Source organism: Yersinia proxima (assembly GCF_902170785.1).
GTDB classification, from domain to species: domain Bacteria; phylum Pseudomonadota; class Gammaproteobacteria; order Enterobacterales; family Enterobacteriaceae; genus Yersinia; species Yersinia proxima.
Map to the genome: position 1 here is coordinate 1 of NZ_CABHYG010000024.1, position 57,671 is coordinate 57,671.

Sequence of the window (57,671 nt, forward strand, 5' to 3'; positions counted from 1 at the left end):
TGCTATGTGTGAAATATAAAAAGCGATAGAAATAGTTTTTGCATGGAATTTAGTGTGAATTCTTGTGCGTGAAAAACTTAAATAAAAGAGAAGGCTACCCTGGCGGGTGGCCTTTTTTGCTTTATGGTTCAGATGGATTCATTTGAAGCCAGCTACAAATAAAATCTGCAATCTGCTCGGGTTGATTAATATCTAATTGCTTCACAGTGGTGTCTAGCAGTTCGTCACTTGCCAAAGCAATAACATATTTATCAATCAAATCTGTGTAAGGCTTCCCTACCGCTCTTCTATAGAGGGCAATTTTATTGATTGGCTCATGTTTAAAACCCTCGACCAATATTAGGTCAATAGTTGAAGCATCTAACCTGCTGGCAAGATAATGCAGATCCAATGGTTTTTGCTCCGGAGTTTCTGTCATTAACGCCCAACGGCAATCACTGGCAACCAGAGTCTGATGTGCACCCGCCTTACGCAGCTCATAACTATCCTTACCAGGCGTATCAATTTCCATATTGTGATGTGTATGTTTGATCAGACCTACCCGGATTTGTCGCTGTTGTAATAAAGGAATTAGGTTTTTGAGTAATGTTGTTTTTCCTGTACCACTGTATGCAGCAATCCCTAACAGTGGTGGTGTTTTGCGGCTCATAATTCCCCTCTTCTACTCTGCTTCCATAAGTCACAGTCTGCGGGAGTATTTAGGTTGCTGAATTGATCTCTTTGCCCACGGAATATTATGGGTTGAGCATTAACACTATCCAGAAATATCATTAGCTTGCGATCACCTTTCGCCAAATACTCCGCGAGCAGTGATTTCAGGCTAATATGTATTAGCGCTAATGTCGGGTGTGCTCGCTCGCCATCGTGAACATAAGCCGCTAGTGCTTGCTGCTTTCCTTGCCAAAGTTGAGATACTAAATTGCTTGGGAGAGCTGGAACGTCACAGGGAGCAAACACAACCCATTCAGTAGATGAATAGCTCAACCCTGCATGCATACCCGCCAATGGCCCAACAAAGCCGGTAATGATATCGCCAACGACAGGGATTCCACTTGCTTGATACAACTCTTGATTACGATTAGCATTAATAAGGAGATCGTTAACCTGAGGTTTTAATCTATCTATGACATATTGAAACAACGGTTTATCGTGAAGAAGAGTCAGTCCTTTATCATTGCCCCCCATTCGGGAAGAACGGCCTCCCGCAAGAACAACGCCTGTAATATTGGGCTGCATTTCTATCACTCCGTTGTATTCAATTGATAGGCGAATTGTATCTTTAAATCGTAGCATTGGTCAGGATTTACTTTTATTGACAATAGGCTATCTTTCCCTGTGTGAATATCCCTGTTACTTTGTCAGCATATTTTTAAATAGGATAAATTTGCTATGAAATGTCATCGTGTTAATGAACTTATAGAGCTTTTACATCCAGCCTGGCAGCAAGAACCTGATTTAAATCTGGTACAGTTTTTACAAAAGCTGTCAGATGAAGCTGGTTTTGAAGGTGAATTCTCGGATCTTACTGACGATATTCTTATTTATCATCTGAAAATGCGCGATTCAGCATCGACAGAAGCGATTCCTGGTCTGAAAAAAGATTACGAAGAAGACTTTAAAACCGCAATATTGCGCGCACGTGGCATCATTAAAGATTAGTCACACTCCTTGTCTGCGTAGATAGGGGCTTTGATGATACTATTTCTTATTCTCAGCGAGCCGCTGTCATTTATATAGACTGAATGTTGTTATGAACAGCTCTGCTTTTAATTTCCAGACATTGTCTCCTGACCTGATTATGGATGCCCTCGAAGGTGTGGAGTTGCGGGTAGATTCAGGTTTAACTGCACTCAATAGTTATGAAAACCGCGTTTATCAGTTTATGGATGAAGATCGTAAGCGATACGTGGTGAAATTCTACCGCCCTGAGCGCTGGAACAGCGAGCAAATTCTGGAAGAACATCAGTTCTCGCTTGATTTGGCCGAGTCTGAAATCCCGGTGATAGCCCCATTGCAGCTTGATGGGCGCACCTTGCATACCCATGGTGGTTTTTTCTTTACTGTTTTTCCGAGTGTTGGTGGGCGTCAGTATGAAATCGATAACCTTGATCAATTAGAGTGGGTTGGGCGTTATCTAGGCCGAATTCACCAGGTGGGCAGTGACGCTCTGTTTGTCGCTCGCTCAACGATAGGGATTGAGGAGTATCTGACAGAACCACGCCAGTTGCTGGCCAGTAGCGAATTGGTGCCAGCAAAACAGCGGGATAAATTTCTGGCAGCAACTGACCTGCTGATTAGCACCATCAAGCAGTATTGGCACACTGATTGGCAGTCATTGCGGTTACATGGTGATTGCCACCCAGGTAATATTTTGTGGCGTGATGGGCCGATGTTTGTCGATTTGGATGATGCCAGAAATGGCCCGGCGGTTCAGGATCTTTGGATGTTGCTACATGGCGAGCGCCGCGAGCAATTGATCCAGTTAGATATCTTGTTAGAGGCTTATGGCGAGTTTGCTGATTTTGATCAGCGAGAACTTGCACTCATTGAACCGTTACGTGCGATGCGGATGGTTTATTACCTCGCATGGGTTGCCAGACGTTGGCAGGACCCGGCGTTTCCTAAAAGTTTTCCGTGGATGGCGGAGTCTGATTTCTGGTTACAGCAGACTGCATCATTTACAGAACAGGTTAAGCTGTTGCAGGAACCCCCTTTGCAGCTGATGCCAATGTACTAAAGCTAAGATAATGGAGATTGTTATAGTATGAAAAATGTATGGTTAGCACTCGTTGGCATGGTGATGGCATTCAGTGCATCGGCTGCACAATTTACTGATGGCACTCAGTACCAAACGTTAAACAAACCGGTAACCGGTGAGCCTCAGGTTTTAGAGTTTTTCTCTTTCTATTGCCCTCATTGCTACCAGTTTGAAGAGGTTTATCATGTTCCTCAGGCAGTAAAAAAAGCACTGCCAGAAGGGACTAAAATGACCCGTTACCATGTTGAGTTCCTTGGCCCATTGGGCAAGCAACTGACTCAAGCATGGGCTGTTGCTATGGCGCTGGGTGTTGAAGAAAAAATCACACCGCTGATGTTTGAAGGTGTACAGAAAACACAAACTGTACAAACTCCGGATGATATCCGTAACGTCTTCATCAAAGCGGGTGTGAGTGGCGAAGACTATGATGCTGCATTAAACAGTTTTGTCGTTAAATCACTGGTTGTTCAGCAGCAAAAAGCCGCTGAAGATCTAGAATTACGTGGTGTGCCAGCGATGTTTGTTAATGGCAAATATATGATTAAAAACGATGGCATGGATACCAGTTCAATGGATACCTATGTTAAACAGTATGCAGATGTCGTTAAGTTCCTGCTGACTCAGAAATAATAGTATAAAAAGAGGGGCTGAATTTTATTAGCCCCTCTTTCAGTTATCGAATATTTGCACACTTCAAATCTGTTTCTATCTCGCTATAAAAACATCGCATTATCTAATGTAATAGCCATTTGAACGAGTGCCGACTTTTATTAGTCTTGATGTTGTTTTTGATTGATTTATCTATTTCAGTGATAGGTTACCATCAATATTTAAGGCACAAAAAGATAAAATAAGTTTGCGCGAAGGAATAAAAAATCTGTGTCGATAAATTTACAATAAGTAAAATCCACGGACCTTATGATAGTGACTGAATAAGTAATATCCACAATTCAGATAACGAATTAATGACAATAAAATAAGAAATCAATAACTATAACTATATGATTATTAAGATATAAAATATTACTCTATAAAAAAACGGCAAAAAGATATAATCTGCTCATGCTTTTACTCACAAAGTTATCCACAAGCTGGATCTTTAAGATCACAATGTAAAAATGCTCTCTTTCGCACAGGAATGGACGCTAAGATTCGTCTCTTGCTGCTAGCTATGGCATTCTTAGCGTCAGACCTTGCTGAATAAAGATGAAGAAACTCTATGGCCCAGATTGCAGAAAACCCATTAATCCTCGTAGACGGTTCCTCTTACCTCTATCGCGCCTACCATGCTTTTCCACCGCTAACCAACAGCAAAGGTGAGCCAACGGGGGCGATGTATGGCGTGTTGAACATGTTGCGCAGTCTGTTGCTGCAATACCGACCAAGCCATGTCGCTGTAGTTTTTGATGCCAAAGGTAAAACATTTCGCGATGAGCTTTTCGCGGAATATAAGTCTCATCGACCACCTATGCCCGATGATTTGCGGGCTCAAATTGAGCCGCTTCACCAAATGGTTAAAGCTATGGGGCTGCCTTTATTGGTTGTTTCCGGTGTAGAGGCTGACGATGTTATTGGTACTTTGGCACAAGAGGCTGAAAAAGCGGGTCATGCCGTATTAATCAGCACCGGTGATAAAGATATGGCGCAATTAGTTACGCCAAATATTACTCTTATCAATACAATGAATAACGCTATTTTAGGGCCACAGGAAGTGTGCGAAAAATATGGCGTTCCTCCTGAGCTGATTATTGATTTTCTCGCCCTGATGGGTGACTCCTCCGATAATATTCCGGGGGTTCCAGGTGTTGGTGAGAAAACAGCACAGGCTTTATTGCAAGGTCTGGGTGGATTGGACTCGTTATTTAGTAATTTGGATAAGATATCCACGCTGACATTCCGTGGTGCAAAAACGATGTCTGCTAAATTAGAGCAGAATAAAGATGTTGCCTATCTCTCCTATAAATTAGCCACGATTAAAACGGATGTTGAGCTGGATATAACTTGTGATGAGTTGAACGTCTCAGCGCCGGATGATGATCAGTTACATCAATTATTCAGCCGTTATGAATTTAAGCGCTGGCTTGCAGATGTAGAAGCCGGTAAATGGCTGGATGGTAAAAAAGACAGGCCATCGGCACAAGTCAGTAATAAGGCTTTTGTCGCGACAGAACCTGCACCTGTGGCTGAAGTGACGGCTGTGCTCTCACAAGAAAATTATCAGACTATCTTGGATGAGAAATCTTTAAGCGATTGGATTGAGCGGCTTAAAAAGGCAGAGGTTTTCGCTTTTGATACTGAAACTGATGGGCTTGATACCCTCAGCAGTAATTTAATTGGCCTCTCTTTCGCAGTGGCACCGGGTGAAGCAGCTTATTTGCCATTAGCGCATGATTATTTGGATGCCCCTGCTCAGCTTGATAGGGATTGGGTTCTGGCCCAGCTTAAACCCTTGCTGGAAGATGATAAGGCCATGAAAGTCGGGCAGAATCTTAAGTTTGATCAAAGCATGTTGGTACGTTATGGCATTGATTTACGTGGTATTGCTTTTGATACCATGTTGGAATCTTATGTTTTAGACAGTGTTGCCGGCAGACATGATATGGATAGCCTGGCGGAACGTTATCTTAACCATAAGACCATTACTTTCGAAGAGATCGCCGGTAAAGGTAAAAACCAACTCACCTTCAACCAAATTGCATTAGAGCAAGCTGGGCCTTATGCGGCAGAAGATGCTGACGTTACCCTACAGTTGCACTTGGTGCTGTGGCCGAAGTTACAGCAAAGTGAAGGGCTCAAACGGGTATTCCAAGAAATTGAGATGCCGTTACTGCCAATTTTGTCCCGTATCGAGCGAACAGGTGTATTGATTGACCAGAATATATTGGCGGCGCATTCCAAAGAGCTGACTATTCGTCTTGATGAGTTGGAAAAACAAGCGCACGAATTGGCTGAAGAGCCTTTTAATCTTGCCTCGCCAAAGCAGTTACAGGTCATTTTGTATGAAAAACAAAAACTGCCGATCTTGAAGAAAACCCCTGGCGGCGCGGCTTCAACTAACGAAGAGGTGCTGGCCGAGTTGGCGCTGGATTACCCTCTGCCGAAGGTTATTCTTGAGTATCGGGGTTTAGCTAAGCTGAAAAGTACCTATACCGATAAACTGCCGTTGATGATTAATCCGGTTTCCGGGCGAGTTCATACCTCTTATCATCAGGCTGTAACTGCCACCGGGCGTTTATCTTCCCGTGATCCTAACTTGCAAAACATTCCGGTGCGAAATGAAGAGGGGCGTCGTATACGTCAGGCCTTTATTGCGCCAGAAGGTTACCGCATCATGGCGGCAGACTACTCCCAGATTGAGCTGCGTATCATGGCTCATTTGTCGCAGGATAAGGGGCTATTGGCGGCATTTGCCGCAGGAAAGGATATTCACCGCGCAACAGCGGCTGAAGTGTTCGGTTTACCTCTTGAAAAGGTCACTAATGAACAGCGCCGTAGTGCGAAAGCCATCAACTTTGGTCTGATTTATGGCATGAGTGCATTTGGTTTGGCGCGGCAACTGAATATTCCTCGTGGAGAAGCTCAGCGCTATATGGATCTCTATTTTGAGCGCTATCCGGGCGTGTTGGAATATATGGAGCGCACTCGCAAACAAGCCGCTGAACAAGGTTATGTCACGACCCTGGATGGCCGTCGTCTCTATTTGCCTGATATTCACTCACGTAATGCAACTCGTCGTAAAGCGGCTGAACGTGAAGCTATCAATGCGCCGATGCAAGGGACCGCCGCTGATATTATTAAGCGTGCAATGATTGCGGTGGATGCCTGGTTACAGCAAGAAGCTGAGCCTCTGGTGCGGGTCATCATGCAAGTACACGATGAATTAGTCTTTGAAGTGCATGAGAGTGTATTGGAAAGCGCCGAACAGAAGATCCGAGAACTGATGGAACAAAGCATGCAACTGGCTGTGCCATTAAAAGTTGATGTCGGTGTGGGTTATAACTGGGATCAAGCTCATTAGTTGTATGGGTAAGTGGTGATAAATAAAGCATTTTATGTAATTAAGCTACATTTAGGCACGATAATGCGGGGATGAAGTGCGCTGAATCGTGACAATTTGTGTAACTATACAACAAAAAATTCTTTTGCCCTGCGAAAAAATGATGTAGAGTTACAGATGTAGGGTACAGAGGTAAGATGTTCTATCTTTCAGACCTTTTACTTCACGTAATCGGATTTGGCTGTATATTAGCCGCCCCAGTCATTTATTGACTGGGGCGTTTTTTATTGGGTCTTTGTCAGAAAATAAGCCAGAAAATGGGCGAAATATTGACTGGTAGAAAAGCGTCGTTGGGGGGTTACCGCAAAGAATTGCCGAGGGATATGACTGTCACTACTGAAGTAACAGCCCTTACGGGCTGCAAATGGCAACAGGCTATTCGCCTTCTTCGTCATACTCGTCAATCATGACTTCCGGCGGGATCTCGCTGAACCAGGTATCCAGTTTTTCACGCAATTTATCGACACCAATCTTTTTCAATGATGAGAACGCTTCAACCTGAATATCACCCATAAATGGGATGATAGCTTCCCGCACCATGTTCAGTTGGGCTTTGCGAGCGCCAGATGCCAGCTTATCTGCTTTGGTTAGTAACAGTAGAACTGGAGTTCCGACGGCGACTGCCCAGGTAATCATCTGCTGATCTAAATCTTTTAGCGGATGACGAATATCCATTAACACAACTAATCCTTTCAGGCAGTTACGTTTCTGTAAATATTCTCCTAGTGCGCGTTGCCACTTGAGTTTCATCTCTTCCGGGACTTCGGCATAGCCATAACCCGGTAAGTCGACCAAACGCACACCCTCAACCACTTCAAATAAGTTAATCAGCTGAGTACGGCCGGGTGTTTTACTGGTTCTGGCCAAACTTTTCTGACCAGTTAATGTATTGAGAGCACTCGATTTGCCTGCATTTGAGCGGCCAGCAAATGCCACTTCAATACCTTCATCACGTGGCAGATGGCGAATATCCGGAGCACTGATGACGAAGTGAGTCATGTGATAGTTAAAATTTCTGATAGTCAAAATTTGTCGTCTCCGTGAGAGATAGCTTACATGCAGCGATTATAACTGCATCGGGCCGAAAAAAGGGGGTTTATCTTTTATCCCTTTCTACCTGAAGTTGTAGAGGCCGAAGTTGTAGAGGGTTCGCGGCGCACTCTGATCTGTTTTTTTCCGTGAAATTGCAATTTTTGTGAGTTGGCGGTCATTGTCGGAAAAACTAATCGCTTATCATTGAATGATTGTTAAGAAAAACTTTATTAATAATAGGCTACACTTATCAGCGGTTAATTTGTTTTTATGATTATTTTTTTGAATAAAAACAAATGACTATTTTTTGTAAGCCATGGTTTTTAACAGTGCGGGATGTACTGGCAAGGAGCGTAATCACTTAGGAAGAGTGGGTTATGCTTAAGGAATGTAATGGATATACTGTGAGCCAGGGATGATACAGGGAGCTTATATAAAAGGATGTTTATGGACACAGGCCGGAGTGCTGGGTGAGTCACCTTCAGGGTTGGGGGGATGGCAAGGATGGCGAATTGCAGTAGGGAGAAACCGGGACGTTATATCAGTGCAGGGAATGCACAGTAAGGATATCCTTCCGCAGAAGGTGCGAAAAAAGGCGACAGGTTAATCTGCCGCCTTTTTTCTTTCTCTTCTTTCTGCTAGATTCCGGCCCAATCCTATACTCAATAAATTTCAAGATGCAGGAAAGCGGCAAGTAAGAGCATCTGCAACTTGGAAGATGACGGGTATATACTCAATCCGATCCCATACTCATTTAAGAGCACAGGTTATGAAGCAACCAAATAAAGCACCACGCGCTGACCGTGCGGCCCCGAAAGGCACCGCAACGCCAAAGCGTCATAAAAAAACCCGTGTAGAGCTTGATATTGAAGCCCGCGAGCGCAAACGTCAGAAGAGACACAGTGGCAATCGCTCAGGGGCGAGAACCAATGTTGAGGGTAGTAATAAAACGGGGTCAACTCAGGCTCAAGAGAAAGATCCGCGTATTGGCAGCAAAGTGCCTGTACCTCTGGTGGTCGAGAGCAAGGCAAAAGCGAAGCCAACCACTAAGCCAGTGGCCAAAGTTGAAGCTAAGCCACGCCTGACGCCGGAAGAAGAGCTAACCAAGCTGGAAAACGATGAGCGTTTGGATGCATTGCTGGACAGACTCGATAACGACGAAGTATTGAGCAAAGAAGATCAGGCTTATGTTGATCTGACGTTAGATCGTATCGATGCCCTGATGGAACAATTAGGCATTGAACTGGGTGACGACGAAGATGATGAAGAGCGCGAAGAAAAGCCGGAAGACATCTTAAAATTACTGAAGAGCGGTAATCCAAAAGATACATTTTAATCCATGCAGTGGGTGATCCCGATAATAGCCCTACTACTTACATGTTATCTATTGTGGTTATTGGGTAAACTATGGCGGCTGTCGCAACGAAGAAAACAGTTGCGCAGCGCTTCTGCGGCCAGACAACGAAAACATCTGCCCCTTAACCGGCCCGGTAAGCGAAAATATCGGAAGGAATGAACATGTCTGAAAACGCTATAGTTTGGGATCTGTCCCTGATTCAAAAATATAATTATTCAGGGCCGCGCTATACCTCTTACCCCACCGCCCTTGAGTTTAGCGAAGAGTACAATGAATCTGCTTTTCAGCAGGCAGTGAAACGTTATCCGCAGCGGCCTTTATCGCTGTATGTGCATATCCCGTTTTGTCATAAGCTCTGCTACTTCTGTGGCTGCAATAAACTGGTGACGCGCCAGCAACATAAAGCTGATGAATATCTGGCGGTCTTGGAAAAAGAGATCCGCCAGCGGGCGGCGTTATTTGCCGGTCGCCAGGTCAGCCAGATGCATTGGGGCGGCGGCACGCCCACTTATCTGAATAAAACACAAATCACTCATTTGATGAATCTGTTGCGTGAAAACTTTGATTTTCTGCCCGGCGCAGAGCAGTCAATTGAAGTCGATCCGCGTGAAATTGAGCTGGATGTACTCGACCATCTGCGTGCTGAAGGGTTTAATCGCCTGAGCATGGGGGTGCAGGATTTCAATAAAGAGGTTCAACGGCTGGTTAACCGTGAGCAAGATGAAGATTTTATCTTTGCACTGATTGCCCGCGCTAAGGCGCTGGGGTTTAACTCAACCAATATTGATTTGATTTATGGTTTGCCAAAACAGACGCCAGAAAGTTTTGCTTTTACCCTCAAGCGAGTAGCAGAACTCAACCCTGATCGCTTGAGTGTATTTAATTATGCCCATTTGCCAAGTCTGTTTGCCGCACAGCGTAAAATTAAAGATGCGGATTTACCAAGTGCCGAGCAGCGACTGGATATTTTGCAACATACCATCAGTTTCTTAACGGAATCTGGCTATCAGTTCATTGGTATGGATCATTTTGCCCGACCAGACGATGAGCTAGCGATTGCTCAGCGTGAAGGTAAATTACATCGTAATTTCCAGGGTTATACCACGCAAGGTGAGAGTGATTTACTTGGTTTGGGGGTTTCTGCCATCAGCATGTTAGGTGACAGTTACGCGCAAAATGAAAAAGATTTAAAGACTTACTATGCTGTTGTCGAACAGCGTGGCAATGCCTTATGGCGTGGCCTGACCATGACTGAAGATGATTGCTTGCGCCGCGACGTGATTAAGACACTGATTTGTAACTTCCAAATCAGCTATCAGCCGATTGAACAGCATTATGGTATTCATTTCGCTGATTATTTTGCTGAAGATTTTGAGTTGCTCGCCCCCTTTGAACAAGATGGGCTGGTGGAGCGGGGTGATAAGAGTATCCGTGTAACTCCGCGCGGGCGTTTACTCATTCGCAATATTTGTATGTGTTTCGATATTTATTTACGAAAACAGGCACGCAAGCAGCAGTTCTCCCGCGTGATCTAATAAAGTCACCCTCAGTGATGAGGGTGATCGCTAAATAAAATTTATTCCATTCCCAATTCTTTCAATTTACGCGTTAACGTATTTCGACCCCAGCCTAACAGACGGGCTGCTTCCTGTTTGTGTCCTTGGGTATGACGTAATGCGGTGGTTAACAGCGTGCGCTCCATTTCTGGTTGCGCTTCTGACAGTAAGTCCTGATGACCAGACCGTAATGCCCGATCTGCCCATTGCGCCAGTAATGTCGACCAATTATCCGGCATCCGTTGGCCGGAAGCATCTGGTGTGCTGGTTTCAAACAGCTCAGAAGGTAAGTCCTGAACCAGTACTTCTTGCCCGGCAGCCATCACGGTCAACCAACGGCAGGTATTTTCCAGTTGGCGTACGTTTCCCGGCCAAGGCAGGCGAGTCAGTGCAACTTCTGTTTCAGGATGCAGGTTCTTGGCTTCGACACCCAACTCTTTCGCGGCGACTTGTAAAAAGTAGCGCGCCAGACGAGGAATATCTTCACGGCGCTCACGCAGTGGCGGTAAATGCACTCGAATGACATTCAGACGGTGGAATAAGTCTTCGCGGAATTTCCCTTCCTGAACCCGTAGCTCCAGATTCTGATGGGTTGCAGCAATGATGCGCACATCCACCTTGACCGGTGCATAACCGCCAACCCGATAGAACTGGCCGTCGGCCAACACGCGCAACAGGCGGGTTTGCACATCCAGCGGCATATCACCAATTTCATCTAAAAACAGTGTGCCGCCATCAGCTTGTTCAAAGCGGCCTTGGCGTACCTGATTGGCACCGGTAAATGCGCCTTTTTCATGGCCAAACAGTTCGGACTCAATTAAATCTTTTGGAATCGCAGCCATATTCAATGCGATGAAAGGGGCTTTGGCTCGAGGGCTATGGCGATGTAGTGCATGGGCCACTAACTCTTTACCCGTACCTGATTCGCCGTTAATCAGCACGCTAATAGAGGAGCGCGACAAGCGGCCAATGATGCGAAAAACATCCTGCATCGCAGGTGCTTCGCCGATGATATCAGCCGTCGGGCCACTGGCAGGTTGGGTGCGAGCGGGTTGTTGTTGCTCTTGATAATGGCTGATAGCCCGCTCAACCAGCGCGACCGCTTCATCAATATCAAAGGGTTTGGGCAGATAATCAAATGCCCCTTGTTGGTAAGCGCTAACTGCTGCGTCTAAATCAGAATGTGCCGTCATTATGATGACCGGAAGCATCGGGTGGCGCTGCTTAATTTGTTTTAGCAGTGCTAATCCATCCATGCCGGGCATACGAATATCGGATAACAACACATCCGGGGTTTGCGTGGCAAGCGCATCCAATACCTGATTGCCGGTATCGAATGTTGCACAGTTTAGGCCAGCTCCAGTCAGTGCGCGTTCAAGCACCCAGCGGATGGAGCTATCGTCATCGACGATCCAGACTATCCCTCGTTGCATAGAAACCTCACTGGCGAATAGGCAGGTAAACCGAGAATTCGGTATGTCCCGGCCAACTGTTAAATTCAATTTTACCCGAATGCTGATCGATAAGACTACGGGCAATGGACAAGCCAAGGCCCGTCCCTCCCTCACGGCCACTGACCATCGGATAGAACACGGTATCTTGTAATTGCGTTGGTACGCCTGGCCCATCATCTTCAATATCAATTCGCGCGGCCAAGCGGTAGCGCACGCCATGCAGTGTTATCTGAAATGCGGTGCGGGTACGAAGTGTTATTGTGCCGCCAGCTTCACCTAAAGCCTGTAATGCATTGCGGGTGATGTTGAGCAGCACTTGTTCAATTTGATCGGGATCGTGCGCCAGCTCAGGCAAACTGGGGTCATAATCACGGATTAACGTCACGTTATCCGGTTTTTCCAGAGAGACGAGTTGGCAAACCCGTTCAGCAACCTGATGGATGCTTTGTGTAACATGTTGACCAGGCCGCTGTGGGCCTAATAAGCGGTCAACCAAATTACGTAGGCGATCAGCTTGTTCAATGATGACTTTGGTATATTCCAGTAATGCCGGATCGGGCAGGGCTTTTGACAATAATTGTGCCGCCCCTCGTAAACCACCTAATGGATTCTTGATTTCGTGCGCCAGCCCACGAACCAAATCACGTGCAGCGATTTGTTGTGCATGCTGTAGTTGCTCTTGGCTTAAGCGACGCTGATTATCCATCGGAGCCATTTCCAGTAGTATAAAACCCTCTGGCAATGACTGTGCGGTGAGCGATAAAATATGTGCCCGACCATCAACCACCAATGTCACTTCGTTATCGGTAAAACCTTGGCCCGACTCCAGACTCTCCCTCATCAGCTCAATATTCAGAGAAAAATAGCCTAATAATTCGGGGAGTGGTGTACCAAAAAGTTTACGAGAGCTTTGCGCCAGAAGTTGCTGGGCCGCGGGGTTGGCATAATGAATAGCCAGAGAATCATCTAATAGCAGAATGCTATTAATGAGAGAATTGAGGATCTGCCCAGCATCGGGCAGCGTGCCTGTTGCCATTACGCAGACTCCTGCACATTTTTGGTGCATTAATCCTAGCGGTTCAGTCGCAACTGAGCCAGAGGAATGATGACGAAAACGAAAAGTGGAGAAAAAAGCCCATTATGAAATGGGCTAAAAGTTTCCACGGCAACAAAAAAACTAAAACTTAAACGCTGTAATACAATTCGAACTCAACTGGGTGCGGAGTCATACGAACACGGTCCATCTCTTCTTTACGCAGTTCGATATAAGCATCGATAGCGTCGTCAGTGAACACGCCACCACGGGTCAGGAACTCGCGGTCTTCGTTCAGTGCAGCCATTGCTTCGTCCAGTGAACCTGCAACTTTTGGAATTTCAGCTTCTTCTTCCGGTGGCAAGTCATACAGGTTTTTGTCCATCGCATCACCAGGGTGAATTTTGTTGATGATGCCATCAAGGCCAGCCATCAGCAGAGCTGCGAAGCACAGGTATGGGTTAGCTGCTGGGTCTGGGAAGCGCGCTTCAATACGACGTGCTTTCGGGCTGGCAACCACAGGGATACGGATAGAAGCTGAACGGTTACGGGCAGAATATGCCAACATTACCGGTGCTTCGTAGCCTGGGACCAAACGTTTGTAGGAGTTAGTCGTTGGGTTAGCCAAGGCGTTAATGGCTTTTGCGTGCTTGATGATACCGCCGATATAGAACAGCGCCATTTCAGACAGGCCAGCGTATTTGTCACCGGCGAACAAGTTAGTACCGTTCTTGGACAAAGACATATGGCAGTGCATACCTGAACCGTTATCACCGAACATAGGTTTTGGCATGAAAGTCGCAGTTTTACCGAATGCGTGTGCCACGTTGTGCACCACATATTTGTAAATCTGAATTTCGTCAGCTTTTTTGGTCATGGTATTGAAGCGAGTTGCCACTTCGTTCTGACCGGCTGTTGCAACTTCATGGTGGTGCGCTTCAACCACCAGGCCCATTTCTTCCATGGTCAAACACATGGTAGAACGCAGGTCCTGTGAAGAATCGACCGGAGGAACCGGGAAGTAACCCCCTTTGACTGCTGGACGATGGCCTTTGTTGCCACCTTCGTATTTGGTGCTGGAGTTCCATGCGCCTTCGATATCATCGATAGAGACGTGAGAACCACGGATGGTGCTACCAAAACGAACGTCGTCGAACAGGAAGAATTCTGGCTCTGGCCCAAATAATACGGTATCGGCGATGCCTGAAGATTTCAGGAATTCTTCTGCGCGCTTGGAGATAGAACGCGGGTCGCGGTCATAACCTTGCAGAGTGCCTGGCTCGAGGATGTCACAGCGAATAATCAGTGTGGAGTCTTCGAAGAACGGGTCCATAACAGCGGTGCTGGCGTCTGGCATCAGTACCATGTCGGATTCGTTAATGCCTTTCCAGCCACCAATCGAGGAGCCATCAAACATTTTGCCTTCTTCGAAGAAGTCAGCGTTGACCTGATGAGCTGGAATAGTGATGTGCTGTTCTTTCCCTTTAGTATCGGTGAAACGCAAATCAACAAATTTCACTTCGTGCTCATTCAGCATCGTCAAAACATGTTCAGCGGACATACTTATATCTCCTGGATTTGTCATAGTCGTCGTCGTGGAACGATTACCGTGTTATTCCCTTCGAACTTGAAGTTACAGGGGGAGTGGCTGCACTCACTTACCCGAATTACTTACCAGAGTAAGCTCATCGGGATTCATTCACTTGCCGCCTACCTGCAACACCAATTTCTTTGGGTATATGATGTTCAGTCATTCATGCTAAAATACATTGCGAAATCTATGCCAACTTTCCAAACCCCCCGTTTATGCCATATCATAGGGGTCTGCTGATATTCAGTATGCACCAGGATAGTTATATTGCACTATTTTGGTGCTTCATTTGCGCTGTTGGGCACTGTATTGGTGCAATAAGAGGCCGGAAGGCTATTTTTGCACCGTGAAAGGGATCACAAACACACCGCCGTTAGGTTGTTTATAAGAGAATTTTGTGATCTTGTTTAGTCCCTCGCCTAATACGTGTACAATAGCGCGCTATTTCTAAATGCCTGAGGCAAAAAAGCTGTGATCGAGAATCTGCGTAACATCGCCATTATTGCGCACGTTGACCATGGGAAAACTACCCTGGTTGATAAGTTGCTACAACAATCTGGTACGTTCGGTGAACGTGCTGAAGCAACTGAACGTGTAATGGACTCCAACGATTTGGAGAAAGAGCGTGGGATAACCATCCTCGCCAAAAATACTGCCATTAAGTGGAAAGACTACCGCATCAACATCGTGGATACCCCAGGACACGCCGATTTCGGCGGTGAAGTTGAGCGTGTAATGTCTATGGTTGACTCTGTTCTGCTGGTTGTCGACGCAATGGATGGCCCGATGCCGCAGACACGTTTCGTGACCAAAAAGGCTTTTGCTAATGGTCTGAAACCAATCGTGGTAATCAATAAAGTTGACCGTCCGGGCGCGCGCCCTGATTGGGTTGTAGATCAGGTATTCGACCTGTTTGTTAACCTGGACGCAACCGACGAACAACTGGACTTCCCTATCATTTATGCATCTGCATTGATGGGTATTGCTGGTGAAGACCACAATGATATGGCGGAAGATATGACCCCGTTGTATCAAGCCATCGTTGACCATGTGTCTCCGCCACAAGTTGAGCTTGAAGCTCCGTTCCAGATGCAGATCTCTCAGCTGGATTACAACAACTATGTTGGTGTTATCGGCATCGGTCGAATCAAACGCGGTAAAGTTAAGCCAAACCAGCAAGTCACTATCATTGATAGCGAAGGCAAAACTCGTAACGCTAAAGTCGGTAAAGTTCTGACTCACATGGGTCTGGAGCGTATTGAAGCTACCGAGGCTGAAGCTGGCGATATCATTGCCATCACCGGTCTGGGCGAGTTGAACATCTCTGATACCATTTGCGATGTAAGTGCTGTTGAAGCATTACCTGCATTGTCTGTTGATGAACCAACCGTAAGCATGTATTTCTGCGTTAACACCTCTCCGTTCTGTGGTAAAGAAGGCAAGTACGTGACTTCACGTCAGATCCTTGAGCGCCTGAACAAAGAGTTGATTCATAACGTGGCACTGCGTGTTGAAGAAACTGAAGATGCTGATGCATTCCGCGTATCTGGTCGTGGCGAACTGCACCTGTCGGTTCTGATCGAAAACATGCGTCGTGAAGGTTTCGAGCTGGCTGTATCCCGTCCTAAGGTTATCAACCGTAAAATCGATGGCCGTATGCAAGAGCCATTCGAAAACGTGACGTTGGATATCGAAGAGCAACACCAGGGCGCAGTAATGCAAGCCATGGGTGAGCGTAAAGGCGACGTGAAAGACATGGTTCCAGACGGCAAAGGCCGTATTCGTTTGGATTACCTGATCCCAGCACGTGGTTTGATCGGTTTCCGTACTGAATTCATGACCATGACCTCTGGTACTGGCCTGTTGTACTCCACATTCAGTCACTATGATGATGTGCGTCCAGGCGAGATCGGTCAACGTCAAAACGGCGTATTGATCTCTAACGGTCAGGGTAAAGCTGTTGCATTCGCATTGTTCAAACTGCAAGACCGCGGCAAACTGTTCATCGGTCATGGTACAGAAGTGTATGAAGGCCAAATCATTGGTATTCACTCACGTTCTAACGACCTGACTGTAAACTGCTTGACCGGTAAGCAACTGACCAACATGCGTGCATCGGGTACTGATGAAGCAACCACGCTGGTTCCTTTCCTGAAGAAAACTCTGGAACAGGCTCTGGAATTCATTGATGACGATGAATTGGTTGAAGTTACCCCGCAATCGATCCGTATCCGTAAGCGTCACCTGACGGAAAACGATCGTAAGCGTGCAAGTCGTGGTCCTAAAGAAGATTAATTCTTCTTGGTTCCATTGATACTTAGGGCGCGAAAAGCGCCCTGAGTTCTATCCCTTTCGTCCTTGAAGCTGCAACTGTGTTAGCTTCGCTCACTCACCCGAATCACTTACTGGTCTTAGCCTTAAAAAATAAGTAAGCTCATCGGGATGAATTCACTTGCCGCTTAGTTGCAACTCCAATGCCTTTGGGGATACTTTTTATTTTTTACCGCTACGGTAAAATATTATTTTTCCTGACCGACCCCTCCTTTTTCTCCCTCTCTCTGTTCAGTTTTCTTTTTTCCCGTTACAGTAAAACTCACCATCTAATTGGGAGAGCGCCATGCTGTATATCTTTGATCTAGGGAATGTGATTGTTGATATCGACTTCAAACGCGTATTGGGTGTTTGGAGTAAATTAAGCAGTGTTCCGTTGGCTACACTGAGTGAGCGCTTTACGATGGGAGAGGTCTTCCAGCAGCATGAGCGCGGTGAAATAAGCGATGAGGATTTTGCCCATCAGCTAAGTGACGAAATGGGGCTATCCTTGAGTTTCGAACAGTTTGCTGAAGGTTGGCAGGCGGTGTTTGTGGCTTTACGCCCTGAAGTCATCTCGAACATGCAAAAGTTGCGAGCCGAAGGGCATCGAGTGGTGGTGCTATCTAATACTAACCGTTTGCATTGCAATTATTGGCCACAGCATTACCCTGAAGTTGCAGCTGCCGCAGATCATATGTATTTGTCGCAAGATTTGGGGATGCGCAAACCTGAAGCCAGAATCTATCAACATGTATTGAATGCGGAGAACATTTCAGCAGAGCAGGCCGTATTCTTTGATGATGTTGAGGCGAATATTGTTGCCGCCAGAATCGAGGGTATTACTGGCATTCACGTCACCGACCGAAAGGTTATTCCAGCTTATTTTTCCTGATAAGTTATTACTCCAGACGCTAATGGGTTAGCCTTAAACATCACGCTAGCCCATAACCGAACCTAAACACCGGTATTGATTGAGAGATAAACATGGCGAGTTTTCTGCGTTTTCGCTTATCTGCATCTTTAAAACCCTACATTACGTTCGGACGAATGCTTTACACCCGAATAGATAAAGACGGGTTAACCATGCTGGCTGGGCATCTGGCGTATGTATCATTACTTTCTCTCGTACCATTGATCACGGTAATTTTTGCTCTATTCGCGGCTTTTCCGATGTTTGCTGATATCAGCATAAAATTGAAAGCCTTCATATTCGCCAATTTTATGCCTGCAACTGGCGATATTATCCAAAACTATCTCGAGCAATTTGTTGCCAACTCAAATCGTATGACAGTGGTGGGCACCTGCGGCTTGATTGTGACAGCGTTGCTGCTAATTTACTCCGTCGACAGTGTGCTCAACACTATCTGGCGCAGCAAGGTTCATCGGTCACTGGTATTTTCATTTGCCGTTTATTGGATGGTACTGACATTAGGGCCGATTCTCGTCGGGGCCAGTATGGTTATCAGCTCGTATTTGCTGTCATTGCAATGGCTGGCAAATGCCCAGGTAGATAGCATGATCGATGAGACATTGCGGCTATTTCCGTTGCTGATTTCCTGGGTTTCATTTTGGTTATTGTACAGTGTGGTGCCAACCGTGAGGGTGCCTGCGCGAGATGCCGTTATCGGCGCACTGGTTGCTGCATTATTTTTCGAGCTTGGTAAGAAAGGATTCACGATGTATATCACGCTGTTTCCGTCTTATCAGCTGATTTACGGGGTGCTGGCCGTTATCCCCATTTTATTTCTTTGGGTTTATTGGAGTTGGTGCATTGTGTTATTGGGGGCGGAAATTACGGTCACCTTGGGCGAGTATCGCGCGCAACGCCATCAGGCCATAACAGAGCAGAACCCGAGTCAAAGTCAGGAGATGTAAGGCATTATGATTGCGTTGATTCAACGGGCGCTTAGCGCCAATGTCGTGGTTGATGGGGAAGTGGTGGGTGAGATTGGGCCTGGATTGTTGATATTACTCGGTGTTGAACAAGAGGATACCGAGCAAAAAGCACAGCGCTTATGTGAAAAAGTTCTGGGCTATCGGATTTTTAGTGATGAGAACGACAAAATGAACCTGAATGTTCAGCAAGCGGGGGGCAGTGTGCTGGTGGTTTCACAATTTACACTGGTTGCTGATACTCAAAAGGGCATGAGACCCAGTTTCTCTCGTGGGGCTGCTCCCGCAGAAGCAGACAGGCTTTATCAGTATTTTGTTGCCCAGTGTCGCGAGCATGGTGTAAAAACGGAAACGGGATTATTTGCAGCGGATATGAAAGTTAGCCTGGTAAACGACGGCCCAGTGACGTTCTGGTTGCAAGTTTAAAGACGGAATTTCGCCCCAGATTGAAGATTACGACCTATACCCGTATCGGGATTTACTCAATTGCTACCTTCCTGTAACTCGAATTATTTAAGGTATAGATCTTATTGATAATTTTAAAGAGAGAATGCTCCTATGTATCACTTGCGTGTGCCGACAACAGAACAAGAACTTAAAGATTATTATCAATTCCGTTGGGAAATGTTACGCAAGCCGCTACATCAACCGATAGGTTCTGAAAAAGATGCTTATGACGCAATGGCCCATCACCAAATGGTGGTGGATGAGCAGGGTAAACCTGTCGCTATTGGCCGTTTATACATCAATGCCGATAACGAGGCTGCTATTCGCTTTCTGGCGGTAGACCCGTCAGTGAGATCTAAGGGGTTAGGGACGTTAGTTGCAATGACATTAGAGTCAGTCGCGCGCCAGGAAGGGGTCAAGCGGGTAGTGTGTAGCGCCCGCGAAGATGCGGTCGATTTCTTCTCAAAACTCGGTTTTATCAGTCAGGGGGAGATAACCGCCCCGCAGACTACGCCAGTTCGTCATTTCTTAATGATTAAACCGGTTGTGACCATGGATGATATTCTGCACCGCCCTGATTGGTGTGGTCAGTTGCAGCGAGCCTGGTATGACCATATTCCACTGAGCGAAAAAATGGGTGTACGCATTAGCCAATATACTGGGCAGCGTTTTGTCACAACCATGCCGGAAGCGGGTAATCAGAATCCACACCATACCTTATTTGCTGGCAGCCTTTTCTCATTGGCAACCCTGACTGGCTGGGGCTTGATTTGGTTATTACTGCGCGAGCGCCATTTGGGGGGCACAATTATTCTTGCTGATGCTCATATTCGCTACAGCGCTCCCGTTACCGGACGCCCAAGAGCGGTTGCTGAGTTAAGTTCACTCAGTGGGGATCTGGATCGATTAGCTCGCGGCCGCCGTGCCAGAGTACAGTTGGATGTGAACTTATTCGGTGATGAAGAGGCTGGTGCTGTATTCTCAGGAACTTACATGGTTCTGCCTGTCGAAGCAGGGAGTGATGGGGTTAACTAACTTTCAGTTTACCCGTTCATGAGTAACCGATGAGCGGGTAATTCAGTGAGTTATATATTCCTTTCTTTAGTTAAAATAAATATGGTGATATATTCACTCCATATTCCATAAGATTTCAGGTTTATTTCTTAAATTATTTCTCAATGTATTTTGTAGTAATTCGAGTAAATAATACACTAGACTGCGTGAGGGAATAGTTATTTAATCACTCAACACTCAGTGTTAACTTTAAAATAATAATTAATATTCTGTTTAATCTTAACAAGAAAACTTAATTATCAGATTATAAAATTGAATGATATTTGTAACCTTATAAATTAAGGAGATTTAAAAATGAATAATAAAGACTGGCATAGACAAGAAATATTAGCTGCTATACGTAAAAGGAAAGGCTCACTCTCAGCATTATCAAGAGATAACGGTCTATCCTCTGGGACACTGGCTAACGCATTAACTCGCCCATGGCCAAAAGGTGAAATGATTATCGCAGAAGCGATCGGTATCACACCACAAGAAATATGGCCAAGTAGATTTATTGATTATCGTGGATGTAGCATTATTAGAAAAATAAGGAAAAATTAAAAACAGGGAGATAAAGATAATGGAAGAATCACTCTTTAATTCACTTAAAATACTAATAAGATTCTGGGAGTGCAGTTCTGAACCTTGGGCGGTTAAAGATAGTCAATCAAGATATGTTTATGCAAATAAGAGATTACATAGATTATTAGCCTTACCTGATGAATTTAGTATGGAAGGACGAACAGATGGCGAGCTTCCTAGCCCAATATCAGAATTCCAAACTGAATATCAGGAGCATGACCGGAAGGTTAAGCTACTGCAAGATCGTATAACCTCGGTGGAAATACAGGTATGGGATGGGGGGACATGTTTCTATCCTTATTTTGTTGATAAGTATCCACTAATAGATGAACACGGAGTGTCGCAAGGTGTTATTTGTCATGGTAGACCAGTAGAGGATGTGGCATTAACACATTTAAATAAGATAAAAATACCAATATCCCTTATTTTAACCCCACAATTAGATCTGTTTTCAAAAAGAGAGTGGGAGGTGTTATTTTATGTTTTACATTCATTTTTAAGTGTGGAAATTGCGAAAAAGCTCCATTTATCATCAAGAACTGTCGATAATGTTACGCAGAAAATATATAAGAAGATGGGGGTTTCCAGCAGACAACAGTTGGTGGATTATTGTTATGAAAAGAAAATTAATAATTACATCCCGCAGAGTTTTTTTGAGTATTCAGGTTCTTTCCCGTTAATATAATGGAAATTTAAATATAACAGGAGGATAGAGTATGGATAACGTACTGAAGAACCAACTTGAAATGCTGATAAGATTTTGGGAGCGAAGTTCAGAACCCTGGGGAATAAAAGATAATCAATCTCGATTTATTTATGCTAACTCTAGGGTTAATAAATTATTCAATATTCCCGATAAGTACAATCTTGAAGGGAGGTTAGATGGCGAAATACCCACACCATCAGCAGATTTTCAAGTTGAATTTCAAGCACATGATCGCAAGGTAGAGTTATTACAAGAACGTATTACATCAGTTGACATACAGCTATACGATGGTTGCTCCTATTTCACCCCTTATTTCTGTGATAAATATCCTTTAATAGATGAAAATGGAATATCTCAAGGCACCGTTTTTCATGGACGACCAGTACAAGATATAATGCTAACCCGCTTAAATAAAATAAAAGTCCCGACGACGCTGATTTTTACTCCACCATCAGATTTATTCACAAAAAGAGAGTGGGAAGTATTGTTTTATATTTTACACTCATATTCAAGCAAGGATATTGCTAAAAAGATTCACTTATCCCCCAGAACAGTCAGCAATATTATTCAGAATATCTATAGAATTGTTGGTGTTTCCAACAAGCAACAGATGGTGGATTATTGCTATGAAAATAAAATTAATAATTATGTTCCTCAAAGTTTCTTCGAATACTCTAAATCTTTCCCCCTTATGTAGAAGTAACTTCCCGCCGATTACGTCATATTTCTCGTGATCGGCGGTTTGTGTTTCAAGTGATTGCTAACAGAATCTTGGGAGCACTGTTTAAGCTCGTTTACTGCCCTGCTACGGTCTGTATCTCACCATGCCGCATAGTTTGATTAACTTGTTGTCCGTGGCTGTCAGTGGCTTGTAGAGTGCCATTAATAGTGGGCTTCAATGGCATATCTGCTGTCAGGTTACCCGATATCTGTAATTTCAGATTACCAAGCCCTTGTAGCGGTAAGGCTGGCCAGCCCCAGTTTTGTAAGATATTAAGGTCGACAGATCGGCCAGTCAGCGCAAGGGATAACGCTCTGCCAGGTGTTTGATCAATAGCCGCAGTAGATTCCAGTAACCCCTCTTTGGTGAACGCACTTAAATCACTAACCGTAATCTGCTGTTCATTGGCGCTTAGAGCCAATGATGGGCGGCGGACATCATTTTTATTAAAAGTCGCATTCCCGGCATTTAGCATTAATGAGCCTGACCACATCCCCCACTGATGGTTTTTTGCCAGCAGTAAATTAATCCCGGCAGCATCCAGCGACGTAATTTGGAACGGGAAATCCGGACTAATATCAATTAATAAGTTACGGTTAGCATTCAACTTACTGATATAAACCTCAGACAGCCAGTTTGGTAGCGTTTGTTGCCATTGCTGTTTCCAGTCCGTGGGTAGGGTATAAACTAGAGCTACCAGTGTCAGCTCATCAAGTTGTAGTCGGTGGCTATCACGCAGCCAACTTCCCTTGGTTCTCAATAGACCATCTTGCCAGCGTGTAGAGAACTGATTAATTGCCACCCCAGTTGGCGATAACGTAAACGTCGCGATAGGATCAATCAGATGAATATTACCTTTAATAATGTCACCAGCATTAAGGGATAATTCACCGTCATCACTTTGCCAGTCGCCTTGCTTAAACGTGATATTTTTCAGCGTGAGATCTAAATCATTAAATGCCCAGCTTTTCCCTTCAACACGCGCATCAATTAAATCAAATCGTTTTAGCGTGATAGGAGGGAGCTGTAAAAATGTATTCCAGACATCTTCTAATGTCGCAGGAGTTTGTAGACGGATATTACTCAAGCGCAGGCGGTCGACCAGCCAACTACCGTCAGCCGATTGACTGGCACTTCCAGTCAGTTCTCCTTGCGCGATATCAGCCCCGAAGTTACTAAAAGTTAGGGCATTTTTCTGTATTGAGCCTTGTAGATACAATTTTTCAGCTGTGATGCCATTAATGGTCAAAGAGCCGGCGCTAAACTGAAATTGAGCATTTTCGCCCAGACTATTTCCGGGCAATGGTTGCCAAGGGATCAACCCGCCATTGACTTGCTGGCCTGTTACTTTCCATTGGCCTGCCTTATTTTGCGGTTCAATAGTGGTATTCAGCGCCATATTGGTCAGCCGTAAGGTATCAGCCTGCAAAGGTAATGGTGAGGTACTGTTATTGAGCGCTAAGCGCCCATTTTGCAAATTGAGGCTGAGGAAATGACGAGGTTCAGTCAGTTGTCGCCAACTCAGACCCAATATGGCTTGCTGGGCAATAAGAAATGCGGGTTGATTGGTTCGACCTAGCGTGACATCAGTAAAGCTGACTTGCCCAGGTTGGGACCATGAGTGATCTATTTTCCCCAGAGAGAGGCGATATTCGCTGTTATCACTCACCCAGCGGCTTAGCCAACCGGCAGCCCAACTGGTCTGAAGCAGCACGTAGCACAGCACTATCGACAGCACTAGTAGCAGTAATAACGTTAGCAGCACTTTCCCGAGAAATTTCATCCGGTATTTCCACGCCTGTCTGTATACGGAACTCTGTTTATGCCGCAAATTGCCCATTAGCTCAATAGACAATCAGTTATCGGAGCATAAAAAAATAGCCGGTGTCATTTACGACCGGCCATTTCAACAACGTGTTAACGCAAAGATTATTTTTCTTGTGGGAAGATGAGGTTAAGTACGATGGCAGTAATACCACCGGCAGCAATCCCGGAAGAAAGCAGGGTTTTGATCCAATCAGGTGCAAATTGCAGAATCAGAGGTTGCTGCGCCACGCCCATCCCGACAGCTAATGACAACGCCATAATCATAATTGCGCGACGATTAAGGGTTTCGCGTGACACGATACGCACACCGGAAGCGGCAATTGTGCCGAACATCACAAGAGTGGCACCACCCAGCACAGGCTCTGGGATATGTTGTACGAACCCAGCGACGGCCGGGAACAGACCCAGCACAATCAGCATCAGTGCGACAACAAAACCGACATAACGACTGGCAACGCCGGTTAATTGGATAACCCCATTATTTTGGCCGAAGCAGGAGTTAGGGAAGGTATTGAACACGGCTGATAGCATGGAGTTCAAACCATTCGCCAAAACACCACCTTTTAAGCGCTTCATATACAGCGGGCCATGAACGGGTTGCTCTGATACATCCGAGGTCGCCGTAATATCCCCGATGGTCTCAAGTGAGGTCACCATGAAGATAAGCATTAATGGCACCAAGAGGTTCCAGTCAAAAGATAAGCCATAGTATAGAGGCGTCGGGATAGTGATCAGTGCGGTGTCAACGACAGGGCGGCTTTCGGGCAGCATGCCCAGCGCCCAAGCCAGCAGGTAGCCCACAGCCATGGCGATAACCAGTGAGGCGACACGCAGGTACGGGTTGCGCTGGCGGTTTAATAAGATAATGACCACGAGTACTGCGCCCGCCAACATGAGGTTTTTAGGTGAACCAAATGTATGGTCGCTCATCGCACCATATCCGCCACCAATAGATGTCAGCCCAACCTGAATCAATGACAGGCCGATAATCATCACCACGATACCGGATACCAGTGGGGTGATAATGCGCCGCGCCAGATGCAGGAAACGGGACAATATAATTTCAGTACAAGATGCGACCATCAAAGTACCGAACAGGGCTGCCATCATGGTCGGGATATCCGCTCCGCCATTTTTCAATGCCAAACCACCCATAATCAGTGGAGAAACAAAGTTAAAACTGGTGCCCTGAATGGATAACAGGCCAGAACCAACCGGCCCCCAGGTTTTAATTTGCAGCAGTGATGCCAGACCGGAGGCAAACAGTGACATGCTAATAATACGTTGAGTATCTTCCGCTGGCAGTCCCAGAGCCTGACAAATCAATAGGCCAGGAGTTATCACTGCAACAAACATAGCCAATAAATGTTGGCATGCAGCAAACAGAGTTTGAGCGAGTGGGGGGCGGTCTTCTAAACGATAAATTAATTCGCTAGGGCGAGTAGTTGCCTGCTGTGGTGTATCAAGTTCGGCGGATTGCGTAGACATGGAGTGGCATTCCCGGATCGGCAAAGAGGGCATTTTAATGATCCGCCTCACAAAAGCAATCGGTTGCGCTGCATTTTTTTAAATATTTATACCCATGCTTGTTCATGTTTTTCTATTACTAAACTTGTAATTAGAGGCATTTTTTTTTCTAATCCCCCCTCTTACTGTTTTGGCGTTTATTAAGGAACTGTCTAACGTCATATTTTTATTCGATATTTCAATCGCATGGAGTACCAAGATGTTTCATCTCGATACCTATGGCACGCTAGTTGCGGCCTGTTTGGTTTTATTGTTAGGCCGAAAACTTGTACAAACTGTCCCTTTTCTAAAAAAGTACACCATTCCTGAACCGGTTGCAGGAGGTCTGTTGGTAGCTTTTATGATGCTGCTGATACAAAAGACCCTTGGCTGGGAAATCAGTTTTGATATGTCGCTGAAAGATCCCTTGATGCTGGCATTCTTTGCAACAATCGGCTTGAATGCTAATCTGGCCAGTTTACGTGCCGGCGGCAAGGCCTTGAGTGTGTTTGTCTTTGTGGTCGTCGGCCTGCTACTGGTGCAGAACGCGATTGGTATTGCTCTCGCGAAACTGATGGGGTTAGACCCGCTAATGGGTTTATTAGCTGGTTCAATTACTCTATCAGGTGGGCACGGCACGGGGGCAGCGTGGAGTAAAGTGTTTGTTGAGCGCTATGGCTTTGAAAATGCAACGGAAGTGGCAATGGCATGCGCAACATTTGGTTTGGTGCTGGGGGGGTTGATTGGCGGCCCGGTGGCGCGCTATTTGGTAAAACACTCTTCCACTCCAGATGGCACCCCAGAGGACAGCGAAGTCCCTTCAGCTTTTGAAAAGCCCTCTGCTGGCCGTATGATCACCTCATTGGTATTGACTGAAACTATCGCCATGATCGCGATTTGCCTCATGGTTGGCCAAGTGATTTCTGCCGGGTTGCAGGATACGATGTTCGAATTACCGACCTTTGTTTGTGTGTTATTTGTTGGGGTTATTCTCAGTAACACACTGTCGGCAATCGGCTTCTATAAAGTGTTTGATCGCGCAGTCTCGGTGCTGGGTAATGTCAGTTTGTCTCTGTTCCTGGCAATGGCTTTGATGAGTCTAAAGTTGTGGGAGCTGGCATCATTGGCATTGCCGATGTTGGTGATTCTGTCGGTACAGGCATTGGCGATGGCACTGTACGCTATCTTCGTTACTTATCGGTTGATGGGCAAAAACTATGATGCGGCAGTGTTAGCTGCGGGGCATTGTGGTTTCGGTTTAGGCGCGACACCGACGGCTATTGCCAATATGCAGGCCATTACTGACCGTTTCGGCCCATCGCATTTAGCCTTCCTGGTTGTGCCAATGGTTGGTGCGTTCTTTATTGATATCGTCAATGTTATCGTGATTAAGCTGTATCTGTTACTGCCAATCTTCCCCGCAATCGTGGGATAATTCTGTTGTAAGTTAATAGTCTTAAGGGGCGGTTTTATCCGCCCTTTATTCATCAAGCATTGGTATAACGTGTTCGCTCAGGTAGCCAGCGTTCTATCAATGCCTGTGCATGTTCGGGATATTGTTGATGTAGGTGCCGAGCTACCCGTTGCACTTCTGGGATCATTGCCTGGTCACGTAGTAAATCAGCCACTTTAAACTCGGCACTGCCGGTCTGACGTGTGCCTAAGAGTTCACCGGGGCCACGTATTTCCAAATCCCGCTGAGCAATAACAAAACCATCATTACTGTCGCGCAACACTTGCAAACGCATTTGAGCTGTTTTGCTCAGCGGCGTTTTATACAGCAAAACACAGTGTGAAGCGACAGCACCACGGCCAACACGGCCACGTAACTGATGTAATTGTGCTAATCCTAATCGCTCTGGGTTATCGATAATCATCAAACTGGCATTTGGAACATCAACCCCAACCTCAATTACTGTAGTGGCAACCAGTAACTGCAATTCACCTTGCTTAAAGGCTAACATAACAGCTTGTTTTTCTGGCCCTTTCATCCGGCCATGAACCAAACCAACTTTAATCTCCGGCAAGGCGATTTTCAGCTCTTCGCAGGTGACTTCAGCAGCCTGAGCTTCTAACAGTTCAGATTCTTCAATTAAGGTACAAACCCAATAAGCCTGCCGCCCTTCTTCTAAACAGGCATTTTTGACCCGTTGAATCACATCACTGCGGCGAGTATCCGGAATTGCCACTGTTGTGACCGGTGTTCTACCCGGTGGCAGTTCGTCGATTACTGAGGTATCAAGATCAGCATAGGCCGTCATGGCCAGAGTGCGGGGAATGGGCGTTGCGGTCATAATCAACTGGTGCGGATGGAAGCCTTGCTCCTCACCCTTTTCCCATAACGCGAGCCGCTGATGAACACCAAAACGATGCTGCTCATCAATAATAACGAGAGCTAATCCTGAGAATTGCACTTGTTCCTGAAACATGGCGTGAGTCCCCACGACCATAGAGACTTGGCCGCTCGCGACCGCTTCTTGTTGTGCCAGGCGCGCCTTGCCTTTTTGTTTCCCAGCCAACCAGCCAACTTCCAAACCTAAAGGCTCCAGCCACTGGCGGAAAGTATTCGCATGCTGTTCAGCCAGTAATTCAGTCGGCGCCATCAATGCAACCTGCTTACCGTGCGCAATAGCGCGCAGTGCAGCCAGTGCCGCAACCAGAGTTTTGCCAGAACCCACATCCCCTTGAATCAGCCGCATCATGGGGAAGTTGTGCGTCATATCTTGTTCGATTTCGGCCACGACCCGTTGCTGGGCATGGGTTGGCGTGAAGGGCAATGCCGCAAGAAAACGTCGTTTAAGTTGTTCTTCAGGTAACAGTGGTAGCGCCCGATAGCTCTGCGCTCCCGCTCTGACTGCCAGCATGCTGAGGTTATGGGCTAGCAACTCTTCCATTATTAAGCGCCGCTGTGCGGGATGTTTGCCCTGCTCTAAATCAGCCAGTTGAATATCTGCTGGTGGACGATGCAAAGTATGAATAGCTTCTGGCAAGCTGATCAGCGAGCGGCTTAATTCAATCGGTAGCAATTCGGCAATAACACTGGAGTCCAGCATCGCTAGCGCTTGATCAATCAGTTTACGCAGCGTTGCCTGGCGAATGCCTTCCGTGGTGGGGTAAACGGGGGTCAATGACTCCTGCAATTCAACGCCAATATTTTCGCCATGCACCCGATATTCAGGATGAATGATTTCCGGGCCAGTATTACCCCGTTTAGCTTCACCATAGGCAATTACATGCTTGCCTGGAGATAAGCTATTTTTCATCGCGGCATTGAAATTGAAAAAGCGCAGGGTAAGCACACCGCTGCCATCGCTGATTTGGCAGGTCATCATGCGGCGGCGGCCAAAACTGATATCTGAACGGAGAACTTCACCTTCAACAGTGACCGACAGTCCGGGCAACAGATCGCCAATTCGGTATAACCTGGTGCGATCCTCATAACGTAACGGAAGGTGAAGCAACAAATCTTGAATGGTTTCCAGCCCCATCTTCGCCAGCTTTCCAGCCTGACTTGCGCCAACACCGGAAAGTGTACTGAGGGGTACGGCATCCAGTAGGCGGCCTCTCATTTAAGCCCCCGTGGATTGCATGGCAGACCACCATTGCGCATCGGCAATAACCTGACCCTGCTCATCAATATAAGGCTGAGGAAGCCCTTTACGTTTAGCCACTTGTGCCAGTACCGGGTAGCCACCTTCAAATAATAGCCGCTGTTGCTCATCTTCTGACAAAACACTCTGAGTTCGCTGATACATACCGGCATTCTGCCGTTGGCGCTGCGCTTCATATAAAATTAGCGCTGAAGCGACTGATACATTCAGTGATTGCACCATCCCGATCATCGGAATAATGATGTCTTTATCTGCCATGGCCAAGGCTTCTTTAGATATACCGGTTTTTTCCTGTCCCATTAAAATACAGGTTGGGCGGGTATAATCAATTTCACGGAAATCTACTGCTTTATCAGACAGATGAGTCGCGAGTATTTGCATGCCCTGCGACTTCAGATGAGTAATGGCATCGGTAATATGCGAGTGTGTTTTTACCTGAACCCAACTGTTGCTACCGGCAGCCGAAGAGAGCCGAGTGTACATTGCAGGGGTAGGCCAAATCGCATGAATCTGATGAATACCGACGGCATCAGCAGTGCGAATAATCGCGGATACATTATGAGGTTTATGTACTTCTTCCAGGCAAACCGTTAAGTCCGGTTGCCTGGTCGCAAGCATTTCACAAATCCGCGCATAGCGTTGAGGATTCATAGGCGTTAATTACGGTTACGGCTGACTTTGACCACATCTGGCATGATACGAATTTTACGCATAATGTTAGCCAGATGGACTCGGTCACGAGTAGTCAGGCGAATAAAGGCGCTGTATACCCGGCCATCTTTCTCTTCAGTATTCAGGCTCTGAATATTAGATTCGGCCGCATTAATCGCTGCGGTCAGATTTGCCAGGGCACCTTGCTGGTTGAACATATCGACTTTAATTTCAGCAATAAACTCTTGCTCAGTCTCTTGGTCCCATTCAACTGCCATAAACTTCTCAGGCTCTTTCTGGTAGCCACGAATATTACGGCAGGATTCATGATGGATAACCAGACCTTTGCCCGGACTGATATGGGCGATAATGGGGTCACCCGGAATCGGACGGCAGCACTTGGCGAAAGTAATCAGGACACCATCGGCACCTTTAATTGCCAGATTACGTGTACCAGAAGTTGCCAATGTGGATGGGTCACCCAGCAGGTTTTTAGCCACCACCACACTCATTGCATTACCCAAGCCAATTTCTGCTAACAAATCATCCAGCGTAGCCAGCTTCATGCGATCCAGTTCATGTTTGATATTTTCTTCAGGAATATCAGACAGTTTTCGACCATTCCCTAAGGCATGATTCAGTAATCGACGGCCAAGGCTTACCGACTCATCACGTTTCAGGTTTTTCAGCAATTGACGAATTTTGGCGCGTGCTTTAGAGCTGACCACAAAATTCAGCCAGGCGGCATTAGGTCTTGCACCTGGAGCGGTAATTATCTCAACAGTCTGGCCACTGCTCAGAGACTGAGAAAGCGGATAGGGCTGGCGGTCAACGCGCGCGCCGACACAGGCATGACCAATATCGGTATGCACGGCATAAGCAAAATCGACAGGTGTTGCACCGGCAGGGAGTTCAACAATGCGCCCTTCCGGAGTGAAAACGTAAATCTCATCGGGGAACAAATCAGATTTTACACTTTCAATAAATTCAAATGAGCTGCCCGCACTTTGCTGTAACTCCAGCAAACTTTGCATCCAGCGCTGAGCGCGGATCTGTGCGGTGGTGCCGGACTCACCTTGCTCTTTATATGCCCAGTGTGCAGCAACCCCCATTTCAGCCATCTGATCCATATCTTCAGTACGGATTTGCACTTCTACCGGAACCCCATGAGGACCGATTAATGAGGTATGCAATGATTGATAGCCGTTAGCTTTAGGGATGGCAATATAATCTTTTACTCGACCAGGACGCGGTTTATACAGACTGTGAGCCTGTCCCAATACCCGATAGCACGTATCGACTTCTTTAACGATAACCCGAAAAGCATAGATATCCATGATGGAGTGGAAACGCTGCTCCTTCAGATTCATCTTGCAATAGATGGAATAGAGATGCTTTTCTCGACCACTGACACGGCAAGGTATCCCCGCCTCCGTCAGACGCCCTTCAATCTCCGCCAGAATTTTTTGAATCATCTCTTTGCGGTTACCACGAGCAGCTTTCACCACTTCTTTAATCACGCGGTAGCGATTGGGATAGAGCGCTTCAAAACCCAGCTCTTCCAGCTCGGTTTTTAAATGATGAATACCCAGCCGGTGGGCTAATGGGCTATATATTTCAAGGGTTTCGCGGGCAATACGGCGACGCTTATCCGGGCGTAAGGAGCCCAGAGTTCGCATATTATGGGTGCGGTCAGCCAGCTTGATCAAAATGACGCGGATATCCTGCACCATCGCCATGATCATTTTGCGGAAGTTTTCCGCCTGGGCTTCTTTCTTGTCACGGAAGTTCAGTTTATCGAGTTTAGAGACACCCTCGACTAGCTCGGCTACGCTTTTCCCAAACAACTGCTCCATATCTTGATATGTGGCAGGAGTATCTTCAATGACGTCATGTAACAGCGCCGCCATTAAGGTTTCGTAATCGAGCCGCATCTCCGCGAGAATACAGGCCACAGCAACTGGGTGAGTGATATAAGGCTCACCACTGGAGCGTGTCTGACCCTCGTGAGCATCACGCGCGACAAGATATGCCTGTTTGAGGCGCTTAATCTGCTCCTCTGGCAGGTAACGTTGAATCAGCAGATTCAGGCTTTCAAACAGGTACAAAGCAGACTCGCTGTCTAATTAACGACGACCTTCAGCAATAGCGGTTACCGCTTGGATCTCTGCGGCTTCCTGCTCTTGCTGTTCTTGGCGTTCACGCACATCGAGAATCTGATTAGTAATCAGGCCTTCTTCGATTTCACGCAACGCAATCACAGTAACTTTATCGTTTTCTTCTGGAACCAGTGCGTCTTTACCACCGGACTGGATTTGACGTGCCCGACGAGCAGCGACCAACACCAGGTCAAAACGGTTACCAATTTTCTCTACAGCGTCTTGAACAGTTACGCGTGCCATAATTCTGCTACTCCACAGGTGACGAAATGACTGGGCATGATACTGAAACTCTGTTCAGTCTGCCAATAATTTGGTGATTAAAGCGTCATGCCGCTGTTTTTGGCGGCCTAAACGCAGTCGTTCAGCGCGAATAATGGTTTTCAGATCAGACAATGCCAGATTGAAGTCATCATTCACGATTAAATAATCATATTCTGCATAATGGGTCATTTCCGCGACAGCTTGCGCCATTCGCTTTGCAATAACCTCTTCACTATCTTGCCCACGGCCGCGTAAACGGCGATCCAATTCTTCTTTGGATGGGGGCAAAATAAAGATACTGCGCGCGGTCGGCATTTTTGCGCGAATTTGCTGCGCGCCTTGCCAGTCGATATCTAAAAACACATCAACACCGGTTGCGAGAACCTGCTCAATTGCCAGACGTGAGGTGCCATAGTAATTCTCAAATACTTTGGCATGCTCAAGAAAAGCATCGTCATCAATCATCTGGCAAAATTCTTCCTTGGAAACAAAGAAGTAATGCTCGCCGTGATTCTCCCCAGGACGTTTAGCACGCGTGGTATGAGAAATAGAAACCTGCGTGTCGTACAAAGGTTGTGTTTTTAACAAAGCCTGAATCAGGCTTGATTTCCCCGCCCCACTGGGTGCGGAAACTATGTATAGCGTACCTTGAACCATGATGACGTTTCAGTTGATTAGGTTGATATGTAGAAAGCAGAAGTGTGAATCTCCGCACAGTATACACGGCTGCTACGCGTCATGCAGCGTTACAACGCATTTCACCTGAATGTTTCGCTCATAAACAGCACGTTTTTATGATTTTGCGGGAAGCATTGCGTAATTTCGGCTTGTTTCAGCAAGTGAAAAAGTATTCCTCGATCACTCCCGCATCTGAGTTTTTTCGCCTTCGACGGATGCACTATTTCAGGTTTTACTGCCACTCATCAAAGGGAGGTACTGATGAGTGTGCACAAAATGAAAATACTAAGCCTACTGATGGTTAGTTTTATCAGTTGGCAAGCCAGAGCAGAATCTGTTTGCCATGAATGGTCAGAAGAAAGAATGTCGAGAGAAATTCATCTCCTGGAGAATCAGTTGAAGCAATGGAATGTTGCTTATCACCAGCAGGGTATTAGCCCGATTGCAGACGAAATCTATGATCAGTTACAGGATAAATTGCATAGGTGGCGTTTATGCCATGGGTTACCTGATAGCACGAATAACAGACTCATACTGGGTAATGGAAAGATGCTTCATCCTGTTGCTCATACCGGCTTAAAAAAACTTAAAGATGAAGCTGCACTCATTAACTGGATGGCGGGGCGTAAAAACCTTTGGGTACAACCTAAAATAGACGGAGTTGCAGTCACATTGGTGTATCAGGCGGGAAAATTAACCCAAGTTCTGAGTCGAGGAAATGGTTTGAAAGGCCAAGACTGGACTGATAAAGCACCATTTATTTCTGCTATTCCTCAATATATTGCCAGCGCTCCCCCCTTATTAACTCTGCAAGGGGAAGTATTTCTGCAAATGGTGGGTCATCAACAAGCGCAATCAGGAGGCGTCAATGCCAGAGCATCTGTTGCAGGGGCTTTGATGCGTAAGTCTGTATCCCCATTGCTAGCTAAACTGGGTATTTTTATCTGGGCATGGCCGGATGGGCCAAAAAGTATGGTGGAAAAGAGCCGATTGTTACAAGAAATGGGCTTTCCTCTAACTGCACACTACAGCGAACCCGTCATTTCCAGTAGTGATGTTGCCCAGTGGCGGAATCGCTGGTTTAAAATGCCACTACCTTTTGTGACTGATGGAGTGGTTGTCCGTCAAGAAAATGTGCCCGCGGGGCGTTATTGGCAGGCAACACCAGGAAACTGGTCTGTGGCGTGGAAATATCCGCCTCCCCAGCAAATAACTGAAATCAAAGATATCCATTTTACAGTGGGTCGCACTGGCAAAATCACCGCTATTTTACAGGTTGTACCGGTAAAAATTGATGATAAATGGATTCGCCGAGTAAATATTGGGTCGATTGCCCGTTGGAAGCAGTGGGATATCGTACCTGGAGATCAAGTGACTCTTTCATTAGCTGGGCAGGGTATTCCACGATTGGATAAGGTTATCTGGCGCGTGAGTCAGCGGCAGGAGATTGTGCCGCCAGACGCAGATAAATTCCATCAGTTAACTTGTTTTCGCCGTTTACCTTTTGAGTGCGAACCTCAGTTCTTATCTCGCTTAGCATGGCTTAGTGGTACAAGCGGTTTAGATATGCCGAGTGTGGGGAATGGGCTTTGGCGCGAACTTATCCATCATGGGCTTATCAATGATCTACTCGATTGGTTATCACTGTCTGTAGAGCAAATCGCGGCGGTTCCAGGTATTGGTCAAGGCCGGGCAGAAAAGATTTATCAGCAATTTCAACGTGCCAGGCAACAGCCTTTTTCTCAATGGTTACAGGCTTTGGGGTTCCCACAAGGTATACCTATTGATTCTCCGTGGCACTCTTTACGGCAACGGAGTCTTGCCGAATGGCGTTTAATGCCGGGCATTGGGCAGGTTAGAGCAAAACAAATTAATCATTTTTTGCATCACCCAGAGGTACAAATGATGGCTGACTTCTTATCACAGCAGGGAATTGCGGGATTCAGCCCCGAAGAGTAGTTATCTTTGGGTTTGGGTTAATGTTCAGAATGCTCATACTTGAATACGGGTAAGCCAAGCCGAAATCTCAGAGCCAGCAATCGAGCACTCAAGCCAGTGACCAACGTAATAACAACAACCCAGTTATGAGAGAGTGGCGTGTATTGTAGGGCGATATAGATCCAGGCAGCAGCAAATGAGATACCGGCATAAATTTCTTTCTGAAATACCAAAGGGATACAGTTACAGAACATATCCCGCAGGACACCACCAAAGACACCGGTAATTACAGCCGCTATGGCTGCAATGATCGTGCTGTGCCCCATATCGAGGGCAATCTGTGCGCCAATAATAGAAAAAACAATAAGCCCGATAGCATCAAGTACTAAAAATAGATGACGCAAGTGCTTCATTAATGGTGCCATCCACGTTGTGACGATAGCGGCAACAGCAACAATCACAATATATTCAGGATGCTTAACCCATCCAAGCGGATAGTGACCCAGCAGCATATCTCTGACCGAACCGCCACCAATAGCAGTTGCCGATGCAATAATGATGACGCCAAACATATCCATCTGACGGCGACCAGCAGCCAGTGCACCGGTCATGGCTTCAGCGGTGATACCGATAATATAAAGAACACTGAGTAGCATATTGAATGTAATTTCTTAAGGGCGACAAAGGCGGCAGCGTAGCCACTATGCAAAATTATCGCGCCTGAGATTTTCTAAACTATACATTTCGAATTATTTAATCTAATCCAAATATTAATTATCTGATTAAAATATATTGATAAAAAAACAATAATAGATTTATTTATCATTAATAAATCTAGGGTAAAAATCAATTGTTGAGATGGGGTTCGCAAGTTATTTGGTGATGATCCCTCCTGATTGCAGAGTGATTCATCCAATGGTAGCTTTTATCTCTATTTTATCTTTTATTTCAGTGGGATTCTTTATGGGTCAGTGTTTTCATTCGTTTCAATATCGAGCGCTGCTCTTGGCTGGAATCGCAGCGGTTGGAGTATTACTCAGTGGTTGCGTTGATAGAACGGCTCAGGCAAATACAGCAACGATTAAGGTTTCTCCTCCCACCTGTATTAAAGGTGAACCGATGACACAAACGACGCTTTATTTTGGTTTGAACCGACCTCATGGCCCTGTTATTTCATCTACTGAGTGGCAGTCTTTTGTTGATAATGATGTGACCAGTCGTTTCAAAGATGGCCTGACAGTTATTGATGCTAAAGGGCAATGGTTAGGTAATGATGGCACTGTAGCTAAAGAAAACAGTAAGGCATTGGTACTTATCCATAAAGCTGACAAAGAAACTGCTATTGAAGCTGTACGCACCCGCTATAAACAGCAATTTGCACAAGAATCAGTTATGCGGGTTGATGCTACTGTTTGTGTTGATTTCTAGCGGCGAGCATTAGACCAGAACTTCTGGCCTTTCATCTCCTTATTAGAGGTAAAAGGCCGTTGATATTACTGATTTTATTCGGTCGGAATGAGCCTTTACAAGACAAGTCCGGCAATGGCCGCAGAAAGTAAGCTGACTAAAGTTGAACCGTACACCAGCTTTAATCCAAATCGCGAAACCACGTTACCCTGTTGTTCATTCAGACCTTTAATAGCTCCCGCGACGATCCCAATAGAAGCAAAGTTAGCAAAAGAGACTAAAAATACAGAAAGAATACCCAAACCTCGAGGAGACATTTCGGCAGCCACTTTTTTCAGTTCAATCATGGCAACGAACTCATTTGCTACCAGTTTGGTCGCCATAATACTTCCTGCATGCAAAGCATCTTGAGCTGGTATGCCAATTAATAGCGCCAATGGATAAAATAGATAACCCAGCACGCCTTGGAAACTGATATGGAATAAGGTGCTAAATAAAGCATTAATCGCTGAAATGATGGCAATAAACCCGATTAACATTGCGGCTATTATCATCGCAATTTTAAATCCTGCCAGTATATATTCTCCAAGCATTTCAAAAAAACTTTGGTCTTCATGTAAATTATTTAGTTTTAACTCAGGTTCTTCTGTTGCGGGGTAAGGGTTAATAATAGAAAGAACAATAAAAGTACTAAACATATTCAGTATGAGTGCTGTTACAACAAATTTCGGTTCTAACATGGTCATATAAGCACTAACAATTGACATAGAAACTGTCGACATCGCTGTTGCTGCCATGGTGTACATTCTGCGTGGCGATATATCGGCGATAATGCCTTTATAGGCAATGAAATTCTCTGATTGCCCCAGAATCAACGTACTCACAGCATTGAATGACTCTAGCTTACCCATGCCATTTACTTTGGATAGTAGAGTGCCTATTACCCGTATGATGAGGGGTAATATACGGAAATGCTGCAAAATACCAATCAATGCTGATACGAAAATAATTGGGCAAAGAACGTTGAGGAATATAAATGCCAGGCCTTGTTCATTCATCCCGCCAAAAACAAAACTGGTGCCTATTGAAGCAAATTTCATCAAAGATTCGAATAATCCAGCAAAATACTTTATTGCCCCTAGTCCGCTTTCCGAGTGTAAAAAGAAATAAGCCAGAGCAATCTCTATAACCAGTAGCTGAAAAATATAACGAAGCCTGATGTTTTTACGGTCATGGCTAGCCAGTAAAGCCAAAACTGCTATAGCAATCAATGCCAAAAGAAAATGCAGAATCTGCAACATAAAAAATCCGTCAGGGATAAAGGTCAGTCAGCATTTTATCCATATCAGAAGATTTTTTTCATCTGAATTTTAATCTTCTTAAAAATACATATTCTACCGATTCTTTAATCGTACCCTAAAGATGCCAGTTGTTTAAATTTTCACTGTTTTACTCATCATTTATCCATTGGGTGACTCACTATTTATCTGCCAGCTTAAATTGTCGTCATTAAGGCGAGTTTAGCGTTTCCTCAAGGAGGATTAGGCGATAGGGCTACTTGTGTTTAACTCACTCATTGGATGGAATATGAATATGATTAATCTGCCTAGCTGCCGTTCATTTACTGAAGCCGGTCATTTATCTCAAATATCTGCTTATTACGAAGAGGGCCGTAATACTTTATGGATGTTACTGCGTGCTCATCCACGGCCTTGTTTTAACCTTGAGTTAATTGAAAATATTATGACGTTGGCCCAAGCAGCTAAAGAGTCAAAATTACCGATAGATTTTTGGGTAACAGGTTCAGTCGTACCCAATATGTTTAATGTGGGAGGGGATTTAAATTTTTTCGCTCAAATGATTAGAAATCGTAAGCGAGAAGCGCTAATGGCATATGCTCGTGCTTGTGTTGACTGTGTTCATGCCGCCTCTCGTGGGTTTGATACTGGTGCTATATCTATTGCGATGATTGAAGGCAGCGCATTAGGTGGGGGATTTGAAGCGGCATTGGCTCATCATTTTGTGTTGGCACAGACAACCGCCAGAATGGGTTTTCCGGAGATTGCATTTAATTTATTCCCTGGTATGGGAGGATATTCACTGGTCGCCAGAAAGGCAGGTATGAGGGTGGCAGAACAGCTAATTTGGACTGGGGAATCTCACGCGGCTGAGTGGTATGAGAGTCGTGGGTTAGTCGATAAGTTATTTCAGCCTGGGGATGCTTATGTCGCGACGCGAACATTTATAGATACTATCAAGCCTAAGCTAAATGGAATGAGGGCGATGGTTCGAGTCCGGCAGCGTGTTTTACAATTAACTCGTTCTGAATTAATGGATATTACAGAAGACTGGGTTGACTCTGCATTTTCTATTGAGCCGAAAGATATCGCCTATATTGAAAGGTTGGTTATGCTGCAAGACAGGCATACTTCGGGAATGCCAAAAGCGATATAGTCTTTACACCTAATCCAGTAAAAGGTGAGGGTGTTGTGTTACCAGCCAATGCTCCAGTTTATCTGCGGGCATTGGTTTGGCGTAAAGGAATCCCTGTTTCTCATCAACGCCAATAGAATCCAGGAATTCCTCTTCCTCTTTCGTTTCAACTCCTTCGGCAATAACCTGCATTTTTAATGCCTCGGCGACAACAATAATGGCTCTTACCAAAGATTGTGAAATAGGATTAGTGTCAATATGGCGAACAAAACTTTGATCCAGTTTAATGGCATCTATAGGGATGCGCGCTAACTGGGAGAGCGAAGAATAACCAGTACCAAAATCATCTAAGTGAACTTGAGCACCTAAGTGGCGTAGCTGTTTCATTATATTGATAGCGGCATCTTCATTATCAATTAAGCAACTTTCAGTTAATTCAACATCGACCAGGCTAGACTCCAACTCACAGGCTTCAAGAGACTCAATAAAACTGGTAACGATAGCTTCATCAATTAATTGTCGGGCAGAAACATTGACTGCAATTCGTAGGTTAATTCCACGTTTTTTCCAATCCACGGCCTGTTGCATAGACGTTTGTAGTACCCATTTACCCAAAGGCCGGATAAGCCCAGACTCTTCCGCATATGAGATAAACTCCTGAGGAGCAATTAAACCTCGTTCAGGCGATAGCCATCTGACGAGAGCTTCGACACCGAGCACTTTTCCCGTTTGGGTAGATATTTTGGGTTGGTAAAAGATTTGTAATTGATGTTGTTCTATAGCTTTGCGTAAATTGGTATCGAGCCAAACATACTCTGATACTTTTTTATTCATCTGTTGCGAGAAGATAGAATAGGTTTGCTTCCCAAGTTCTTTCGCGGTGTACATGGCTGTATCTGCACTACGGATAATATTTTCCAGCGTATCACCATGCTCTGGACATAGTGCAATGCCAATAGAACAGCCGGTATATACCTCGATCAATCCAACTCGGAAAGGTAATTTCATGCGGTTGAGAATTCGCTGTGTGGTTGTTTCCAGCAAATCCAAGGTGGCGTTTTCGACCAGAACAATAAATTCATCACCCCCTAACCGGGCAAGCATTTCGTTGTCACCCAAGCAACTTAAAATTGCCAGCGAGACATCTTTCAGTAACCGATCACCAAACATATGGCCATAGTGGTCATTTACTTTTTTGAAGTTATCGAGATCGAGATAAATAATACCCACTGAGCTGTCACCGCGGGTTTGGATTGCACTGTTAATACGCTCATGAATGGCATGACGGTTAGGTAAACCGGTAATCATATCGGTATTAGCCAAAATCCTAAGGCGCTCTTGGGCGCGTCGTTCTTTGGTAATGTCAGTGCCGGAACAGATAAGATAGCGTTCGTTTTTTCCGCTACCGCTGTGAACAAATTTATTGCGGAATAAGAAGAGACGCTTTCCTTTGACGGTATTAACCCAACGTTCTGCTTCATAAGACGCACCACGCTGAAAAAAACCCTCAATATTCTTTCGTGACGATGCTCCTTCCTTGGCTGTCATAAATAAGTCGTAAACATTTTTGCCAATAACATCTTGCTCTTTCTTACCGGTATATTCTTCGCTAAGGTGGTTAAATCGTTGTACGCAGCCATTTTTATCTAGAATCACAATCACTGAGTTGGCTTCAGAAACAACCTGTTCCGCGAAAGAAAGGCCCATAACCAAATCACGAGCGACAGACTCAGTATCGGCATAGGCTGAGGCCGTTCCTCCCCACTCTTTGCCATTAATTTTTCGGCCAACAAGATGTAAATGTAGGGGATGGCCATAAATCTCAATTTCAATATCTAAACTGGTAGTAATACCGGTTAAGCTCCGGATTTTCATTGTTTGTACAGAATTAAGAGGTATTGCGATATTTGCTATATCTTTAATTGCTGATAACTCTAAAGCCTGGCTATCAAAGGCAAGTCGCCAAAAAGGGCTATGAGTACCAAAATAGGTGTTGAGGATCGATGTGTCTTGGTCTTGGAACATATGCGATCCCCTAAAAGTTTATATGTATCTTTTACTTACCTTAGCCAGAAATTAAGAGGGTGCTATTTCTGGACTTCCCAGTGATGATAACCAGCCTGACCTGTAGAGTTGGACTCTATCCAGAGTACCCACCTAATAAAGTATATGTGTAATTTCTTCATTCCAGATCGCAGATAGTAGCGATAATCATAGTAAATGCTCTTTCTACTTTCAGGTTGTGATGAAAGTTAAGCATGAAAAAAATAAAAGACACTATTTTTTATATTGTTACGCTCATTTAGGCTAAATCCTAAAATGAGAAAGGAAAGATGTGAAACACTTTACTGAGGTGTTTAATGAGGGATAAGTGTATTTTTAAGCAAGTTGATGATGAACGTATGCCAATGGCAGCAATCTGCATATTTCATTTTAACTGTGGCCACTATCAGCTCAAACCAATTCGGGATTTTATGCCGCCATTAATAGTGACGACAATCTTGGGATGGTTTCTTGTTTTTTTGTCTCACTTAAACCGGACTGTTATTTAAAGTTAAGTACCATTCCGACTCCCACCTCTTCTATGTCGACCGCATCGGCTAGTGCTATTTTAGCTTTTAAGTCAGTACAGTGGCAGGGATAGAGTGCTTGTGCATTGAGTTGCTTAAAATAGTCGGATGTTCTGGCGAGGGTAGATGTTTCTGCATTTAATAGATGAAACCCACCAATAACAGCCCGAACGCGTTTATCGCCAGTGACTTTAATTGCATAATCAATAATATTGCAGACCCCAGAGTGAGAGCAGCCGGTAATAATCACGATCCCCTCAGAGCTGGTATAAACTATCGCACTGTCATCTATGACAAAATCGTCAACTTCATGACCGCAACAATTAATAGTTTTTCCTATAGGATGCAGCCCTTCAAAATCATTACTGCGTACTATCTCACCTAAAAAAAGCAAATTGTCAGTAAGATAATAAACACCAGTCTGATTAATTCGTTCGAAAAACGAAGGGTAACTATCGGCCGGTAAGTTAGCACCTATTGATTTACCTTCATGGTATTTTGGTACAAAAGCATTGGGGTGAGCCACTAGCTTTATTTTCTTCACGCCAGAGTAGTTGGTGCGGTCAAGATGTTGAGCGAGATGGGTTAAGCCCCAGCTATGATCATTATGACCATGAGAGATGATTACACTATCTATATCGCTGATATCAATACCCAAAATTGCCGCATTACGTAGGAAAACGTCAGAGTAGCCGGTATCAAACAGGAATGTTTTCCCATCAATTTTAAGGTGATAACAGACACCTGGCTCGGCTGTCAGATATTTATCTATTAGAGTATTGTTATCAACCAGCACCGTTAACTGCATATCCTTTTCCTTGTTTATTCACATAATTCCGATACTAGTAGTTTTACTTGCGACTATCGAAAAGCAATTTACACGCTAATCCGGTAAAGACTCCGCTGAGTAAATAGTTTGGCCAGCGGGATGCAAACAGCCCAGCCTTAAAGCGATTACGCATGTTACTGACGACTAAAATCAGGCTGCCGTTAATTATCAAGCCAATAGCATTCAGAATGGTTGCTAATAGCAGCATTTGCACAACAACTGAACCCGACTGAGGGGTAATAAATTGTGGGAACAGAGCTAAAACAAACAGCGCCATTTTGGGATTAAGTAGATTGGTTAATAGCCCTTGTCGGAAGGCTCTGTGCGTAGATGCGGGCTGTTGTGCTATTTTCACCGTAATGTGTCGAGTCGATGCGAATGTTTTCCACGCCAGATAAAGTAAATAGCAGGCACCCGCAATCCGTACTGCATCATAAGCTAGCGGAACCACCACAAATAGTTGTGAAAGCCCTAAAGCGGCAGCCAAAGTATGGCAATAAGTACCCAACTGAATACCTGCTAGTGAGGCGAAGCCAGCCGTTCTCCCTTGAGTGATACTGCGGGATGTGATGAGTAGCATATCTGGCCCAGGTGTTGCTGCGAGCGCCACACAAGCACCGGAAAACAGTAGTAAAGTTGTTGTGGCAATCATAATTTCTCCGCAGGGAGTGTTGGACAATATGGCAACTGATTCTATTTGTTTAACATACTTCAGATGACGGGGGAAAAAAAACGAATGCCCCATATTGTTTAAAATCAGGCGCGTGCTTGTTTAACTTTTTAATTGTCAGTGATAATTGTCCTACACAGATGAGATATGAGAGTTTGAGAGACGAATGATAAGAAGAGCTATACCCGCTGATACCCCTCGCTTAGTTGATATTTGGGAAAAGGCAGTTAGAGAAACACATGTGTTTCTGACTGAGGCCGATATTCAATTCTATTTGCCGAGAGTTCGGGATATCTATTTGCCTGCACTGGAGGTTTGGTTATTCGAAAATAGCAGAGAGGCGGTGGGGCTGATGGGTCTTGATGGTAATAATGTAGAAATGTTGTTTGTTGATCCTGTTTATCATGGCAAAGGCGTCGGTAAAGCCTTGTTGTCTCATGCTCACCATTTAAAAGGGAAACTCACTGTGGATGTGAATGAACAAAATCCTGCCGCGTTAGCCTTTTACTTGAAATGCGACTTTGTAAAAACCGGTCGCTCAGAACTGGATGGTGAAGGGAGGGCTTTCCCGCTGCTTCACTTGGCGCAGGCAAAATAATAAAAACCCGGATTTCTCCGGGTTTTAGCAAAACTGGTAAACAAAAGTAGTTACTCGATATTCTGAATCTGTTCGCGCATTTGCTCGATAAGCACTTTCAGCTCAATGGCTGAGTTGGTCACTTCGGCATTGATCGATTTTGATGCCAGCGTATTCGATTCGCGGTTAAATTCTTGCATCATAAAATCAAGGCGACGACCGACGGCTTCTTTCTTCTTCAGGATATTGTGCGTTTCTTTGACGTGTGCTTCCAGACGGTCCAGTTCTTCAGCCACATCTACACGCTGCGCCATTAGCACTAATTCCTGCTCCAGTCGGGTATTTTCCAACTGAACTTGTGCCTCTTCCAGCTTGTTTAGCAGGCGCTCACGCTGCCACTGCAAGATGTTTGGCATGTGCGCACGAACCTTAACAATTTCTGCACTCACACCATCAAGACGCTGTTCGATCAGTGCTTTCAGTGCCGCACCTTCGGTTTCGCGCGAAATGATAAAATCATCGAGCACAATATCCAGTGCCTGCATCAGCTCGGTACTGATGGCATCCAAGTCTTGTTCTTCGGCGGCCATGACTCCCGGCCAGCGCAAAATATCGACTGGATTGATTTCACCTTCATCACTTTGCATTTTGACCCAGTTACCAGCTTCCACTAATTGTTTTGCCAGTTTTTCATTAAGGATCAAAGAGCTTTGTGCACTGGCATCCAGCTCAAAACGCAGGTTGCACTCAATTTTGCCGCGAGTTAAGCGGCCACGGATGCGTTCACGAATAACCGGTTCCAGACTGCGGAACTGTTCTGGCAAACGAATGTAAGTTTCTAAGTAGCGTTGGTTAACGGAACGCAGCTCCCAGGCTGCGCTGCCCCATTCGCCCTTAATATCACGCCGGGCGTAGGCGGTCATGCTGCGGATCATTGTTGCGTACCCGTTTTAAAGAAAAGATGCGGGGATTATAGCCTCCAGGGCGCAGGCAGGATAGGCATTACATCACTAAGGCCGTATAATGCGCGACCAATATCGATTTAAAGCCGGAGAAAGCCCATGCGTCCAGCAGACCGAGCAGCACAACAAGTCCGCCCATTGACCCTGACCCGTAATTACACGAAACACGCTGAAGGTTCAGTGCTGGTTGAGTTTGGCGATACCAAAGTATTGTGCACCGCCACGGTTGAAGAGGGTGTTCCGCGCTTTCTGAAAGGCCAAGGCCAGGGCTGGATAACCGCTGAATATGGCATGTTACCGCGCTCGACCCACAGCCGTAATGCGCGCGAAGCCGCAAAAGGCAAACAAGGTGGCCGTACTTTAGAAATTCAACGTCTGATTGCTCGCTCTTTGCGTGCGGCAGTAGATTTGAAGAAGTTAGGTGAATTCACCATCACTTTAGACTGCGATGTATTACAGGCGGATGGTGGCACTCGTACTGCCTCAATCAGTGGTGCTTGTGTAGCTTTAGCCGACGCACTGAATAAGCTGGTGGCCAGTGGTAAATTGAAAGCAAACCCAATGAAAGGGCTGGTTGCGGCAGTTTCTGTTGGTATCGTTAAAGGCGAAGCCCTGTGCGATTTGGAATACGTAGAGGATTCTGCGGCAGAAACAGATATGAACGTGGTGATGATGGAAGATGGCCGAATGATTGAGGTGCAAGGCACCGCAGAAGGTGAACCGTTTAGCCATGAAGAGCTATTGACGTTGTTGGCTCTGGCTCGGGGAGGGATAGAAACTATCTTCCAGGCGCAGAAAGCGGCGTTGGAACAATAATTGATTTAGGCGACTCGGTAGTCGCCTTTTTTTTTACCCGCTAACCAAGAAGTTATGCACAGATAGAAGCCGTGCATTAGGTTTGCGGTGTACCAAATTAATAAACACAGTGATTAACGAAAGCGGTCACAATCTGGAGAGGAGAAGTACCAATGAAAGCCTATCAGCGCGAGTTTATCGAGTTTGCGCTTAACAAGCAGGTGTTGAAGTTTGGCGAATTTACCCTGAAGTCTGGGCGGATTAGCCCCTATTTCTTTAATGCAGGATTGTTTAATACCGGGCTTGATCTGGCAAAACTTGGGCGTTTTTATGCTGCGGCATTAATGGATTGTGGCGTAGAGTTCGATCTCTTATTTGGGCCAGCATATAAAGGTATTCCTATTGCGACGACTACTGCTGTAGCGCTGGCTGAGCACCATAATCGTGATGTGCCTTATTGCTTCAACCGTAAAGAAGCCAAAGATCACGGTGAAGGCGGCAGCCTGGTAGGAAGCCCGTTACAAGGCCGAGTTATGCTGGTGGATGATGTGATAACCGCTGGTACTGCCATTCGTGAATCAATGGAGATTATTAATGCGCAGGGCGCGACTCTGGCTGGTGTGATGATTTCATTAGACCGTCAGGAACGTGGTCGTGGTGAGATATCTGCGATTCAGGAAGTGGAGCGTGATTATCACTGCAAAGTTATTGCGATTGTGACACTCAATGATGTGATCAGTTATCTGGAAGAGAAACCAGAAATGGCCGATCATTTGGCAGCAGTACGCCACTACCGCGAACAGTACGGCGTTTAAGATTTCCTAAATCAATAATACAAAAAAGGGCCATTTGGCTCTTTCAGACTGCTGACAAACTTCGATACCTCGATCTTACAAAGTGAAAACAGGTAGAAGAGTAAAGCGTCCGCGCCAGGGATGGCGCGGCTCGAGCCCCCAGGGAAGCTTATTTTAACAAAAGAAGTCCGGCGTCTTTACGATCTGCCTGTTTTCACCGATACGAGCACTTTGTCATTAACCTCAAAGGGCCGGTTGACCCTTTTTATATAATTCAAAAACTCAACTTAAATTGAGTTTATTGAAGCTGAGCCACAATCAGAGGCCAACGAGCATCAAATTCTTGCGTCGGCCGGTAGCGAAATTCCGAACGAACAAAACGTGAGAGCATCCCTTCACAAAACGCCAGTAGCTGTGTTGCCAGCAGGGCTTCATCATGGATAAAACCTTGCCCATCGCGCAGTTTTTTCTCACGCAGAACCTGACGTAGCTGTACTTCAATTCGCTCAAACAACTGGTTAATACGTCCTTGCAAGCGGTCTTGCTCGAACATCAATGCATGCCCGGTCATAATACGAGTCAGCCCTGGATTGCGTTCTGCAAACCCCAATACCAGTAGCAGGATCAGCCGGAGGCGATTAAACGTCTCTTTTTCATCTTGCAGAATCAAATTGATGCGGGACATCAGACTGTCTTCAATAAACTCGATCAGGCTATCAAACATCCGCGTTTTACTGGGGAAATGACGATAAAGCGCGGCTTCCGAAACCCCCACATTTGCGGCGAGTTTGGCGGTAGTAATGCGTTGGCTGCCGTCGCTGGATTCCAGCATTTGCGCTAAAGCCTGCAAAATTTCCTCGCGCCTGTTCCTTTTCGTATTTTCTTTTTCTGCCATGTCCGAGTAGACCCTTGCTAAAAATGACTTAATAACAAAAACCCAAATACCGGCCGCACTAAGGCCAGGCCCCGGCGGCTTATGTGATAGCTTTTTTACGGTATTGGGGTCTAGGGTAGGTTATTGGCGCCCAGAATGACCAAAACCACCGGTACCACGTTCACTAAGATCAAAATCTTCAACCAGATTGAATTCTGCTTGTACAACAGGAACAAACACCATTTGTGCGATGCGCTCGCCGGGTTCGATAGTGAAAGGCTGTTGACCACGGTTCCAGACGGACACCATCAACTGACCTTGATAATCAGAATCAATCAGCCCGACCAGATTACCTAATACCACACCATGTTTATGCCCGAGCCCTGAACGCGGCAAAATAACAGCAGCCAGTGAGCTATCGCCGATATGTATTGCCAAGCCTGTCGGTAACAATGTTGTTTGCCCTGGAAGTAAATCCACGGCTTCACTTAGACAGGCACGTAAATCCAGGCCAGCTGAGCCTTCTGTTGCATAAGTTGGTAAGGGAAATTCATTGCCAACACGTGGGTCCAGAATTTTAATGTCGATTTTTTTCATCATAACGGCTGACAATCTCGTCTATTAAATGCTGACTGAGGAGGTGCTTATCGCTGAGCGGTAAACGTTTCTCGCCAGTCGGCCAAAAAAGGTGCAAGGCATTAGTATCACTGTTAAAACCATGCTCTGCGAGCGATACATCATTAGCGCAAATAAGGTCCAGATTCTTCCGCACTAGTTTTTGTCGCGCGTATTCTTCCACATTCTGGGTTTCGGCAGCAAATCCAACAACAAATGGACGTTTTTTAGTCATCGAAGCGACCCCAGCGACAATGTCTGGATTTTTCACCAACTTAAGGGTGATCTCATCGCCCTGTTTTTTTATTTTCTCGTCAGAAACCTGTTCGGCGCGGTAATCCGCTACCGCAGCACAAGAAATAAAAATATTCTGCTGGGCTGCTAAGTTCTGAACTGTTTGCTGCATTTCTAGCGCACTGACAACATCAATACGATTCACTCCCGCTGGAGTAGGGAGCGTTACTGGCCCGGCAACCAGAGTAACTTTTGCCCCTCTGGCAGCGGCTGCTTGAGCGATGGCGAAGCCCATCTTGCCCGAACTTTGATTGCTGATAAAGCGCACTGGATCAAGTGCCTCACGCGTCGGCCCGGCGGTAATCATGACACTCAAATGTTGCAAGTCTTGTTTTGCTGAAAAATGATCATGTGCCAGCGCGACAATTTCCAGTGGGTCTAGCATTCGACCTGGGCCAACATCACCACAAGCCTGACTGCCGCTGTCTGGCCCCCATAACAACATGCCACGACTGGCGAGCGTCTGTAGGTTTGCTTGAGTCGCTGCTGCACGATACATCTGTTGATTCATGGCGGGCACGGCTGCAATAGGAGCCGCAGTTGCCAGGCAAACGGTGGTCAGCAAATCATTTGCCATCCCAGTGGCTACTCTGGCCAGTAAATCAGCTGTAGCCGGAGCCATGATGACTAAATCAGCCCATTTACCTAGTTCAATATGACCCATTGCCGCTTCTGCCGCGGGGTCGAGTAAATCATCAGAGACGGGGTAACCCGAGACTGCTTGCAGCGTGAGTGGCGTAATGAACGCTTTTGCCGCGTGAGTCATCACCACGCGTACCTCTGCGCCTTTGTCGCGCAAACGGCGTACCAGCTCAGGAGATTTATACGCGGCGATACCCCCGCTAATCCCGAGCACAATCTTTTTACCAGAAAGATGTTTGCCGGAGAGTCCCGTCATCATGATTGTCCGAATGAAAGCCGTAAGAGGCGATATTTTAGCATAACCATTGAGTAGATTAGCTATCAGGACGTTCCCTGATGCCATCAATCGTCAATTTTGCGAGACGTTACGCATGTGGCTTACGGCGACTTAGTCGAGTGAAAAGTCTTATGGCATGCTGCCCACGCGGTTTAGGGATTACGGGGGCCAGAAATGGAAGAGTGGTATGGGCAGGTTGCCCCAAGGGAAAAATTACTTAAATATGGTGCTGCGGTACTGACGGATGCCGAGTTGCTCGCTATTTTTCTGCGTACAGGGATTCCGGGAATGCATGTCATGCAGATGGCTGAGTATTTGATTGAAGAGTTCGGTTCACTTTATGGGCTGATATCTGCGGATTATCAGGCGTTATGTGCCAAAAAAGGGATTGGTGTTTCGAAATATAGCCAGATTCAGGCCATTGCAGAACTGGCTGGCCGCTGTTTTTCATCCCACTTGATGCAGGAAAGTGTCCTGCAAAATCCCGAGATAACCCAAAAGTTTCTACAAAATATTCTTTCCCATCGCGAACGAGAGATTTTTTTAGTGATGTTTTTGGATAACCAGCATCGTGTTATTCGCCATGAGGAGATGTTTACTGGTACCATCAGTAGCGTTGAGATTCATCCGAGGGAAATTGTGCGTGAAGCGCTTAAGGTTAATGCTGCCGCGCTGATTCTAGCGCATAATCACCCTTCGGGTAAGGCTGAACCGAGCCAAGCCGACCGTTTGATGACTACGCAGGTGATAAAAGCCTGTTCATTATTGGATATTCGTGTGCTCGATCATTTAGTGGTTGGCCGGGGTGAATGTGTCTCATTTGCTGAACGGGGATGGCTTTAGAGCAATAATAATTGATCCTTTCTGGATCTTTAGCTGTTCGGGACTTGAGCACTTACGCTTCAGAGCGTATACTACGCCACCTTTGAGAATCTTGGGTTTGGCGTGAAGAGCCTATCTCAGCAGGTTTATAGCCTGGTGACAGGGGTTTCTGACCTGATGACAGTGAGTCTTCTCAGTGAATTTGCTGAGATGGGCTCTAAAGCCTGACGAGGCGGCCAAATCCTATACGAAGCTCGAGCTGATTTGATTTTTGGAGAATAGACATGTCCCGAGTCTGCCAAGTTACTGGCAAGCGCCCGGTGAGCGGTAACAACCGTTCCCACGCAATGAACGCGACCAAACGCCGTTTTCTGCCGAACCTTCACTCTCACCGTTTTTGGGTTGAGGGCGAGAAGCGCTTTGTAACTCTGCGTGTATCTGCTAAAGGTATGCGTGTTATTGATAAGAAGGGTATCGAAACGGTCTTGGCCGAAATTCGCGCCCGCGGTGAGAAGTATTAAGGAACTGAATCATGGCTAAAGGTGTTCGCGAGAAGATCAAGCTAGTTTCTTCTGCTGGTACTGGTCACTTCTATACCACTACGAAGAACAAGCGTACTAAGCCGGAAAAATTGGAATTGAAGAAATTCGATCCAGTTGTCCGTCAACACGTGATCTACAAAGAAGCTAAAATTAAATAATTTTAATTTTGGTGGATTAAGAAAACCCGGCCTCGGCCGGGTTTTTTATTATATAAAGTCCAGTGAGATACGTTTAGGGAGGTTACATGCCTGAATTACCAGAAGTTGAAACCAGCCGACGCGGGATCGAACCTTATCTTGTCGGCCAAACTATCCTTTACGCCGTGGTTAGAAATGCCCGTTTACGCTGGCCTGTTTCTGATGAAATCCTCGCACTCAGTGATCAGCCGGTGTTAAGTGTTCAACGTAGAGCGAAATATTTGCTGATAGAGCTGAAGACTGGCTGGATTATCGTGCATCTGGGGATGTCTGGTAGCTTGCGCATTTTGCCAGAAGAAACCGAAGCAGAAAAACACGATCACGTCGATTTGGTTATCAGTAATGGCAAAATACTGCGTTATACCGATCCGCGCCGTTTTGGTGCTTGGTTATGGGCAAAAGACCTTGATACCAGCAATGTATTAGCCCATTTAGGGCCAGAACCTTTGAGTGATGAATTTACCGCTGAATATTTGTTTGAAAAGTCACGCAATAAACGCACTGTGGTCAAGCAGTGGCTAATGGATAACAAAGTAGTGGTCGGGGTTGGCAACATCTATGCCAGTGAATCGCTATTCACGGCGGGTATTCTGCCGGAACGTGCCGCTGGGTCATTAACTGAAACCGAGATAACGCAGCTGGTGGCAACAATCAAAGCCGTACTATTGCACTCTATTGAGCAGGGTGGCACCACATTGCGCGACTTTTTACAGTCAGATGGCAAGCCGGGTTATTTCGCGCAAGAATTACAAGTATATGGGCGGGCAGGAGAGTTATGTCGACGCTGTGGCAATGTGATTGAAATTGCAAAGCATGGGCAGCGTAGCACCTTTTTTTGCCGCCACTGCCAGCATTAATTCTATTTAGCCAGTTTTGACATCAGTGCTTTGGTGACCGGTGCAGGAAGAAATGGCGTGATGTCGCCACCGTGGCGCGCCACTTCTTTCACCAGTGAGGAAGAGATAAACGACCATTTTTCTGATGGCATCAGGAAGACACTTTCCAGTTTTGGCATTAGGTGACGGTTCATATTTGCCAGTTGCCATTCATACTCGAAATCAGAGACCGAGCGCAAACCTCGCACTAAAATATTCGCATTATGTTTTTTGGCAAACTCCGCCATCAACTCGCTAAACCCCAGGACTTCCACATTCTTCAGTGGTGCCGTGACTTGCTTTGCCAATGCGACCCGCTCGGCCAGAGTAAACATCGGTTTCTTGCTGGAGCTATCTGCAATTGCCAGAATAACATGGCTAAACATTTCTGAGGCGCGGGTGACCAAGTCCAAATGCCCATTGGTAATAGGATCAAATGTCCCCGGATAAATGGCTTTAGTGATCATGAATTCTCACTTTTCTGATATTGATGGCTCAGTGCCCACAGAGCCGCATATTTATTGAAGGTATATTGCGCGTTGACTACCGCCAGCAATAGCCCCTGTTTACCATCGAGGAAGCCAGCACGTAATAGCCATGTCTTACAGAATGCCCCGAGAGTATGGCTGATAATCGCAAAATAACTGCAACTTTTACCTTGTTGATGACGCTGATTCGCCCAAGCCTGAGCATAGTTGAGTTGTTTTCGTTGAAAGGCAAAAAAGTCACGACAGGTCAAATGTAGCAAATCACCCGCGAGTGGAATAACTTTTGCAGAACCGCTATCAAGTGATTCATGGACTAAATCATCGTTGTAACGGTATTGGTCACGTGGATATAGCCGAGTGACTCTATCGGGATACCAGCCGCTATGGCGCATAAAACGGCCTAAAAACAGGTTCCGCCGTGCACAGCAATAAACCGCACCTTCCTCTGGTGCCAATAACACAGTTTCGACTGCACTTTTAAGCTCAGGCGTTACACGCTCATCAGCATCCAGCATCAAAATATAATCGCCAGTAGCATATTGCTGGGCTAATTGCCGCTGCTTACCGTAACCGGGCCATTCTGTGCTGCTGTAAACTTTTGCGCCATATTGTTCGGCCAGTGCGACGGTTTCATCTTCACTGCCTGAATCCAATACCACTATTTCATCAGCCCAAGTGACTGACGCCAAACAGTCCGCCAGCAGTGAGGCTTCATTTTTAACAATCATCACCACCGACAGGCGTTTTTTGGCACTCATTTAGTGGCTCCGTTGCGGTAGATAAGGCTCCAGCAAGTGCAATAATCGTTGCAGCGCACCCTGGTTTTCATGCAATACATCAACCGCATGACGACCATAGTAGAGGCGACAATCTTCATCTGTGAGTAGCAGGGTGATTTCTTTCACCAGCGACAGGGTATCGGTTACCGTAATCAACCCTTCAGCTTGTTCCAGCTTGGCACAGATATCTTTAAAGTTAAACGTATGTGGCCCCATCAACACTGGGATGGCATGCGCCGCCGCTTCCAGTGGATTATGACCGCCGCGCTCAACCAGGCTGCCGCCAACAAAAGCTAAATCAGCAATACCGTATAGTAGCATCAGCTCGCCCATAGTATCGCCGATCACCACTTGTGTGCTGCTTGAAGGCACTTCGCCTTTGCTGCGTAATGTGTAACTCAGCCCTGCTTTTTGTGTTAATTCAATCGCTTTCGGGAAGCGTTCTGGGTGGCGTGGCACCAGAATAAGCAGCAATGTCGGGAACTGCTGTAATAATTGGCGATGGGCTTCCAGCAAGATAGTTTCTTCGCCGTCGTGGGTACTGGTCGCTATCCAAACTGGCCGATGTGGTGCCCACTGGCGGCGTAATGTGACGGCTCTGGCGGCTAATTCGGGTGTGACAGAAATATCGAACTTCAGGCTACCGGTCACCGTCAGTTGTGAACGTTTTAGGCCCAACTCAATGAAACGGTCGCCATCTTCTTGATTCTGCGCTGCAATCAGCGTGATCCGTTGCAGCATATTACGGATAAAACTACCGATTTTTTTATAGCCAGCAGCGGAGCGGGCAGAAAGGCGCGCATTGGCAATCACTAAAGGTATTTTGCGACGGTGCAGTGCATTAATAAGATTTGGCCACAATTCAGTTTCCATGATGATGACCAGCTTGGGATTCACCTGATCAAGAAAGCGGTTCACGGAGCCAGGAAGGTCGTAGGGTAGATAAACGTGGTGAACATCTTTGCCAAAAGCGGACTGAACACGCTCAGAACCGGTGGGCGTCATGGTGGTCACGGTAATGGGCAATGATGGATAGCGATGACGTAATGCTCTGACTAATGGGATAGCAGCCAGTGTTTCACCAACTGAAACTGAATGCAGCATGATACCGCCAGCAACAACTTTACCGGCACAAAAACCATAGCGTTCTCCCCAGCGCTTGCGATAAGCGGGGGCTTTACGGCTACGTAACAGCAATCGCAGCCAAATCAGAGGTTGAATAAGGTAGAGTAATACCTGATATAAACGCAGCAACATTCTATCAATTTCATTTATATGGATTATTAAGAATAATACCATATTTGAACAAGAAAGGCTCTTTTCCACTGGGGCTGGCCGATAACCAGAGCAGGCTCAGGATATTCATAAAAAAGAATATAAAATTTCAACAAATGGTGGGGATAAAATTGATTTTACTTGTTTGGAAATGAGAATGGTTTTCATTATTCGCATAAGGAAATAATGATGCAGATGTAGATATCTCCAACTTATTCAATAGTGATATTTTTAGCTGGTAATTATTTGTTATTTAGTGGTTTATCGTGAGTTCATTAAATTTGAGTTTTATTGGAATTGTATTGAGAGATTAATTAAACACGTAGAGAAAACCATGAGTTGTTATTAGCAAAAAGTGAGTTAATAGACTCGCTTAATAACTGACATAACAGATTAGCATTTCTTAACTATTTGAGTATCGAGATCAATCGGCTTAGATAATTATCAGAGCCGATTGTTATTATACAGTAAATGTTTACTAACGGATTTTCTAAGCAGCCATAATCTGGCTAGAAATAATAATTGCTTATGAAATCAACGTTTCCAATCGCGCCATTATGGTTTCAGCGGTAATGGTATCCATGCTTTTTTGCTCGGAAATCACCGCAATCTGATTTTTCCCGTAGCCGCCAATCAAACCAGGGTCCGTTGGGCCGAACAGGGTAATGTTGGGGCGATCCAGTGCAGCGGTTAGATGGCTAAGACCGGTATCAACGGAAACTACCGCTTTTGCACCTGCCAGAACCTCTGCCACCTGCTGGAGACTGAGCTTAGGCAATACCTCGACATGAGGGAAATGCTCCGCCAGCCGCAAAGCACGCTGATACTCATGCTCCGCACCCCAGGGTAATTTAATTTTTAAACCCGTCGGCGCAACCAGCTCAATCAGTTTCCGCCAATGGCTCTCAGGCCAATGTTTACTGTCGCGAGTGGTGGCATGCAGGAAGACCAGATACTGGCCAGCATCGTTGGGCAACTCGTTTAAAAAGCGCTGCGCAATAGCATAATCGCCGACACTTTCTGGTTTGTCATAGCCAAGGCTTTTGGCAAACAGTTGGCGTATGCGCTCAACGGCATGTTGTTTAGTATCAATCTCATGGCGGCAGTTATAAAACCAACTGGCAAAGGGTTCGCGAGCACTTTTGCAATCTGGGCCATGTCGAACTCCTTTGGCGATGCGGGTGATCAGTGCGGCACTCTTAATCAACCCCTGAGCATCAATCACCACATCATAACTGCGCTGCTGTACAACACGTTTAAAATCACAGCGCTCTTGTCGGGTATCACTACCAAACCAATTTTTACGCCAGCGGCGGATAGCCACTGGAATCACTTTATCCACCGCAGGATGCCAACCGGGAATTTGGCTGAAACCCTCTTCTACCACCCAATCAAAGCGAATGCCGGGAATGGCATTCATGGCATCAGTCAGCGCGGGTAATGTATGTAAAACATCGCCCATTGATGAGGTTTTAACGATCAATACATGCATTAATCGCCCTCTTTCACAGAGCTGGTTTGTGCTGAGAGTTGCTTCTCAAGGGCAGCCATCACCTGTTCTGGTTGGATATCAATCAAACTCTGATGATAACCCTGCGCGCTGTCGCCTTTACGCACTTTGTGATAGCCGGTAATCAGGCGAATAACCGTGGCTTTGTCAGACAGCGGTGGCGTGAAGTCCGGGCTGCTTGGGCCATATAAAGCCACTAATGGCTTATTTAATGCCGCTGCCACATGCATCAAACCTGAGTCATTACTGACCACGGCGTTACAGGCAGCAATCATTACCACGGCTTGATCCAATGATGTTTGGCCTGCGAAGTTGAGGCAATACTCGCGAGCGTTTTCATCCAGCGCCTGACGGATTTCCTCACCGGCTTCATTATCTTTGGCTGAGCCTAACAAGATGACTTGGTAGCCAGTATCAATCAGTTTCTGGGCCAACGCGGCATAGTGATAATGTGGCCAACGTTTTGCCGGGCCAAACTCTGCTCCAGGGCAGAAACCAATAATTGGGCGGTTATCTGTCAGGTTGAATGACGCAGTAATTTCTGCAATTTCTTCATCCTGAACCTGCAATTGTGGCCATAGCAAAGGCTGAGGTAAATCGTTGGCTGATTGAATGCGTTCTTTATCATAAGCCAATGCGACATAGCGCTGAACCATCATCGGAAACGCTTGTTTATCCAGAATGCGCATATCATTGAGCAAGAAGTAGCGCATCTCGCCACGCCAGCCAGTGCGCTGTTTAATCCCTGAAAAATAAGGTATCAGGGCAGATTTAAACGAGTTTGGTAACACGTAAGCGCGATCATAGCCTGTTTCACGCAAGGCCAACCCTAAGCGGCGACGCTCCTCAAAAGCAAAAACCCCATGACCTAACGGCATCGGGACGGCATGGCGAACTTCCGGCATTCTGGCCAAAAGCGGACGGCACCACGCGGGTGCCATCACATCAATATCTGCTGCCGGATATTCGGCCTTCAGGGTGCGGTAAAGACTTTGCGACATCATCATATCGCCAACCCAAGAAGGGCCGATGACCAGTATTTTCATACCGTTTATCAATTCCTTGCAGCAAGTTATTTAGACTGAACGATTGAGCCAGGTCAGGTATTCTTTGACGCCTTCGGCGACGGTTTTGAACGGCTTGTCGTAACCGGCAGCACGCAAATTAGTGAGATCAGCTTGCGTGTATGCCTGATAACGGCCTTTCAGTTTTTCAGGGAATTCAATGTATTCCACTGGACCGCTCTGGTGGAAATCCACCACCGCATCAGCAACCGCCTGGAAAGATTCCGCACGACCTGTACCACAGTTGAAAATACCGGATACACCGTTTTGCCAGAACCACAGATTCACGTCAGCAACATCGCCAACATAAATGAAGTCGCGTTTGAAGTTTTCACTGCCGGAGAACAATTTAGGGTTTTCACCTGCATTGATCTGGTTGTTCAAATGGAAAGCAACGCTCGCCATGCTGCCTTTATGGCCTTCACGTGGGCCATAAACGTTAAAGTAACGGAACCCGCAAATCTGTGAATCAGCTTGTGGCAGAATTTCGCGCACATATTGATCGAACAGGAATTTGGAGTAGCCATAAACATTAAGTGGTTGCTCGTACTGACGGTCTTCAATGAAATTATCAGTACGCCCGCCGTAAGTGGCAGCGGAAGAGGCATACAGGAATGGGATTCCGCGATCGAGACAGAAATGCAGGATATCTTTGGAATACTGATAGTTGTTATCCATCATGTACTTGCCATCCCACTCAGTGGTGGAAGAACAGGCACCTTCGTGGAAAATCGCGTCGATATCACCCATATCATCACCAGCAACAATGCTGGCAACAAAATCTTCTTTATCCATGTAATCAGCGATATCCAGATCAACCAGATTGACGAATTTGGTGCCGTCTTTCAGGTTATCCACAACCAGAATATCTTTATAGCCGATATTATTCAGTGCCTTAACGATGTTGCTGCCAATGAAACCGGCGCCGCCAGTGACGATAATCATCAGGTTCACCCTTGCTAATCTTCTTGGTCGGGCACAATGCCCCACACTCTATTTGCCGTTATCATAACATTTCATAGGATAGCGCACAGCCGGAAGGGGCTAATCTCTCTGTTTCTATGCGGCTTTCGGAATGTTCACCGTGATATGTGCTGCATTTTTTATAATATAAGACAAGGTTTCTCGTCAGTTCACCCTTCAGGCAGTAAAATGTACGGTGAAACTGCCCATTCTGGAGATAACCGCAT

At 45.9% G+C, this 57,671-nt stretch carries 54 protein-coding genes (1 of these 54 running past the window's edge); 26 read left to right on the forward strand and 28 right to left on the reverse strand.

Going from position 1 to position 57,671, the window contains the following annotated elements; translation table 11 throughout:
• Positions 1-121: 121 nt before the first annotated feature.
• Both mobB and mobA read right to left on the reverse strand, forming a co-directional pair.
• Positions 122-649: a molybdopterin-guanine dinucleotide biosynthesis protein MobB gene (mobB, locus tag FTB31_RS20890; protein WP_050076896.1), complete on the reverse strand. Its 528-nt coding sequence runs from the start codon at positions 647-649 to the stop codon at positions 122-124.
• Positions 646-1,236, reverse strand: coding sequence for a molybdenum cofactor guanylyltransferase MobA (gene mobA, locus FTB31_RS20895; protein WP_175628127.1), 591 nt, complete (start codon positions 1,234-1,236; stop codon positions 646-648). The genes mobB and mobA overlap by 4 nt, the downstream gene beginning before the upstream one ends.
• 153 nt (positions 1,237-1,389) lie before the next feature.
• Here mobA and FTB31_RS20900 point away from each other — a divergent pair, with 153 nt between their 5' ends.
• The 4 genes from FTB31_RS20900 (at position 1,390) to polA (ending at position 6,776) form a co-directional block, all read left to right on the forward strand.
• Positions 1,390-1,659, forward strand: coding sequence for a YihD family protein (locus FTB31_RS20900; protein ID WP_050076898.1), 270 nt, complete (start codon positions 1,390-1,392; stop codon positions 1,657-1,659).
• Positions 1,660-1,750: 91 nt separating this feature from the next.
• The gene (locus FTB31_RS20905; protein WP_050076899.1) at positions 1,751-2,737 is read left to right on the forward strand and encodes a serine/threonine protein kinase; all 987 of its coding nucleotides are present in this window, start codon (positions 1,751-1,753) and stop codon (positions 2,735-2,737) included.
• 27 nt (positions 2,738-2,764) lie between these two features.
• Complete coding sequence (gene dsbA / locus FTB31_RS20910) at positions 2,765-3,388, forward strand: thiol:disulfide interchange protein DsbA (protein WP_019080347.1); 624 nt, start codon at positions 2,765-2,767, stop codon at positions 3,386-3,388.
• A gap of 589 nt (positions 3,389-3,977) precedes the next feature.
• The gene (gene polA / locus FTB31_RS20915; protein WP_227722142.1) at positions 3,978-6,776 is read left to right on the forward strand and encodes a DNA polymerase I; all 2,799 of its coding nucleotides are present in this window, start codon (positions 3,978-3,980) and stop codon (positions 6,774-6,776) included.
• Between the two features lie 414 nt (positions 6,777-7,190).
• On the opposite strand, the gene yihA is transcribed toward polA, so the two are convergent.
• Complete coding sequence (gene yihA, locus FTB31_RS20920) at positions 7,191-7,841, reverse strand: ribosome biogenesis GTP-binding protein YihA/YsxC (protein WP_050076901.1); 651 nt, start codon at positions 7,839-7,841, stop codon at positions 7,191-7,193.
• A gap of 775 nt (positions 7,842-8,616) precedes the next feature.
• On the opposite strand from yihA, the gene yihI reads away from it, so the two are divergent.
• Positions 8,617-9,183: a Der GTPase-activating protein YihI gene (yihI, locus tag FTB31_RS20925; protein WP_005175758.1), complete on the forward strand. Its 567-nt coding sequence runs from the start codon at positions 8,617-8,619 to the stop codon at positions 9,181-9,183.
• A gap of 182 nt (positions 9,184-9,365) precedes the next feature.
• Complete coding sequence (gene hemN / locus FTB31_RS20930) at positions 9,366-10,739, forward strand: oxygen-independent coproporphyrinogen III oxidase (protein ID WP_227719329.1); 1,374 nt, start codon at positions 9,366-9,368, stop codon at positions 10,737-10,739.
• A 41-nt stretch (positions 10,740-10,780) separates the two neighbouring features.
• Here the strand turns inward: hemN and glnG are convergent, their stop codons facing one another.
• The 3 genes from glnG to glnA all read right to left on the reverse strand — a co-directional run bounded on the left by glnG (position 10,781) and on the right by glnA (position 14,808).
• Positions 10,781-12,193 carry a nitrogen regulation protein NR(I) gene (gene glnG, locus FTB31_RS20935; protein ID WP_005165052.1) on the reverse strand — a complete coding sequence of 471 codons (1,413 nt, stop codon included), beginning with the start codon at positions 12,191-12,193 and terminating at the stop codon, positions 10,781-10,783.
• 7 nt (positions 12,194-12,200) lie between these two features.
• Positions 12,201-13,250: a nitrogen regulation protein NR(II) gene (gene glnL, locus FTB31_RS20940; protein WP_050076905.1), complete on the reverse strand. Its 1,050-nt coding sequence runs from the start codon at positions 13,248-13,250 to the stop codon at positions 12,201-12,203.
• A gap of 148 nt (positions 13,251-13,398) precedes the next feature.
• Entirely contained in the window at positions 13,399-14,808 is a 1,410-nt protein-coding gene (glnA, locus tag FTB31_RS20945; protein ID WP_050076906.1) for a glutamate--ammonia ligase, read from the reverse strand.
• 501 nt (positions 14,809-15,309) lie between these two features.
• Between glnA and typA the strand changes: the two genes are divergently transcribed.
• The 8 genes from typA to FTB31_RS20985 all read left to right on the forward strand — a co-directional run bounded on the left by typA (position 15,310) and on the right by FTB31_RS20985 (position 22,532).
• Positions 15,310-17,133, forward strand: a complete 1,824-nt coding sequence (typA, locus tag FTB31_RS20950; protein WP_050076907.1) for a ribosome-dependent GTPase TypA — start codon at positions 15,310-15,312, stop codon at positions 17,131-17,133.
• 322 nt (positions 17,134-17,455) lie between these two features.
• A complete protein-coding gene (gene yihX, locus FTB31_RS20955; protein ID WP_227731756.1) occupies positions 17,456-18,043 on the forward strand; it encodes a glucose-1-phosphatase in 588 nt (195 codons plus the stop codon).
• A gap of 92 nt (positions 18,044-18,135) precedes the next feature.
• Positions 18,136-19,026 carry a virulence factor BrkB family protein gene (locus tag FTB31_RS20960; RefSeq protein WP_077175565.1) on the forward strand — a complete coding sequence of 297 codons (891 nt, stop codon included), beginning with the start codon at positions 18,136-18,138 and terminating at the stop codon, positions 19,024-19,026.
• Positions 19,027-19,032: 6 nt separating this feature from the next.
• The gene (gene dtd / locus FTB31_RS20965; protein ID WP_050076910.1) at positions 19,033-19,470 is read left to right on the forward strand and encodes a D-aminoacyl-tRNA deacylase; all 438 of its coding nucleotides are present in this window, start codon (positions 19,033-19,035) and stop codon (positions 19,468-19,470) included.
• Between the two features lie 132 nt (positions 19,471-19,602).
• Positions 19,603-20,526, forward strand: a complete 924-nt coding sequence (fabY, locus tag FTB31_RS20970; RefSeq protein WP_227731757.1) for a fatty acid biosynthesis protein FabY — start codon at positions 19,603-19,605, stop codon at positions 20,524-20,526.
• Between the two features lie 333 nt (positions 20,527-20,859).
• Complete coding sequence (locus tag FTB31_RS20975; RefSeq protein ID WP_050076912.1) at positions 20,860-21,108, forward strand: helix-turn-helix domain-containing protein; 249 nt, start codon at positions 20,860-20,862, stop codon at positions 21,106-21,108.
• Positions 21,109-21,127: 19 nt separating this feature from the next.
• Complete coding sequence (locus tag FTB31_RS20980) at positions 21,128-21,814, forward strand: helix-turn-helix transcriptional regulator (RefSeq protein ID WP_050076913.1); 687 nt, start codon at positions 21,128-21,130, stop codon at positions 21,812-21,814.
• 31 nt (positions 21,815-21,845) lie between these two features.
• Positions 21,846-22,532, forward strand: coding sequence for a helix-turn-helix transcriptional regulator (locus tag FTB31_RS20985; RefSeq protein ID WP_227731758.1), 687 nt, complete (start codon positions 21,846-21,848; stop codon positions 22,530-22,532).
• Positions 22,533-22,629: 97 nt separating this feature from the next.
• Here FTB31_RS20985 and FTB31_RS20990 read toward each other — a convergent pair whose 3' ends face one another.
• Complete coding sequence (locus FTB31_RS20990; RefSeq protein WP_227731759.1) at positions 22,630-24,339, reverse strand: AsmA family protein; 1,710 nt, start codon at positions 24,337-24,339, stop codon at positions 22,630-22,632.
• Positions 24,340-24,485: 146 nt separating this feature from the next.
• The gene (locus FTB31_RS20995; protein ID WP_019080334.1) at positions 24,486-25,871 is read right to left on the reverse strand and encodes a uracil-xanthine permease family protein; all 1,386 of its coding nucleotides are present in this window, start codon (positions 25,869-25,871) and stop codon (positions 24,486-24,488) included.
• 238 nt (positions 25,872-26,109) lie between these two features.
• On the opposite strand from FTB31_RS20995, the gene gltS reads away from it, so the two are divergent.
• Positions 26,110-27,324, forward strand: coding sequence for a sodium/glutamate symporter (gltS, locus tag FTB31_RS21000; RefSeq protein ID WP_227731760.1), 1,215 nt, complete (start codon positions 26,110-26,112; stop codon positions 27,322-27,324).
• 52 nt (positions 27,325-27,376) lie between these two features.
• Here the strand turns inward: gltS and recG are convergent, their stop codons facing one another.
• The 5 genes from recG to gmk are packed head-to-tail and all read right to left on the reverse strand — an operon-like array spanning position 27,377 to position 33,231.
• A complete protein-coding gene (gene recG / locus FTB31_RS21005) occupies positions 27,377-29,458 on the reverse strand; it encodes an ATP-dependent DNA helicase RecG (RefSeq protein ID WP_019080332.1) in 2,082 nt (693 codons plus the stop codon).
• Entirely contained in the window at positions 29,459-30,151 is a 693-nt protein-coding gene (gene trmH / locus FTB31_RS21010; RefSeq protein WP_139343747.1) for a tRNA (guanosine(18)-2'-O)-methyltransferase TrmH, read from the reverse strand.
• Positions 30,152-30,156: 5 nt separating this feature from the next.
• The gene (gene spoT / locus FTB31_RS21015; RefSeq protein ID WP_005165887.1) at positions 30,157-32,259 is read right to left on the reverse strand and encodes a bifunctional GTP diphosphokinase/guanosine-3',5'-bis pyrophosphate 3'-pyrophosphohydrolase; all 2,103 of its coding nucleotides are present in this window, start codon (positions 32,257-32,259) and stop codon (positions 30,157-30,159) included.
• 18 nt (positions 32,260-32,277) lie between these two features.
• Positions 32,278-32,553 carry a DNA-directed RNA polymerase subunit omega gene (rpoZ, locus tag FTB31_RS21020; RefSeq protein ID WP_004392061.1) on the reverse strand — a complete coding sequence of 92 codons (276 nt, stop codon included), beginning with the start codon at positions 32,551-32,553 and terminating at the stop codon, positions 32,278-32,280.
• A 54-nt stretch (positions 32,554-32,607) separates the two neighbouring features.
• A complete protein-coding gene (gene gmk / locus FTB31_RS21025; protein ID WP_004704191.1) occupies positions 32,608-33,231 on the reverse strand; it encodes a guanylate kinase in 624 nt (207 codons plus the stop codon).
• Positions 33,232-33,513: 282 nt separating this feature from the next.
• Here gmk and ligB point away from each other — a divergent pair, with 282 nt between their 5' ends.
• Positions 33,514-35,211 (forward strand): NAD-dependent DNA ligase LigB, encoded by a 1,698-nt coding sequence (gene ligB, locus FTB31_RS21030; protein ID WP_227731761.1) that lies wholly within the window; start codon positions 33,514-33,516, stop codon positions 35,209-35,211.
• 17 nt (positions 35,212-35,228) lie between these two features.
• On the opposite strand, the gene FTB31_RS21035 is transcribed toward ligB, so the two are convergent.
• A complete protein-coding gene (locus FTB31_RS21035; RefSeq protein WP_005176012.1) occupies positions 35,229-35,846 on the reverse strand; it encodes a trimeric intracellular cation channel family protein in 618 nt (205 codons plus the stop codon).
• A gap of 307 nt (positions 35,847-36,153) precedes the next feature.
• On the opposite strand from FTB31_RS21035, the gene FTB31_RS21040 reads away from it, so the two are divergent.
• Positions 36,154-36,618 carry a DUF3574 domain-containing protein gene (locus tag FTB31_RS21040; protein ID WP_050076922.1) on the forward strand — a complete coding sequence of 155 codons (465 nt, stop codon included), beginning with the start codon at positions 36,154-36,156 and terminating at the stop codon, positions 36,616-36,618.
• Between the two features lie 95 nt (positions 36,619-36,713).
• On the opposite strand, the gene FTB31_RS21045 is transcribed toward FTB31_RS21040, so the two are convergent.
• Positions 36,714-37,898 (reverse strand): NupC/NupG family nucleoside CNT transporter, encoded by a 1,185-nt coding sequence (locus FTB31_RS21045; RefSeq protein WP_077175569.1) that lies wholly within the window; start codon positions 37,896-37,898, stop codon positions 36,714-36,716.
• Between the two features lie 286 nt (positions 37,899-38,184).
• Here FTB31_RS21045 and FTB31_RS21050 point away from each other — a divergent pair, with 286 nt between their 5' ends.
• Positions 38,185-39,051 (forward strand): crotonase/enoyl-CoA hydratase family protein, encoded by an 867-nt coding sequence (locus tag FTB31_RS21050; protein ID WP_050076924.1) that lies wholly within the window; start codon positions 38,185-38,187, stop codon positions 39,049-39,051.
• 9 nt (positions 39,052-39,060) lie between these two features.
• On the opposite strand, the gene pdeR is transcribed toward FTB31_RS21050, so the two are convergent.
• From pdeR to FTB31_RS21065, 3 genes are all read right to left on the reverse strand, one after another.
• Positions 39,061-41,055: a cyclic di-GMP phosphodiesterase gene (gene pdeR / locus FTB31_RS21055; protein WP_050076925.1), complete on the reverse strand. Its 1,995-nt coding sequence runs from the start codon at positions 41,053-41,055 to the stop codon at positions 39,061-39,063.
• A 519-nt stretch (positions 41,056-41,574) separates the two neighbouring features.
• Positions 41,575-42,408: an MBL fold metallo-hydrolase gene (locus tag FTB31_RS21060; RefSeq protein WP_050076927.1), complete on the reverse strand. Its 834-nt coding sequence runs from the start codon at positions 42,406-42,408 to the stop codon at positions 41,575-41,577.
• Between the two features lie 43 nt (positions 42,409-42,451).
• Positions 42,452-43,081 carry a LysE family translocator gene (locus FTB31_RS21065; protein ID WP_050076928.1) on the reverse strand — a complete coding sequence of 210 codons (630 nt, stop codon included), beginning with the start codon at positions 43,079-43,081 and terminating at the stop codon, positions 42,452-42,454.
• A gap of 184 nt (positions 43,082-43,265) precedes the next feature.
• Between FTB31_RS21065 and FTB31_RS21070 the strand changes: the two genes are divergently transcribed.
• The gene (locus FTB31_RS21070) at positions 43,266-43,697 is read left to right on the forward strand and encodes an acetyltransferase (protein WP_050076929.1); all 432 of its coding nucleotides are present in this window, start codon (positions 43,266-43,268) and stop codon (positions 43,695-43,697) included.
• A 50-nt stretch (positions 43,698-43,747) separates the two neighbouring features.
• Here FTB31_RS21070 and FTB31_RS21075 read toward each other — a convergent pair whose 3' ends face one another.
• Positions 43,748-44,611 (reverse strand): YicC/YloC family endoribonuclease, encoded by an 864-nt coding sequence (locus FTB31_RS21075; RefSeq protein WP_005165870.1) that lies wholly within the window; start codon positions 44,609-44,611, stop codon positions 43,748-43,750.
• 126 nt (positions 44,612-44,737) lie between these two features.
• On the opposite strand from FTB31_RS21075, the gene rph reads away from it, so the two are divergent.
• The gene (rph, locus tag FTB31_RS21080; RefSeq protein ID WP_005175960.1) at positions 44,738-45,454 is read left to right on the forward strand and encodes a ribonuclease PH; all 717 of its coding nucleotides are present in this window, start codon (positions 44,738-44,740) and stop codon (positions 45,452-45,454) included.
• A gap of 152 nt (positions 45,455-45,606) precedes the next feature.
• The gene (gene pyrE / locus FTB31_RS21085; RefSeq protein WP_077295656.1) at positions 45,607-46,248 is read left to right on the forward strand and encodes an orotate phosphoribosyltransferase; all 642 of its coding nucleotides are present in this window, start codon (positions 45,607-45,609) and stop codon (positions 46,246-46,248) included.
• Positions 46,249-46,525: 277 nt separating this feature from the next.
• Here the strand turns inward: pyrE and slmA are convergent, their stop codons facing one another.
• From slmA to coaBC, 3 genes are all read right to left on the reverse strand, one after another.
• Complete coding sequence (gene slmA, locus FTB31_RS21090) at positions 46,526-47,122, reverse strand: nucleoid occlusion factor SlmA (protein WP_004714376.1); 597 nt, start codon at positions 47,120-47,122, stop codon at positions 46,526-46,528.
• A gap of 120 nt (positions 47,123-47,242) precedes the next feature.
• Positions 47,243-47,701: a dUTP diphosphatase gene (gene dut, locus FTB31_RS21095; RefSeq protein WP_005164750.1), complete on the reverse strand. Its 459-nt coding sequence runs from the start codon at positions 47,699-47,701 to the stop codon at positions 47,243-47,245.
• The gene (gene coaBC / locus FTB31_RS21100; RefSeq protein ID WP_175628128.1) at positions 47,679-48,911 is read right to left on the reverse strand and encodes a bifunctional phosphopantothenoylcysteine decarboxylase/phosphopantothenate--cysteine ligase CoaBC; all 1,233 of its coding nucleotides are present in this window, start codon (positions 48,909-48,911) and stop codon (positions 47,679-47,681) included. Before coaBC ends, dut begins: the two co-directional genes overlap by 23 nt.
• A gap of 192 nt (positions 48,912-49,103) precedes the next feature.
• On the opposite strand from coaBC, the gene radC reads away from it, so the two are divergent.
• From radC to mutM, 4 genes are all read left to right on the forward strand, one after another.
• Positions 49,104-49,772: a RadC family protein gene (radC, locus tag FTB31_RS21105; protein ID WP_019080310.1), complete on the forward strand. Its 669-nt coding sequence runs from the start codon at positions 49,104-49,106 to the stop codon at positions 49,770-49,772.
• A gap of 263 nt (positions 49,773-50,035) precedes the next feature.
• Positions 50,036-50,272, forward strand: coding sequence for a 50S ribosomal protein L28 (rpmB, locus tag FTB31_RS21110; RefSeq protein WP_005164747.1), 237 nt, complete (start codon positions 50,036-50,038; stop codon positions 50,270-50,272).
• A gap of 11 nt (positions 50,273-50,283) precedes the next feature.
• Positions 50,284-50,451 carry a 50S ribosomal protein L33 gene (gene rpmG / locus FTB31_RS21115; protein ID WP_004392084.1) on the forward strand — a complete coding sequence of 56 codons (168 nt, stop codon included), beginning with the start codon at positions 50,284-50,286 and terminating at the stop codon, positions 50,449-50,451.
• An 86-nt stretch (positions 50,452-50,537) separates the two neighbouring features.
• Positions 50,538-51,347 carry a bifunctional DNA-formamidopyrimidine glycosylase/DNA-(apurinic or apyrimidinic site) lyase gene (gene mutM / locus FTB31_RS21120; RefSeq protein WP_075338981.1) on the forward strand — a complete coding sequence of 270 codons (810 nt, stop codon included), beginning with the start codon at positions 50,538-50,540 and terminating at the stop codon, positions 51,345-51,347.
• Between the two features lie 2 nt (positions 51,348-51,349).
• Here mutM and coaD read toward each other — a convergent pair whose 3' ends face one another.
• The 6 genes from coaD to rfaD form a co-directional block, all read right to left on the reverse strand.
• Positions 51,350-51,832 (reverse strand): pantetheine-phosphate adenylyltransferase, encoded by a 483-nt coding sequence (coaD, locus tag FTB31_RS21125; RefSeq protein ID WP_077295658.1) that lies wholly within the window; start codon positions 51,830-51,832, stop codon positions 51,350-51,352.
• Positions 51,829-52,611, reverse strand: coding sequence for a glycosyltransferase family 2 protein (locus FTB31_RS21130; protein WP_227720330.1), 783 nt, complete (start codon positions 52,609-52,611; stop codon positions 51,829-51,831). The genes coaD and FTB31_RS21130 overlap by 4 nt, the downstream gene beginning before the upstream one ends.
• A complete protein-coding gene (waaA, locus tag FTB31_RS21135; RefSeq protein WP_077175573.1) occupies positions 52,612-53,889 on the reverse strand; it encodes a lipid IV(A) 3-deoxy-D-manno-octulosonic acid transferase in 1,278 nt (425 codons plus the stop codon).
• Positions 53,890-54,433: 544 nt separating this feature from the next.
• Positions 54,434-55,399: a lipopolysaccharide heptosyltransferase RfaC gene (gene rfaC, locus FTB31_RS21140; protein WP_013648994.1), complete on the reverse strand. Its 966-nt coding sequence runs from the start codon at positions 55,397-55,399 to the stop codon at positions 54,434-54,436.
• Entirely contained in the window at positions 55,399-56,463 is a 1,065-nt protein-coding gene (gene rfaF / locus FTB31_RS21145) for an ADP-heptose--LPS heptosyltransferase RfaF (RefSeq protein ID WP_050076936.1), read from the reverse strand. Before rfaF ends, rfaC begins: the two co-directional genes overlap by 1 nt.
• Before the next feature lie 30 nt (positions 56,464-56,493).
• Positions 56,494-57,426 carry an ADP-glyceromanno-heptose 6-epimerase gene (gene rfaD / locus FTB31_RS21150; RefSeq protein WP_011815275.1) on the reverse strand — a complete coding sequence of 311 codons (933 nt, stop codon included), beginning with the start codon at positions 57,424-57,426 and terminating at the stop codon, positions 56,494-56,496.
• Positions 57,427-57,633: 207 nt separating this feature from the next.
• Between rfaD and kbl the strand changes: the two genes are divergently transcribed.
• Positions 57,634-57,671, forward strand: the 5' end (the start) of a protein-coding gene (kbl, locus tag FTB31_RS21155; RefSeq protein WP_400189188.1) for a glycine C-acetyltransferase. 1,210 nt of this gene lie beyond the right edge of the window; 38 of the gene's 1,248 nt are visible here — the first part of the coding sequence; its start codon is at positions 57,634-57,636; the stop codon falls past the right edge of the window.

Excerpts from the sequence above, each read along its gene's own strand:
- FTB31_RS20905 (WP_050076899.1), top strand. The coding sequence starts at position 1,751 with ATGAACAGCTCTGCTTTTAATTTCCAGACATTGTCTCCTGACCTGATT.
- pyrE (WP_077295656.1), top strand. The coding sequence starts at position 45,607 with ATGAAAGCCTATCAGCGCGAGTTTATCGAGTTTGCGCTTAACAAGCAG.
- polA (WP_227722142.1), top strand. The coding sequence starts at position 3,978 with ATGGCCCAGATTGCAGAAAACCCATTAATCCTCGTAGACGGTTCCTCT.
- FTB31_RS20985 (WP_227731758.1), top strand. The coding sequence starts at position 21,846 with ATGGATAACGTACTGAAGAACCAACTTGAAATGCTGATAAGATTTTGG.
- FTB31_RS21075 (WP_005165870.1), bottom strand. The coding sequence starts at position 44,611 with ATGATCCGCAGCATGACCGCCTACGCCCGGCGTGATATTAAGGGCGAA.
- dtd (WP_050076910.1), top strand. The coding sequence starts at position 19,033 with ATGATTGCGTTGATTCAACGGGCGCTTAGCGCCAATGTCGTGGTTGAT.
- rfaF (WP_050076936.1), bottom strand. The coding sequence starts at position 56,463 with ATGAAAATACTGGTCATCGGCCCTTCTTGGGTTGGCGATATGATGATG.
- mobA (WP_175628127.1), bottom strand. The coding sequence starts at position 1,236 with ATGCAGCCCAATATTACAGGCGTTGTTCTTGCGGGAGGCCGTTCTTCC.
- hemN (WP_227719329.1), top strand. The coding sequence starts at position 9,366 with ATGTCTGAAAACGCTATAGTTTGGGATCTGTCCCTGATTCAAAAATAT.
- FTB31_RS21045 (WP_077175569.1), bottom strand. The coding sequence starts at position 37,898 with ATGTTGCAGATTCTGCATTTTCTTTTGGCATTGATTGCTATAGCAGTT.
- rfaD (WP_011815275.1), bottom strand. The coding sequence starts at position 57,426 with ATGATTATCGTCACTGGCGGCGCCGGTTTCATTGGCAGCAACATCGTT.
- fabY (WP_227731757.1), top strand. The coding sequence starts at position 19,603 with ATGTATCACTTGCGTGTGCCGACAACAGAACAAGAACTTAAAGATTAT.
- rpoZ (WP_004392061.1), bottom strand. The coding sequence starts at position 32,553 with ATGGCACGCGTAACTGTTCAAGACGCTGTAGAGAAAATTGGTAACCGT.
- FTB31_RS20900 (WP_050076898.1), top strand. The coding sequence starts at position 1,390 with ATGAAATGTCATCGTGTTAATGAACTTATAGAGCTTTTACATCCAGCC.
- FTB31_RS21130 (WP_227720330.1), bottom strand. The coding sequence starts at position 52,611 with ATGAGTGCCAAAAAACGCCTGTCGGTGGTGATGATTGTTAAAAATGAA.
- rpmG (WP_004392084.1), top strand. The coding sequence starts at position 50,284 with ATGGCTAAAGGTGTTCGCGAGAAGATCAAGCTAGTTTCTTCTGCTGGT.
- slmA (WP_004714376.1), bottom strand. The coding sequence starts at position 47,122 with ATGGCAGAAAAAGAAAATACGAAAAGGAACAGGCGCGAGGAAATTTTG.
- dut (WP_005164750.1), bottom strand. The coding sequence starts at position 47,701 with ATGATGAAAAAAATCGACATTAAAATTCTGGACCCACGTGTTGGCAAT.
- gmk (WP_004704191.1), bottom strand. The coding sequence starts at position 33,231 with ATGGTTCAAGGTACGCTATACATAGTTTCCGCACCCAGTGGGGCGGGG.
- yihX (WP_227731756.1), top strand. The coding sequence starts at position 17,456 with ATGCTGTATATCTTTGATCTAGGGAATGTGATTGTTGATATCGACTTC.
- rpmB (WP_005164747.1), top strand. The coding sequence starts at position 50,036 with ATGTCCCGAGTCTGCCAAGTTACTGGCAAGCGCCCGGTGAGCGGTAAC.
- ligB (WP_227731761.1), top strand. The coding sequence starts at position 33,514 with ATGAGTGTGCACAAAATGAAAATACTAAGCCTACTGATGGTTAGTTTT.
- FTB31_RS20980 (WP_050076913.1), top strand. The coding sequence starts at position 21,128 with ATGGAAGAATCACTCTTTAATTCACTTAAAATACTAATAAGATTCTGG.
- FTB31_RS21035 (WP_005176012.1), bottom strand. The coding sequence starts at position 35,846 with ATGCTACTCAGTGTTCTTTATATTATCGGTATCACCGCTGAAGCCATG.
- FTB31_RS21040 (WP_050076922.1), top strand. The coding sequence starts at position 36,154 with ATGGGTCAGTGTTTTCATTCGTTTCAATATCGAGCGCTGCTCTTGGCT.
- FTB31_RS20975 (WP_050076912.1), top strand. The coding sequence starts at position 20,860 with ATGAATAATAAAGACTGGCATAGACAAGAAATATTAGCTGCTATACGT.
- waaA (WP_077175573.1), bottom strand. The coding sequence starts at position 53,889 with ATGTTGCTGCGTTTATATCAGGTATTACTCTACCTTATTCAACCTCTG.
- FTB31_RS20960 (WP_077175565.1), top strand. The coding sequence starts at position 18,136 with ATGGCGAGTTTTCTGCGTTTTCGCTTATCTGCATCTTTAAAACCCTAC.
- gltS (WP_227731760.1), top strand. The coding sequence starts at position 26,110 with ATGTTTCATCTCGATACCTATGGCACGCTAGTTGCGGCCTGTTTGGTT.
- trmH (WP_139343747.1), bottom strand. The coding sequence starts at position 30,151 with ATGAATCCTCAACGCTATGCGCGGATTTGTGAAATGCTTGCGACCAGG.
- FTB31_RS20995 (WP_019080334.1), bottom strand. The coding sequence starts at position 25,871 with ATGTCTACGCAATCCGCCGAACTTGATACACCACAGCAGGCAACTACT.
- rfaC (WP_013648994.1), bottom strand. The coding sequence starts at position 55,399 with ATGCATGTATTGATCGTTAAAACCTCATCAATGGGCGATGTTTTACAT.
- coaD (WP_077295658.1), bottom strand. The coding sequence starts at position 51,832 with ATGATCACTAAAGCCATTTATCCGGGGACATTTGATCCTATTACCAAT.
- pdeR (WP_050076925.1), bottom strand. The coding sequence starts at position 41,055 with ATGTTCCAAGACCAAGACACATCGATCCTCAACACCTATTTTGGTACT.
- glnG (WP_005165052.1), bottom strand. The coding sequence starts at position 12,193 with ATGCAACGAGGGATAGTCTGGATCGTCGATGACGATAGCTCCATCCGC.
- FTB31_RS20990 (WP_227731759.1), bottom strand. The coding sequence starts at position 24,339 with ATGAAATTTCTCGGGAAAGTGCTGCTAACGTTATTACTGCTACTAGTG.
- rph (WP_005175960.1), top strand. The coding sequence starts at position 44,738 with ATGCGTCCAGCAGACCGAGCAGCACAACAAGTCCGCCCATTGACCCTG.
- FTB31_RS21050 (WP_050076924.1), top strand. The coding sequence starts at position 38,185 with ATGAATATGATTAATCTGCCTAGCTGCCGTTCATTTACTGAAGCCGGT.
- radC (WP_019080310.1), top strand. The coding sequence starts at position 49,104 with ATGGAAGAGTGGTATGGGCAGGTTGCCCCAAGGGAAAAATTACTTAAA.
- mutM (WP_075338981.1), top strand. The coding sequence starts at position 50,538 with ATGCCTGAATTACCAGAAGTTGAAACCAGCCGACGCGGGATCGAACCT.
- glnL (WP_050076905.1), bottom strand. The coding sequence starts at position 13,250 with ATGGCAACAGGCACGCTGCCCGATGCTGGGCAGATCCTCAATTCTCTC.
- glnA (WP_050076906.1), bottom strand. The coding sequence starts at position 14,808 with ATGTCCGCTGAACATGTTTTGACGATGCTGAATGAGCACGAAGTGAAA.
- recG (WP_019080332.1), bottom strand. The coding sequence starts at position 29,458 with ATGAGAGGCCGCCTACTGGATGCCGTACCCCTCAGTACACTTTCCGGT.
- FTB31_RS21065 (WP_050076928.1), bottom strand. The coding sequence starts at position 43,081 with ATGATTGCCACAACAACTTTACTACTGTTTTCCGGTGCTTGTGTGGCG.
- FTB31_RS21060 (WP_050076927.1), bottom strand. The coding sequence starts at position 42,408 with ATGCAGTTAACGGTGCTGGTTGATAACAATACTCTAATAGATAAATAT.
- coaBC (WP_175628128.1), bottom strand. The coding sequence starts at position 48,911 with ATGATGACGGGACTCTCCGGCAAACATCTTTCTGGTAAAAAGATTGTG.
- yihI (WP_005175758.1), top strand. The coding sequence starts at position 8,617 with ATGAAGCAACCAAATAAAGCACCACGCGCTGACCGTGCGGCCCCGAAA.
- FTB31_RS21070 (WP_050076929.1), top strand. The coding sequence starts at position 43,266 with ATGATAAGAAGAGCTATACCCGCTGATACCCCTCGCTTAGTTGATATT.
- dsbA (WP_019080347.1), top strand. The coding sequence starts at position 2,765 with ATGAAAAATGTATGGTTAGCACTCGTTGGCATGGTGATGGCATTCAGT.
- mobB (WP_050076896.1), bottom strand. The coding sequence starts at position 649 with ATGAGCCGCAAAACACCACCACTGTTAGGGATTGCTGCATACAGTGGT.